This window comes from Pseudomonas sp. CMR5c, assembly GCF_003850545.1.
Lineage (GTDB): Bacteria > Pseudomonadota > Gammaproteobacteria > Pseudomonadales > Pseudomonadaceae > Aquipseudomonas > Aquipseudomonas piscis.
Window position 1 is genome coordinate 736324 of sequence record NZ_CP027705.1, and the last position, 55519, is coordinate 791842.

Below are 55519 nucleotides of genomic sequence, written 5' to 3' on the forward strand. Positions count from 1 at the left end.
AGGCACTGGCCTCGGCGCTGGTGGCGTCGCCGGCGTACTGGCTCAGTTGCTCCAGGTTGGCACCCAGTTCGCGTTCGGCCTGCAGCAGCAGGGCCTGGGGGTCGCCCGCCAGTTTGCCCGCCGCCAGCAAGTCGGTCTTGCTGAAGTCGGCGAGGCTGGCCAGGCTCGGGCTCAGGCTATGTGCCAGTTGCGGTGGCAGTTCGGACAGTCCGCCCTGCAGGGCCTCGATGGCCTGGGTGGCGCTGCTCAGGCGCAGGGCGTCGCCGCTTGCCAGGTAGTCCTCGATATTGCGCGCCGCCTGGTTCTGGAATTGCTGGGACAGGCCCAGGTAGCGCTCCATCAGCAGGTAGGGGCGCTCCAGGGCGCGCTGCGACCACCACAGTGTCGCCCCCAGGGCCACGCACACGGCAACTAATAGAAGGGTGTTGAGATTGGTCAGCAACTTCAGGCGCATCGGGGCTCTACCAACGACTTGAATGGCAAGCGCCTGAATTTATTGCGGTTGTATTACAAGGTTATGACCGAATCGGTGGATTCGGATGAAAAGATGGCACTTTGACTTGATTGCCGCGCGCTCTGTACCCGGTTGCGGCCGCTGTGCTTGGCCCGGTACAGGGCCTCGTCCGCCTGGCTGGCCATCATCAGGCTGTCGGAGTCTTCCTGCATTTGCACCACTCCGGCGCTGAAGGTGCACCACAGGTCCTGGGGTTGGGCCGGGTAATGGATCTCGGCGAAGCGCTGGCGGATTTCGTCCAGCACCTGGCATGCCGCGTCCTGGTCGGTATCGGGCATGACGATGGCGAACTCCTCGCCGCCGTAGCGGCCGATGAAGTCGGTCTTGCGCAGGCGCTGCTTGAGGAACAGCGCCAGGCTCTTGATCACCCGGTCGCCCATGGGGTGGCCGTGGCTGTCGTTGACTCGCTTGAAGTGGTCGATGTCCAGCATGGCGAAGCTCAGCGGCTTGTTCTCGCGGCGGGCGCGGAAGCAGCAATCTTCCAGCAATTGCAGGATATGGGTGTGGTTGTACAGGCCGGTCAGGCTGTCGCGGACCATCCGTGCCTTGAGGTTGCGCGCCCGGGCCGCGCGGTTGCGCACCGTGGTGATCAGGTGGCGCGGCTTGATGGGCTTGGTGAGGAAGTCGTCGCCGCCTTCGCTCATGGCGTCCAGTTGCTTGTCCAGGTCGTCCTCGGCGGACAGGTAGATGATCGGCACGCTGACGTAGCGGTCGTTGTGGCGGATCACCTTGGCCAGCTCGGTACCGGTGCAGGCCGGCATGTACATGTCGAGGATGATCAGGTCGGGCTGGAAATCCGCCAGTTCGGCCATGGCCTGGATCGGTTCGATCAGGGTGCGGGTGACGATCCCGGCGCTGTTGAGCAGGCGCTCGGTGTGCAGGGCCTGGGCCCGGGAGTCGTCGATGATCAGCACTTTATACGGCTCGTACTGGGCGACGCAGGTCAGCACCTCGATCTTTTCCAGCAGGCTGGAGGCTTCCAGGGTGCCGGTGAGGAACTCCTGGCCACCGGCGCGCACGGCCGCGAGGCGGGTCGGGGTGTCGGTTTCGTGCAGGCTGAAGAACAGCAGCGGCAGCTTCTGCTCCAGGCCGACCTGGGCCTCGGCGGCCAGGGTCAGGCCCATGCCGGGGCCGCAGAAGTCCACGTCGATGACGATGGCCGCCGGCAGGCGCTCGACCATGGATGAACGAAACGCCGCGATGCTGTCCAGGGGCTGGGCGCTGAGCCCGAAGAACTCCAGCTGCTTGGCCAGGCGTTCGGCCCGGTCGTGATCCTGCAGCATCACGTAGATCGGCTTGCGCAGCGGCGGCAGGAAGGTCTGTTCCAGCTGATCGCCATGGCGCAGGCCGGTGCGTGACAGGCGCTGCATCAGGCGGTTGAGTTCGGTGATCAGGTGGCTGCTCAGGCGGCCGCGGTTGGCATTCACCGCTTCCAGCGATTGGCTGATGCTGCGGGCCAGCTGGGAGTGCTCGGGTTGTTCGAAGCGTTCGGCGAAACGCAGCAGGCGCAGGTTGGCTTCGCAGAGTTCCGACATGTCGGTGGACGACCACTCGCTGCGCTGCAGCCGCTGCCAGATCTCCAGGATCTGCCGTGCCTGATGAATTACCCGCTGGGCAAAGTGGTGCTTGAGGCGCTCACGGCTGGGGTCTTCTGGCTCGGTCATATCCTGACTACTAGTTAGGGTGCATGCTGAGATCGACTGGTGGCTCTATGCTAGCACCACTTTCGGCTCCCATGAGTGTCGTACGTCAATAATGTGCAAAGCGACTTGACCGGGTTCGCCACCGACTGCTCGCATAGGCTGCGGACTGTGCTTCATTTATAGTGGTCGCCCGATACGCAATCGTTGCGCGGCGCGCGTTTGCCTGAAGATTTATCCCGCCAGGGCAAGGCACGATGGAGTAGGGTTGCGGTCGAATCGATGAACCCAAGTGATTGAAAGGATATAGCCATGCTGGATTGGAAGAACCGCGCAGACAGCGCGCCGGAACGGGCCGCCCAACCCAAGTCGGCGACACGCAGCTATTTCGGTAGCCTGCTGTTCAGTCGCGCCCTGGCGACCTTGCTGGGCCTGTACCTGCTGGTCACCGGTGCCCTGGGCTGGTACTGGAGCCAGGAACCGGCGCTGTTCCCGGTCCAGCAGAACGCCCAGCTCGCCGCCGAGAAGGAAGGCCGGCAGATGGTGGTGGGCTACACCACCGTGGAAACCCTCAAGACCGTGGTCAGCACCCTGCTCGACAAGCCGGGCGGCTATATCTCCAACGACCGTTTCCCACCGGGCATCTGGCTGGACAACATTCCCAGCTGGGAATACGGGGTCCTGGTCCAGGTCCGCGACCTGACCCGCGCCTTGCGCAAGGATTTCGCCCGGTCCCAGTCGCAGTCCGCCGAAGACGCCGACCTGGCCAAGGCCGAGCCACGCTTCAACTTCGACAACAAGAGCTGGATCCTGCCCTCCAGCGAGTCGGAATATCTGGAAGGCATCAACTCCCTGAGCCGCTACCAGGCGCGGCTGTCGGACCCGAACCAGAAGACTGCGCAGTTCTATGCCCGGGCCGACAACCTCAACAACTGGCTGGGTGACGTGGGGACGCGCCTTGGCTCGCTGTCCCAGCGGCTGTCGGCCAGCGTCGGCCGGGTCAAGCTCAACACTGCGCTGAAGACCGAAGTCCCGGCTCCGGGCCAGGTTCCGCAACTGGGCGAGGAAATCGAAGAAACTCCATGGATGCAGATCGACAACGTGTTCTACGAGGCGCGTGGCCAGGCCTGGGCGCTGTCGCATCTGCTGCGCGCGATCGAAGTGGACTTCGCCGATGTGCTGGCCAAGAAGAACGCCACCGTCAGCGTGCGCCAGATCATCCGCGAACTGGAGGCCTCCCAGGAGACTGTCTGGAGCCCGATGATCCTCAACGGTAACGGCTTCGGCGTCCTGGCCAACCACTCGCTGGTCATGGCCAACTACATTTCCCGCGCCAACGCAGCAGTCATCGACTTGCGCCAACTGCTCAACCAGGGCTGATCCATGGTCGCGACCACCAATGAGGCGGCCCATCGCGCCGCCTCCGATGCCGAACAGATCGCCTGGGTCGATGGCGAGGACCAGCTGCTGGGCGCCATGGCCCGTTCGGAGCTGCGCGAGCGGGGCCTGATCGGCCGTGGTACCTACATCATGCTGTTCAACTCCGCCGGTGAGCTGTGCGTGCATCGGCGCACCCTGAGCAAGGCCATCTACCCGGGTTACTGGGATGTCGCCGCCGGCGGCATGGTCCTCGCCACTGAGAGCTATGCCGAATCGGCGGCCCGTGAACTGGAAGAGGAACTGGGGGTGAGTGGAGTCGAGCTGGTCGCCCACGACCACTTCTTCTTCGAGGACACCGACAATCGCCTGTGGTGCTCGGCCTTCTCCGCCGTATGGGACGGACCGCTGCGTTTGCAGCCCGAGGAAGTGCTGGAAGCACGCTTCCTGCCCCTGGACCAGGTGCTGCGGGAAATCCACGAGAAGCCCTATTGCCCGGACTCCCTGGCCGCCTTGCAGCGCTATCTGGCGCGACGTCGTTAAAGTTGCATAAATTGACGCCGATTGGCTCTTAGCAAGTCGGCTTTTTGCCGTTACACTGCGCGCCTTTTCAAGCTGAGCCAGCGCTATCCCCGCAAGGGACCTGGCCCAGTAGCGCTGCCCCTGCCTGAGTGGGGCTTCGCGGTCGGCGACACCGCCATGTGCCCCGACCAGTCTTTGTCCTCCCAAGAGGATTGCCGGTGGCCAAAAAAGCCGCATCCTTCGCCGCCCTTGGCGGCCTGGTGTTTTCCACCGACGCAGGTCGACATTGCCCGGACTGTAGCCAGCCGGTGGCCGCCTGTATCTGCAAACAAAGCGTGATTCCAGCCGGCGACGGCATTGCTCGCGTGCGTCGCGAAAGCAAGGGTCGTGGTGGCAAGACGGTGACCACCATCACCGGCGTGCCCCTGGCCGAAGACGCCCTCAAGGAACTGGCCGCGGCGTTGAAGAAGCGCTGTGGTACCGGTGGCGCCTTGAAAGAGGGCGTGATCGAGATCCAGGGCGACCACGTCGAGCTACTCTTGGCGGAACTGGTCAAGCGCGGTTTCACGGCGAAGAAGTCCGGCGGCTAGCAGCCTCTGTGAAAACCACCTCTGACTGGACGCTGTCCTGACTGGCTCAGGACGTTGGCGTCGTCTCCATGGTTTTCACAGAGCCTGTTCATGAACGGTTTCTAAACTCGGCCCTGCATGCGTGGTCTATTGCGCTTGCAGGCTAATCGTCATTTTCATTCTTTAGACTGCGTCGGCCCTGGATCGGGGCGGCGCTCTATGACTTCTTTATAGGGGACTTCGATGTCCGTACGACGCACACGTAAAGACGATGGCAGCCAATGGACAGTTGCGGACAGCCGCAGTGTTTATGGGATTCGCCATTGGGGGGCCGGATATTTCGCGATCAATGACGCCGGTCGCGTCGAAGTTCGCCCCAATGGTCCGGGCAGCTTGCCCATCGATCTGTTCGAACAGGTCGCGGAGCTGCGCAAGAGCGGCTTGTCCCTGCCCTTGCTGGTGCGTTTCCCGGACATCCTCCAGGATCGCGTGCGCCAGCTCACCGGTGCCTTCGATGCCAACATCGCGCGCCTGGAATACCAGAGCAAGTACACCGCCCTGTACCCGATCAAGGTCAACCAGCAAGAAGCGGTGATCGAGAACATCATCGCCACCCAGAATGTCTCCATCGGCCTGGAAGCCGGTTCCAAGCCTGAACTGCTGGCGGTCCTGGCCCTGGCGCCCAAGGGCGGCACCATCGTCTGCAACGGCTACAAGGACCGCGAGTTCATCCGCCTGGCGCTGATGGGCCAGAAGTTGGGCCACAACGTGTTCATCGTCATCGAGAAAGAGTCCGAAGTGGGCCTGGTGATCGAGGAAGCGGCGTCGCTCAAGGTCAAGCCGCAGGTCGGCCTGCGAGTGCGCCTGTCGTCCTTGGCCTCGAGCAAGTGGGCCGACACCGGTGGCGAGAAATCCAAGTTCGGCCTGTCGGCGGCGCAACTGCTGGCGGTGGTGGAGCGTTTCCGCGATGCCGGCCTGGACCAGGGCATCCGCCTGCTGCACTTCCACATGGGTTCGCAGATCGCCAACCTGGCCGACTACCAGCACGGTTTCAAGGAAGCCATCCGCTACTACGGCGAGCTGCGCAACCTCGGCCTGCCGGTCGACCATATCGACGTCGGCGGCGGCCTGGGCGTGGACTACGACGGTACCCACTCGCGCAACGCCAGTTCGATCAACTACGACATGGACGACTACGCCGGCGTGGTGGTGGGCATGCTCAAGGAATTCTGCGACGCGCAGAGCCTGCCGCATCCGAACATCTTCTCCGAGAGCGGTCGTTCCCTGACCGCGCACCACGCCATGCTGGTGGTGCAGGTGACCGACGTCGAGAAGCACAACGATGACGTGCCGGTCATCGAGAACAAGGAAGAGCTGCCCGAAACCGTGCAGTGGCTGGTGGACTTGCTGGGTCCGACCGACATCGAGATGGTCACCGAGACCTACTGGCGCGCAACCCACTACATGAGCGACGTGGCCGCGCAGTACGCCGACGGCAAGCTGACCCTGGCCGAGAAAGCCCTGGCCGAGCAGTGCTACTTCGCCGTGTGCCGGCGCCTGCACAACTCGCTGAAGGCTCGCCAGCGTTCCCATCGCCAGGTGCTGGACGAGCTCAACGACAAGCTTGCCGACAAGTACATCTGCAACTTCTCGGTGTTCCAGAGCCTGCCGGACACCTGGGCCATCGGCCAAGTGCTGCCGATCCTGCCGCTGCATCGCCTGGATGAGGAGCCGCTGCGCCGCGCGGTACTGCAAGACCTGACCTGCGACTCCGATGGCAAGATCAAGCAGTACGTCGACGAGCAGAGCATCGAGACCAGCCTGCCGGTGCATTCGGTCAACGAGGGCGAGGACTACCTGCTGGGCATCTTCCTGGTGGGCGCCTACCAGGAAATCCTCGGTGACATGCACAACCTGTTCGGCGACACCGACTCGGTGAACATCTACCAGCGGGCCAACGGCAGCGTTTACCACGCCGGCATCGAGACCCACGACACCATCGAGGACATGCTGCGCTACGTGCACCTGTCGCCCGAAGAGCTGATGACCCACTACCGCGACAAGGTGGCCAGCGCCAGGATCAGCGCCGCCGAGCGCACCCAGTTCCTGGACGCCCTGCGCCTGGGCCTGACCCGCTCGTCCTACCTGTCGTCCTGACGCCGGGCATCCCTGGTGATGCCTTCAGGCCAATGAAAAACGCCGTTTCCCTTGCCGGGGAAACGGCGTTTTTTCATGCTTGGCGTTTGGCTCTCAATGAGCCCTGGCGAACCAGCCATCGCTGCGCTCCAGGCGCCAGGCGAAGACACCCAGGGTCAGGCTGCGCAACAGCATGAACAGCAGGAAGCTCAGCCACAGGCCGTGATTGCCCAGGCCCTGCAAGGCCCAGGCGCAAGGCAGCAGCAGGAGCACGGTGAGCAGCATGCCGTTGCGCATTTCCCGGGCCCGGGTCGCACCGATGAACAGCCCGTCCAGCAAGTAGCTCCAGACCGCGATCAGCGGCAGTACGGCAAGGTAGGGCAGGTAGGTGAAGGCCGTCTGGCGCACGTCGGCAATGTCGGTCTGCATCTCGATGAACAGATGCCCTGCCAAGAGGAACAGCACCGTGAAGCCCAGGCTCGCCAACAGCGACCAGCCTCCGGCGACCACCAGCGAGCGGCGCAGGGCCCGGTGGTCGCGGGCGCCGATGGCATGGCCGCACAGGGCCTCCACCGCATGGGCCAGGCCATCCAGGGCGTGGGCCGTGAGCAAGAGGCCATTGAGCAGCAAGGCGTTGGCCGCCACCGTGGCGTCCCCCAGGCGGGCGCCTTGCACGGTGATCAGGAAGAACACCGACTGCAGGGCCAGGCTGCGGATGAAGATGTCGCGGTTCACCGCCAGCAGCGGGCGCCAGCTCTGCCAGCGGCGCAGGGCCGCCCAGGCGATCTGTCCCGGATAGGCACGCAGGGCCGGGCGGGTCATGGCCAGGCCCACCAGGGCCCCGGTCCACTCGGCGAGCACCGAGGCCCGGGCCGAACCCACCACGCCCCATTCCAGGCCAAGAACGAACCACAGGTTCAGGGCGATGTTCACCAGGTTGGTGCTGAGCAGGATGGCCAGGGGCGCCCGGGCGTTCTGGGTACCGAGGAACCAGCCCACCAGGGCGAAGCTGGCCAGGGCCGCGGGCAGGCCCAGCAGGCGGGTATGGAAGAAGGCCCGGGTCATCTGGTCCAGGTCCGCCGAGGGTTGCATCAGGTGCAATGCGGCGCCGCTGAGGGGCACGCCGATGATCCCCAGCAGCAGGGCCAGGCCCAGCGCCAGCAACAAGCCCTGGAGCAGGATCTGCCGCAGCGCCGCACCGTCGCTGCGGCCAGCGGCCTGGGCGGCGAAGCCGGTGGAGCCCATGCGCAAGAAACCCATGGCCCAGGCGAGGAAGGTATAGAGGCTGGCGCCCACTGCCACTGCGCCCAGTTGATGGGCGTGGGGCAGGTGGCCCACCACCGTGCTGTCCACCAGGGCCACAAGAGGGACGGAAATGTTCGACAGGATCATCGGCGCGGCCAGGGCCCAGACGCGACGATGGGTGGGGCGGTGACGCCAATCGGTGATCAGGGGGGGCATGCGTGTTCCTTGCGTGAGCCGGCGTTGTAGCCGCGCAGCCTGTTGGCGCCGAGACCCGGCGCCGTCGGGGTCAGTGGATGATCCAGCTCAGCAGCCAGAGACCGAGCACCAGCCAGATGATGCCCAGCAGGATCGAGGCGCGCATGAAGGCGCGGATCGCCCAGTAGAGGAACACCAGGCCGATGATCAGGCCGATGATGCTGACGATCGAGGTGTCCATGCCCAGTGCCCGGGCCAGGCCATCGACGAAGTTGCCGCCGGCATGGGTCAGGGTGTTGAACAACCCGCCCAGCAGGTCGACGATGAAACGAATGGCCGAGCCGATGGCCTGGCCGAGCCATCCGAAGAAGCTTTCTACCTGCATGTGCATTTCCTGATCAGAGAGGGGCGCGTCAGCCGAGCTCATGCTTGGGCCGCCAACGCTGGCGATGAGTTCCCCATCAGCATAGAAGCTGGCCGGTGGTGCGCATTCTGGAGCAGCACGCGGACGGATGAAAGCGCGCTTGCGTCCGCTGCCCAACCCCCGGAAGCTATAGGCCTTCAGGAGACCCCGATGAACCTAGAGCAACTCACCCAACGCCTGCACGCCATCCGCGACCACAACGACTGGCGGCAATTCCACAGCCCGAAGAACCTGGCCATGGCCGCCAGCGTCGAGATGGCCGAACTGGTGGAGATCTTCCAGTGGCTGACCGAGGACCAGTCCCGCCAGTTGCCGGCGGACAAGCTGGCCCATGCCGGGCAGGAAGTCGGCGACATCGTCCTCTACCTGCTGTTGTTGTGCAGCGAACTGGGGCTGGACATGGACCAGGTGGTGCGCAGCAAGCTGGCGGACAGCGAACGGCGGTTCTGCCCATGAGCGATCGGCATTTCGACCAGCTGGCCACACGCTTCGCCGAGAAGATCTATGGCGGCGCCAAGGGCGCGATTCGCCTGGCGGTGCTCCAGGCGGACCTCAAGGAAGCTTTGCCTGAGCGGCCGTTGCGGGTATTGGATATCGGCGCCGGCCTGGGCCACATGTCCCTGTGGCTGGCCCAGTACGGGCACCAGGTGACCCTGGCCGAGCCCGCCGCACCGATGCTCGAAGGGGCCCGTCAGCGGTTCGCCGAGGCCGGCCAGCAGGCCACCTTCATCCAGGCGCCCTGGCAGGACCTGCTGGGGCAATTGACCGAGTCCTACGACCTGGTGCTGTGCCATGCGGTGCTGGAGTGGCTGGCCGAACCCCATTCGATCCTGCCGGTGCTGCACCAGCTGACCGCCGCCGATGGCTGGTTGTCCCTGGCGTTCTACAACCGCGATGCGCTGGTCTATCGCAACTTGCTCAAGGGGCATTTTCGCAAGTTGCGCAAGAACGACATGGCGGGAGAGAAACAGAGCCTGACCCCGCAACAACCGCTTGATCCTCGCGAGCTGGCGGCGCAACTTGATGGCAAGTGGCGGGTCGAAGTCCAGAGCGGGGTCCGGGTGTTCCACGACTACATGCCCGTGGAATTCCAGTCCCGTGCCGAGCTGACGGATCTGCTGGAGATGGAACTGGCTCATCGCCGACACCCAAGTTTCGCCGGGCTTGGGCGTTATCTGCATTGGCTGTGCCGGCCGGTCTGACGGAGTACTCGATGAAACGCCGCCTGGGTCTGCTGTTTTTGTGTTCGACCCTTGCCGCCTGCCAAGGCAGCAATCCCTATGTCGCCAGTTCCAGGCCGCTGCCGCCGGCGCCACCGCAGGCGGCCACGACCTTCGACCGCAGCGCCTATCCGGCAGCGCCCCGGGACTACGGGCGCTACCGTAGCTGGGCCTGGCTCAACGGCCGCCTGCCCAATGGTTCGGCCTGGGCCGATTCGGCGCAGGTCGCCGAGGCGGTCAGTGGCGCCCTGGACCAGCGAGGTCTGCGCCCATTGCATGGCAACCGCCCGGCGGACCTGTGGGTCAGCGCCGACCTGCGCCTGGAAAAACGCCTGCGCCAGGTCCAGGAGGACTACGGCTATGGCGGTTACGGCAGCTACGATCGCTACGATCGTTATCACCGCTACGGACCGGGCTACGGCATGTACGGCAGCGTACCGGTGGTGCGTACCTACGAAGTGGAAGTGGTGGTGGTCAGGGTCGACCTGTACGACGCCGGCAATGGCCAGCCGGTATGGAGCGCCAGTGCCGAGACCAGCAGCAAAGGCTCCTTGGGCGAGCGCGCCGATGCACTGCGCGAAGCGGTGCAGAAGGCCATGGCGGCCTATCCTCCCAGCTAGGCCGGTGTCCTGATTTCAAGCGGAGATACGACATGTTCCATCGAATCGCATTACTGGCCTGTGCTGCCTTGCTCAGCGCCTGTGCCGCCAACCAGGTGAACCATGATTTCGACGCCAGCAGGGATTTTGGCGCCTATCGCAGCTGGAGCTGGAAGGAACCCGCGCTGCAGTACCGTCCCGATGATCCGCGGATCAGGAGCGATCTCACCGAGCAGCGCATCCGCCAGGCCGTGGCCGAGCAACTGGACCAGCGCGGCCTGCGTCCGGCTCGAGGTAGCGCCCGGGCTGACCTGGATGTCCAGGCCTACCTGATCGTCGAGGATCGCCAGCAGCAGGTCACCACCAACTATGGCGGCGGTTGGGGCGGCCCGTGGAATGGCTACTGGGGTGGGCCTGCGTACAACGAGACCCGCAACATCACCTACAAGGTGGCGACCATCCAGGTGGATCTGCTCGATGGCAAGGACGGCAAGCTGGTATGGCGCGGCAGTGACGAGCAGTTGCTCAGCAGCTCGCCCAACCCCGCCGACCGGGCCTCGGCAGTGCGTGCCACGGTGACGCGCATCCTGCAGAACTACCCGCCCCGCTAGACCCATGGCGTCCTGGCGTCGCCCCGGGCGCCGGGGCGCGGCGCCGTCAGTCAGCCGGGCTGGCACCTTGCCAGCGCTGGCGGCGGAGCTTGACTACACTGCTTGGCATCGATGGAGGCAGCCCCAGGGTTGCAAGTCGGTAAAGGAGTGCCTCGATGTCTCCCCTCAAGCGGTTTTCCGGTCCTGCCCGCCAGCGTGGCGCCATCGGCCTGATGGCGGCGGTCACCTTCGGCCTGGCGTTGGTGTTCATGCTGCTGGTGGTGGACAGCGGCCGGTTGTACCTGGAACAACGCAAGCTGCAACGGGTCGCCGACAATGCGGCCCTGGAGGCGGTCAGTCGCGGTGGCACCTGCCAGGCCGGCCTGACAGCCGCCGCCTATGCCAACCAGAACGCCACTCGCAACGGCTTCACTCCTACTGCCGGCAGCAGCACCCTGGCCGCCAGCTGCGGCACCCTGGTCACCGGCGCCAACGGCCTGCGCAGTTTCACCGTCAATCCCACGCAAGCGGTGGCGGTACGAGTGATCGTCAGCAACACCGTACCCATCAGCGTGGCCGCTGGAGTCGTCGCGCTGTTCTCTCCGGGCCCGATCAACCTCACCACCCAGCTCAGTGCCACGGCAGTGGCCGCGGCGCCGACGCCGCCGGTGGCGCAGTTGAGCATCCGCAGTACCCTGGGCACGGTCAGCACCGCGCAGTCGAGCATCCTCAATCCACTGGTGGGCGGCTTGCTGGGCGGCAGCCTGAACCTCACGGCCGTGGGCTGGAACGGCCTGCTCAATACCAACATCAACCTTTTGAGCTTCCTCGACCAGCTGGCGATCAATCTCAACGTAGCGGCAGGCAACTACACCCAGTTGCTCAATACCACCACCACCCTGACCAAGCTGATCCAGGCGGCGATCACCGTGGTCCAGGCCAACGGCGCGACGGCCGACATCCTCACCGCCCTGGGCAACCTGCAGATCGCCGCGCTCAATGCCGCACCGCTGAAGCTGGGGGATATCCTCAAGCTGCAGACCGGCCTGCCAAGCACGGCGCTCAATGCCAGTGTGCAGTTGTTCCAGCTGCTGCAGGCCTTTATCCAGCTATCCAACAGCAACAGTGCGGTGGCTGCGACGGTGCCGATCAACGTCCTGGGGCTGGCCAACATCAGCGTGCAGACCAAGGTCATCGAACCACCACAATTATCGGCCGTCGGCAATCCGGCCCTGGCCAAGGCCGACCCTACCGGGCCCAACCGGATCTACGTGCGTACCGCCCAGATACGCACCCTGGTCCGGGTCAACCTGTCGCTGCCGCTGGTCTCGGGCTTGAGTGCCGCGGTGGGTAACCTGGTGGCACCGCTGACGCCGGTACTCAACAGCCTGTTGAGCCTGAACCTGGTGCAGACCCTGGGCTCGGCACTGTGCCTGTTGGGGGCGGGGTGCCAGCAGTTGTATCCCGACCTGGCGCCGTCATCGGAGATCGACTTGAGCCTGGATGCCGGCGGGGCGGTCGCCTACGTCACCGATTACAGCTGTCCGGTCAATGGCAATAGCGGGACCAAGAGCCTGAGCGTGCACACCACCAGCTCCCTGGCCGACCTCAAGGTCGGCAAGATAGATCCCACCAATGCCTTTTCTTCTTCCGCCGAGCCCACGGTGACACCGCTACCTTTGGTGGATTTGGGCATCCGCACCTGTTATCAGCTGCTGGTGCTGCCGGGGCATTGCGATCCGGTGGTGCACTACGCCGGCGGTGGGATCGCGATCATGGTCGATTCCAAGGTCGGGCAAAGTAACCAGGACCTGGTGTACTCCAGTTCGGCCTCGCCCTATCCGGTACCGCCCAACGTCAACCAGACCCCGAGCTACCAGACGGCGGCGCCCACCAGCAACGTGATCGGCAGCCTGGCCGGCACCCTGGCAGGCATCAACCTGGTGGTCTACAAACCGGTCAACGGAACCCCCCTGGGATCCATAGTCACGGGGCTGGCGTCAGCCATCAACGGGGTCACCAACTTGCTGACGCCGGTGATCACCGGGCTTCTGAGCCCGCTGCTGGATCCCTTGCTGAACAACCTGCTGTCGGGCCTGGGGGTCAACCTCATGGATGTCGAGGTCGGCGCCAACCTGACCTGTGGCCAGACCGGCAAGGCCTACCTGGTGATCTGATCCGCCGGGACTATCGGCAGCTCGATGCAGAAGCGCGCGCCGTCCGGGCCGTTGGTCACGCTCAGGCGTCCGCCCATGTTCTCGATGATCCCATAGCTCACCGACAAGCCCAGCCCGGTGCCCACGCCCACCGGCTTGGTGGTGAAGAAGGGTTCGAAGATCCGTTCCAGCAGGCGCGGGTCGATACCGCCGCCGTTGTCCTCGACCCACAACCGCACCCACTGCTCGTCACGCTGGCCATGCACCGAGATCCACGGCTTGAAGTCGCCCTGGGCCTGGCGCCTGGATAGCAGGGCGTCCCGGGCGTTGACCAAGAGGTTGATCAGCACCTGCTCGAGCTGGTCGACGAACCCCATGACCTGGACTTCGAAGCCCAGCTCGCTGATCCGCAGGTCCAGGCCCTTGCCGCGCATGCCTTCGGCCAGCAGCGACAGCGTGCCCTCGATGGCCTGGGACGGGTTGAAGGGCTGTTGCTCCACCTCCGAGCGCCGGCCGAACACCCGCATGTGATCCACCACCCGCGCCGCGCGCTGGACCTGGGCATCGATGCGGTTGAGCTTGTCGGTCAGGTAGTCGATTTGCACGTCGCCGTTACCCAGGCGCTTGAGCACGTTGACGATGGCCATGCGCATCACGTTCAGCGGCTGGTTGATCTCGTGGGCGAGGCCGGTGGCCATTTCGCCGAGGGTGGCCATCTTCGCGCTTTGCGTCAGCTGTTGCTGCGAGCGCCGCACCTCGGTGTTGTCGCGGCCCACGGCCTGGACCTCCAGCAGTTGGCCCTGCTCGTCGAACACCCCGCGATCGGACCACACCCACCAGGCATGCTCGCGGCCCGGCAGCTGCAAGTTGATCTCGGCGGTACTCACGGGGTATTCCGGGCTCAGCAGCTTGATCCGCCGCTCGAAGCCCTCACGCTGCTCAGCGGACAGCCACTGGCCCAGGTTGCTGCCCGGCAGGTCCTGGGCGGCGCATTCCAGGTAGGCCGCCAGGGGCCGGTTGCCGAAGGTCAGGGTCAGGTCGGGACGGTAGCGGCAGATCATCGCCGGCGAGTCTTCCACCAGGATCCGGTAGCGCTCCTCGCTCTGGCGGACCTGCTCGGCGGCCAGGGTCGCCTCGGTGACGTCCAGCCACAGGCCCACGACTTCCACCGGCAGGCCCAGGTCGTCGCGCAGCAGTCGGGCTTCGTCCAGCACCCAATGGTAGGCGCCATGGCTATCTTGCAGGCGGTAGCGGGTATGCACGTTGCCTTCACGCAGCAACTGCCGGCAGCGCTGGAAGTACAGGTCGTGGTCTTCGGGATGCACCCGTTCCACCAGCTTGCCGTCGTTGCAGTCCTCCAGGCCCCAGCCCAGCAGCGGTTGCAGGCTGGCACTGAAGAAACTGGGTTGCAGCGCGCCTTCGACGTAGCGCTGGACGTAGATCACCGCCGGCGAGCTGGCGATCAGGTTGTCCAGCCGGGCGTGGGCCGTGGCGGCTTGTTGCTGCTGGTTCTTGATGTCGCTGATATCCAGCATGAAACCCACCAGCCGCTGGCTCTCTCCCCGACCCAGGACCTGACCCTGGAGGCGATACCAGAGTGGCGCGCCGGCAGGATCGCCATGGTGCAGGCGTACGCTGAGCAGCAATGGCTTGCCCAATTGCAACGCTTGCAGGCGGCTGGCCAACTCGGCGCGATCGGCCGGGTGGAACAGCTCCAGCCAGGCCTCGAGGCCCAGGCGGTCATGGCCCTCGGCCAAGTGCAGGCTGGCGGCCAGTTGGCTGGCCAGCTGCACCTCGGCGGTGGCCGGGAACAGCTCCCACCAGCCGGCACCCAGCAACCCCTGCAGGGCATCCAGGCGCTCCATCTGCAAATGATGGCGGTGCTCGCGCAGGCGCCCGAGCAGTGGTCCGGCCAGGGCCGCAGTGAGCATCAGCCAGTCGCGCTCCAGCAACTCCGGCGCCTGGCGCTGGACGGCGTAGCCGCCGCACAGCAGCCAGGCGGCTACGCCATGGTCGTCGCGGTAGGGCACCAGCCAACCTTCGCGGTGGGCGAAGATGCCTTGCAGGCGTGGGTGTTCGTTCAGCCCGTGGATCTGGTTCAGGCGCAGTGGCGTGTTGCCGCTTAGGCTGTCCAGGCCGCTGCCCAGGGGCTGGCCGTCCTGCCACAGGTGCGGGGCGTCGTGGGCGTGGTAGCAACTGTGGATCATCCAGCCCTGTTCCTGTTCGTCCAGCAAGGCCAGGCCCAGGCAGGGGATATGCCAGGCATGGGCCAGGTCGGCGAGCAGGTCGTGCAGTACTTCCGGCAGGCGCACCAGGCTGCATTGGCGGATCTGTTCGCTGCTCTGGGCGGCGAAGATCTGGCTGCGCTCGCGGCACAGAGTCTGTTGGCGTTGTTGTACCAGGTCGCCGATGTCCAGCAATTGCATATGCCAGTTTGCGCCTTGCTGCTGGACCCAACCGCGCAGGTACAGGACCTGGCCGGCGAGCCCGCGCAATTGCAGGTCCAGCACTTGGCCGCTCCAGTCGGCGGGACCGCCTTCGAGGGCCTGGGTGCTGGCGGGTATCACGTAGTCGACCAGTCGGGTCGGCTCGGCCCTGGGCGGCAACTGTGCCAGGGCGTGGCGCAAAGGCCCGGCGATGCTCAGCACCCTTGCTGACGCATCGAGGACCAGCAGCAAGCCGCTGTTCTGGATAGGGGGCTCTGGCGCAGGGTCGCTGGCCGCTGGCGGGCGGCCGAGGAAACGCCCGAAGAGCTTGTCGCCGGGACTCAAAATTGCAGGCTCGATTGAACGGACAGGCTGCTGGGCAGGCTGGGCACCGGGCCGATCACCGGCAGCACCACCTGGGGCATCACCCGGTTCAGCTTGCTGATGGGATAGCTCACGCTGACGGTCAGTACGCCGCCGCTGTAGGTCGCGCTGTAGTCGTTGGCGCCGAAGTTGAAGACGGGCGGAATCCACCTGGTCTGGGCCTGCACCACGCCGAGGGCGAGGTTCTGCACCGTGGTGGCGTAGTTGGGCGTATTGGGGTCGACCTTGACGGCCTGGCGCAGCGCCTCGGCGGTGGCCTGGTGGAAGGATTGCATCATCAACAGCGGCACGCTGTAGCTGACCAGGCCGTAGAACACCGCGAAAAAGATCACGAAAACCGCCGCGAACTCGATTGCCGCAGCGCCTTTCTGTTTTCTAGGGAGGCCCGGTTTCATGAGTGCGTCTACCCTGACAACCACTATGTCCATTGAGCATAGGATCAAACCGCCGAAAGGGACTGTTCTGGCCGATGCATTTCTTGGTTTTGTGGAGCTGGTTGGCACTCTGTGCGTTGCAGGACCTGCGCCAACGGCGGATCGCCAATATCCTGACCCTGGGCGCTGTGGTGCTGGCGGCGTTGTACCTGGCGTGGGCCGGCAGCACCTGGCTGGGAGCACCGCCCGCCGAAGGGGGTTGGGCCCTGGTGGTGGCCCTGGCGCTGACCCTGCCCGGTTATGCCATGGGCAAGATGGGGGCGGCGGATGTGAAACTCATGGCGGCCCTGGGCCTGGCCTCCGATCTCCAGCATTTGCTGGGCGCGTTCATCGGCGCCGGGCTATGCAGCGGACTCTGGTGGTTGTTTGTCCGGCTTTGCAGGTTGGCCAGACAGGCACTTGGGCCTCCTGTCCGGGAGGAGCCTTCGCAGCCGTCAAAAAAATATCCCTTCGCGCCTTTTGTCCTGGCTGGAATGGTCTTAACTGTGATGGTGGCCCATTAGTCGCCGGGCCGTTTAACGCTATGTACATAGTCGGAAAGTAGGTCTAGGTTCTAGTTCAGCGGCCTGGATCATGCGAGGCACACAGGAGTGGCCGGTCGGCGCCGGGCCCGCACGGAGTAACACGTGAACAAGCTCACTTCACAGATGAAAGTGCTGGTGGTGGACGATCAACCCCTGATCGTCGAGGAACTCTGCGAGTTCCTGGAGGGCAGCGGCTATCGCTGCGTGCCTTGTCAATCCAGCCGCGATGCGGTGGACAGCTTCGCCAGGGATCCGGAGATCGCCCTGGTGCTGTTCGACCTGCACATGCCCGACCTGGATGGCATCGAGCTGGTGCAGGAACTGCAACGCATCGCCGGCAAGCCCCGGGTGTTCGAGGCCATCATGCTCACTGGCCAATCCGACAAGCAGGATGTGATCAAGGCCCTGCGGGTAGGAGTGGCCGACTACTACCAGAAACCCATCGACCTGGCAGAGCTGCTCGAAGGCTTGCGGCGCCAGGAGGCCGCCTTGCAGGAGCAGCAGAAGAACCTGCACCTGGGGCAACTGAACCAGAAGCTGCAGTTTCTTTCGGAGTCCATCGACGATCTCTACCAGGACCTGGACAAGGTCCGGCGCAGCCCAGCCGACCCTGGAACCCAGGGTGAGCCAGGGGCCGATGCCGATACCGTCGAGATCCCGACGATCTTCCACCAGCTCTCGCCCCGCCAGCTGGACGTGGCTCGCCTGGTGGGCAAGGGCCAGACCAACTACCAGATCGCCTGCGAGCTGGGTATCACCGAGAACACCGTCAAGCTCTATGTTTCCCAGGTCTTGCGCCTGACCCACATGCACAACCGCACGCAACTGGCCCTGGCCCTGTCGCCGAGCAATTCGGGCCTGCGCCAGCGCGTCACCGAGCACTGATCCCTGGCGCCTGTGCGGCGCCAGGCGATGCCTTGCCAGCTACTTGTTATTGATCTTCCCGCCGGCATCCGGATCGTAGAAGTCCGGGATCTCGTACTGGTATTTCTTCAGCCAGCGTTGCAGCGCCAGTTCCTGTTCGCGGGCGGTGGCGGTCTGTGGCTGTGGCGAGGCTTGCAGGTTACGGCTTTGCAGCAGCAGCCAGCCTTCGGTCTCCTGCTGCTGGGGCGAGGCCGGGCCGGGGTCGATGGCCTGGGCCGCCAGGGGCAGGGCCAGTAGCAGGGGGCAGCAGAGCATGGACAGTTTCATCTTCAGCGCTCCTTGGCGGGTATGGCGGCGGGTTGCAGGCTGGCCGCGCCACTGGCCACCTGGGTCACCTTGGCGACGGGTTTTCCGGAGGTCTTGAGTTCTTCGGCGCGGGCCTGGGCCTGGGCGAACTGCTGTGGGTTCAGGCGTGCGCGGCTGACCACTTGCGAGGCCTGCTGCCAGTTGTCCTGGTAGAGCAACAGGGTCACCAGATTGATGGCCGCCAAGGGATCGGACTGCTGGAGCTCGATGGCGGTCAGGAACTCGAAGCGGGCGTCTTCGAGTCGTAGCTGGTTGAGGTAGACCACACCCAGGTCGTTGCGGATCTTCTCGTTGGTCGGCGCCAGGCTGGCGGCCCGTTGCAGGTGCGCCTGGGCCTGGCCGTTGTCGCCCCGGGCGGCAGCCAGCTGGCCCAGGCCGTGTTCGCCTTCGGCCGCCAGGCATGACCCCAGCAGGCTGCGATACAGCGGCTCGGCTTCGCTGCGGCCCAGCAAGCGATAGACCCGGGCCTTGCGCACCCGGACCTCGGCCAGGTTGTCCGGCAGGCTCTGCAGGTTGGCCAGGCCAGCGTACAGCTTGCCATCGTTGGTCATGTCGTCGGCCAGGTTCACCGTCAGTTCCTGTTCAGAGCTGAGCTTGGCGCAACTGCTGGAGCTGGTCAGGGCCGTCCAGGGCGCCTGGCCGTTGCTGGCGCAACCGCCCAGCAGTGCCAGGCAGGCGATGGCGATCAGTGGTTTCATCAGGTTTCCTCTAGGACGCGAAGGCCCGGGCGATGGCGGTGAAGCCTGGCCCGGCCAGGACGATCAACAGGGCGGGGAAGAGAAACAGCATCATCACCACCGACATTTTGGCCGACATTTTCGAGATGTATTCCTGCAGGCGGGTCAGGCGCCGGTCATCCAGTAACTGCTTGAGTGCTTGCAGCGACTTCATCGCGCCGCCGCCTTGCAGGATCAGTTGCTGGAGGATCACGCAGGTGTCGGTGAACTCATCCACCGCCAACAGCATTGCGGTCTGGTTCAGTTCGTGGCCCAGCTCCAGGCCCGAGTCGACCCGTGCCAGGATCAAGCGCAGCTCATGGGTCAGCTCCGGCAGCAGTTTCTGCGCCTCGGTACTCAGCACCCGCAGCGCCTGTTCCACGGCCATGCCCGATTCGAACAGGATGCGCAGCAGTGGAATGAAGGTGGAGATCTCCAGGGCGATGTGTTTCTGCCGGCGCTGGGCGAAGTAGGCCAGGGCGCGCTTGGGCAGCAGGTAGCCGGCGCCGGCGGAGAGCATCGGCAGCAGCCACTTGTTGGTGGCGTTGGGGTAGGCCACTTCCTGGATGAACAGGGTCAGGCAAACCACCACCAGCGGCGTGGCCAGTTGCAGGGCGGCGAACAGCGAGCGCTGGTTGGCGCGGCGCCAGCCCAGGCGGTTGAGCAGGGTTTGGGTCTCGCTGTCCATGCTCACCGCGCGTTGGCCGAAGCGGCTTTCGCCAAGCTGGCGCAGCCAGCTGCCCAGGCGACTGTCGCGGGTCATGTGACCCAGCAGCCGTTGGGTGACCTGGCGCTCGCGCCGGCGTTGCTCCAGCACGATGTTGCCAAGCAACAACGCGGCCCCGAGGAACAGCAGCAACGCCGCTAGCAGCAACACTTCAGATACTCCTCAGCATGCGCCACAGCGCGAGGCAGCCGACGATCTGCAGGCACACGGCGGTGATCAACATTTTCTGCCCGGAGGGGTCATGCCACATGCCGAGCATGTAGCCGGGGTTGGTGAACATGAAGTAGCCCACCAGCAGCAATGGCAAGACGCCCAGGACCCAGGCGGTCATGCGGGTTTCCCCGGTCATCGCGCTCAGTTGCCGGGCCCCTTGCTCGCGCTCGCGGATCAACTTGATCAGGTTCTCCAGCAGCTCGCTGGCATTGCCGCCGTAGCGATGGTTGACCTTCAGGCCCAGGGCGAACATGCGCAGTTCGTCCTGATCGTAGAACTCGGCGAAATCGCTGAGCGCCTCCGGCAGGTTGACCCCCAGTTGTACGTTGCGCTGCACTCGGCCCATGGCTTGCTTGAGCGGGTCGTTGCTCGACTCGATGGCCCCCAGGACCGCATCCGCCAGGGTCCGCCCCGATTTCAGGCTGCGCACGCTGTGGTCCAGCAAGGGCGGCAGCTGTTCGATCATGCGCTTAATCCGCCGCTGGTAGCGCCAGCTGACGTACAGGCGCAGCAGTATGGGTGGCCCCAGGGCACCGCCCAGCAGGCCGAGCCAGTGGGCCAGCAGATAGCCCAGCAGCATGCACAGGGCCCAGGCTGCCAGCCACAACCCCAGGCGTTCGCCGGGCTGGCCCAGACCGGCGCGGATGAAGGCGCGTTCCAGGCCGGTCCAGGAGCTGGGGGGGGGTGCCTGGTCGGGCTGTCCTTCGGCCAGGCGGCTGAGCACCCGCTCGCGTTCGGTCTTGCGTACGCCGTGATAGAACATCCAGCCGGACAGTCCCAGCAAGAGCAGGCAGATCAGGGTCAGCAGCAGCGCGATCATGGCTCACCCCCGGCGGTTCAGTTGAGGCCCAGCCCGATTTCCCGGCGCAACTTGTCCCCGGCGGGGTTGAGCGCCTCGCGCAGGAAACCGAAGCCGGTGCGCCGATCCAGGCGGAACAGGGTATTGGTGACATAGATGTCGTCGCGGATGCCCACCACCTCCACCACCTCGCTGACGCAGCGGCGGCCGTCGGGCATGCGGCTGAGCTGGATCACCACGTCCAGGGCCGCGCAGATCATCTGTCGCAGGGTGCGCTCGGCGACGTGGCGACCAGTCAGGCCCACCAGGGTCTCCAGGCGCAGCAGGGCATCCTGGGCATTGTTGGCATGCACGGTGCTCATGGAGCCGTCGTGGCCGGTGTTCATCGCCGTCAGCACGTCCAGCACCTCCACGCCGCGGATTTCGCCGAGGATGATGCGGTCCGGGCGCATCCGCAGGGCGTTGCGGATCAGGTCGCTGGCCTTGACCTCGCCATGGCCCTCGGCATTGGGCGGACGGGTTTCCAAGCGCACCACATGGGGGTGTCCCAGTTGCAGCTCGGCCACATCCTCGATGGTCACCAGACGTTCATGGGGATTGATCAACTGGCTGAGGATGTTCAGCAAGGTGGTCTTGCCGGTGCCGGTACCGCCGCTGATGAGGATGTTGCAGCGCTTGCCCACCGCGTCCTGGAGAAACTCGAAGATCGCCTGGTCGATGGTCTGCATGGCGATCAGGTCGCTGCTCTTGAGCATGTCCTTGCGAAACTTGCGGATCGACAGGCACGGGCCGTCCAGGGCGATCGGCGGAATGATCGCGTTGACCCGGCTGCCGTCTGGCAGGCGCGCATCGACCATCGGCGAAGATTCGTCGAGGCGCCGGCCCAATGGCGCAAGGATCCGTTGCATCACGCGCTCCACGTGGTGCGCATCGATGAAGCGCAGGTCGCTCTGGTGCAGCACTCCGTCGCGCTCGACGAAGACCCGGTGCGGGCCGTTGACCAGGATCTCGGTCACCGCCGGATCGCGCAGCAGCACTTCCAGGGGGCCGAAACCGGTCAGCTCATCGACGATCTCCTCCGCCAGGCGCTCCATTTCATAGCGGGAAATGGCCAGGTGCATGCGCGCGATGTATTCGGCTACCTTGTCGGTGACGAACTGCGAGAGGTTCTGCCGCGAGCTTTCCAGCAGGTTCTTTCCCGACTCCTCGATGGCATCGATGATGTAGCGATGCAGGACCAGCTTCAGGCCTTCGTGGTCGGCGTTGCCGCTGGCGCGGTTCGACGCGCCAAAGAGTTTTTCTCCGCTCATCGGCCCCCCATGATCCGGTTCAGCCAGCCGGCCTTGGGCTGGGGCAGGCCTTGGGAACGCTTGGCCAGGCGTTCGCCCAGGGTCCGCAGGGCTTGTGTCAGTTGTTCACGCGGGCCCAGTTCGAATAGGGTGACGCCCTGGTTCTTGGCGTTCAGGCGCAGCTCCGGGCTGAACGCCAGTACCGCGATCACTTCCAGGCCGAAGGTCTTGCCCAGGGTGTCGGAGTCCGGGGCGACCGAGCGCAGATAGCGGTCCACCAACAGGCGCGCGTGCTCCAGCTTCATGCCCTTTTCCCGCCAGTGGTTGAGCACCTCCAGGTTGCGCCGGCAGTCGAGCACGTTCTGGTCGGTGCACCACAGCAGCTTGTCGCAGTGGCTGACGAAGGTGCGTAGGGCCTCGCTGTCCGGTTGTCCCACCAGGTTCACCACGATGTGCTGGAAATGCTGGCGCAGGGCGCTGAGCAGCATGTACAGCTCCGCCGCGCTGGTGTGTTCCAGGGGCTCGTCGTGGCTGGCGTAGGCGAGGATCCGCAACCCGGCCTCGGCGCTGGTGAAGGCGCTGTCGATCAGGGTGGTATCCAGGCGGCGCAGGTGGCGCAGGGCATCGCCGAAGTGGAACGAACTTTCCAGGCCCAGCAAGGCCAGGCTGTCGCCCCGGGGTAGTCCGAGGTCCAGCAGCAGGGTCTGCTGGCCGCTCTTTTGCACCACCAATGCCAGATGCCCCGCCAGCAGTGCGCCGTCGCCATCGCCCTGGGCGCCGTAGAGCACGGTCAGGCCGCCCAACTGGGTGCTGGGGGTGACCGCCGGCAGGCGCTTGCTCAAGCGCCGGACCAGCCCGGCGACCTCGCTGGAGCGCGAGCCGTAGGCGACGAAATCGCGAGCCCCGGCGCGCATGGCGTTGAGCACCAGCTGGTTGTCCATGCCATCGCCCAGGGCGACGATCGCCAGCATCGGCTTGGCCTCCAGGGCGCCCTCGATCAGCGCCGCCTGGGCCACCACGTGCTCGCGGTCGAGGCCGACGAACACCAGGTTGGCGCAGGTCACGTCCACCAGCGCCAGCAACTCGTCCAGGCTGCCATCGGCACCCACCACCTGGCCCAGGGGCGCCAGGGCGCCCTGCAGCCATTCCAGGTCGGTGCTGTTGCGGGTGATGGCGAGAAAGGTCTGGCTCAGGTTCTGGTTCTGGCTCATTGCGACAGCCCACTGCGTTTATCGAAGTTGCCGTTCTCGAGGAAGAACATGCGATAAAAATTCGGATCGTAGTTGCGCAAGCGTTCGCCGGGCAGGGCCGGCAGCTTGGCATCCACCGCCAGGGGCTGGACCAGGTGCGGGGTGACCACCATCAGCAGTTCGCGTTCTTCGCGGCTGATGGAGTTGTCACGAAAGAAGGCGCCGAGCACCGGCAGGTCGCCCAGCCCGGGAAACTTGTTGACCTGGGAGCTGTTGCGGGTGCTGATCAAGCCGCTGATGACGAAGCTCTCGCCGTCGGCCAGGGAGATGCTGGTATCGGTACGGCGGATGGTCAGGGCTGGCACCCGGGTGCCGGCGATGGCCACGGAGTTGCTGTAGTCCAGCTCGCTGACCTCGGGGGCGACCTTCAGCGAGATGCGCCCGCGATCGACGATGGTGGGAGTCAGGGTCAGGCGGATGCCGAACTCCTTGTATTCGATGGTCACGCTGTTGCTGCCGGTGCTGGGCACCGGGATGGGGATTTCGCCCCCGGCGAGGAAACTCGCGCTCTGGCCATTGAGGGCCACCAGGCTCGGGCGGGCCAGGGTATAGGCGAAACCACTGCCTTCCAGGGCGTTGATCAGGGTCAGCACCCGGCCGCCGCCGAAGCCGATGTTGAACGAGTCATTGTTCAGGGGAATGCCGCCGAAGACCGGCGTGGTGCTGCCGGAGCTGCTGCTGGTGACCGGAACGGTGTTCGGCGAGCCGATCAGGAAATTGTTCCCGCGGCCGAACAGCGAGACGCTGGCTTCCTTGAGCTTGGTGCGGCTGACCTCGACGAAGCGGATATCGGTCTGCACCTGGCTGGGCAGCGGCGCATCAGCGCTGCTCGATACGCGGGCCGCCTGCATCTCGGCGCTGGCCCGGCCCTGAACGAACACCATGCTCTGGCGCGGAGTGCTGGAACAGGCGGTCCAGATCATCAGGCTGGTGGCTCCCGGGCCCATGCCGGTGAGCAGAAAGGCCCGGTCGCCGGTGGCCTGGACGTCGGCGATCTTCGGGTCGCCCACTGCCAGCCGGGTGATCGCCACCGGCGATTGCAGCTGCTGTTGCAAGCCTTCGCCGACTTCCAATACGCCGGGCAACGGGGCCAGGCCCGAGCAACCCGTTGCCGGAGCGGCCTGGACCGGATTCCAGAACAGTTGGCCCAGGGCCAGCAGGGCGATGAAGGTCGGCGTGGAACGACTGCGCATGTATTGCATCCTTGCTCAATCAGGGGGTCTGTTGGGTGACCTGGTTGCCACGGATCACCTCCACCGCCGGTCGTGGCGCGGTGCCTTGGGCGGCCGGGCTGCGGGGCGCGCGGCCCAGAGCCAGTTGGGTGAACTGGAACAGGTTGCTGCTGGCGGCATCCAGATGCTCGACCGCCTCTTCGTTGCCGGCCCAGTAGTGGGCCAGGCGTTGTTCCTCGCTGCTGCGCACCGCCAGGCGCAACACGCCGACCTGGGTGGCCAGCATCATCCGGCTCAGCAGTTGCTCGGGCACCGCCAGGACCACGGTGCGGGCGTTGATCCGGCGCTGGTCCTGCTTGAGCCGTTCGTCATTGCTCAGGGCGCTGCCCGGTTGGCCGTCGTTGGTCAGCCCCAGCTGTTCGCCCACGGCCAACACCCGGATCGCCGGTACGGCGATCTGCGCCGACTGTTGCGGGTTGGCGCTGTCCTGGCGCAGGAACAGCAGGACGTCCACATAGTCGCCGGGGCTCAGTTGGCCTGCTGCACCGATCACCTCGTCGACCGCCACCGCCAGTGCCCGCTCGTCGCTGTGGATCATCCGGGCCAGGGCCCCGCCGCTGGCGAAGCTCTGTTCGTTGAGCCAGGTGCCGGCGCTCAGCTGGCGCCATGGGGTACGGCCCACGGCCTGGTCGATGGCACTGAGGCTGCCGGGTGGGGCGGTGCGCAGTTTTTCCAGGGCCAGGTCGCTGGCGGCCAGGGGCACGAACGCCGGGACGTCGTGTACCAGCACCACCACCGGCTGGCGCGTCTGGTCCTCGGCGGTGCTGGCGGTCTGTTCGACGACGGTGCTGGGAGTGGGTGGTGGCGCTGCGACTGGAGCGGGCTCGGGTTGACGGCTGAGCACCAGGCCCCAATACCCGAAAAACACCGCACCGACCAAAAGAAGTCCTGCCAGACCCATAGTGACGCGACTGTTCATGAAGGCTCTCCCTTTCCTGCTGCACTACAGCCCGTGACAGCCCGTGATTCCAAACGAGTCGATTCGCAATCAGGCAGCTATGAACATGCAACTATTTCGCTATGTGAAGGTAGTAGAGCTAGGACGAAATGCCATTACCTGGTCAAAAAATAGCTGACAAAAGTACAACGCTCTCAACAGTGTCTGGGTTTCTGGCGTTTACCTTCCGACTAATACTTAGTGATTAATCCGTTCTTACAGTTGCTGGGCTCTGGTTTGTTGACAATGCTCAATTAGCACCGGGGAAATGGACCCGGTGCGGTTCCATCGGCGCCGTCTGGCGCAAAGGAGAGCTAGGATGATCCTTCAATATTTGTTGCTCAGGGCGCGCCTGTTTTTTGACCGTACCGAAGGTGCCTCCGCCATTGAGTACGCAATTGTGGTGGCGATGGTCGCCGTGGTAGTGGTGGCATTCGTGACCCCGCTGGGCGACCGGGTCATGGCGATCTTCAATAACATTCTCACTAACCTGGGAGGAACGGCGATTACACGGCCCGCACCTTGAGGTTTGCGACTGCAGCAGTGAAGGCCGTCGGACAGTCAGCTCAAGGCAGGACTCATGAACACTCCCTCCACCCCACGCCAGCAACTGCTTCTTGTGGATGACGAAGAAGACGCACTGATGGAACTCGCCGAGCTGCTGGAGGGTGAGGGTTTCACCTGCTTCACCGCTCTCTCGGTGAGGCTGGCCCTGGACCATCTCACCCGCCATCCGGACATCGCGCTGGTCATCACCGACCTGCGCATGCCCGAGGAGAGTGGCTTGTCGTTGATCAAGCGCTTGCGCGAGCACACCTCGCGCCAGCACCTGCCGGTGATCGTCATGTCGGGCCATGCCGACATGGACGATGTCAGCGACCTGCTGCGCCTGCAGGTCCTGGACCTGTTCCGCAAGCCGATCTACCACGTGCGCCTGCTGGAAACCCTCAACAACCTGTTCCCCGAGCCCCGGCTACAAGTCGTCGGGCCCTGACTCCCTTATCTCGCCAGGGGTCCCGGATTACCGGGGCCTTGGCGTCCCCGCGACATGGCAGGGCGGCAAAAAAAGACCCGCCGAGGCGGGCCACAAGTCACGCAACTGTTCGTTCAGAGCTGGTAGCTGAAGCTCAGGCTGTAGCGCGGCCGGCGGTTGTAGGTGTCCAGGGCTTCGTCGGACATGGGCTTGGCGGCTTCCACGGCGATGTTGTAGTGCTTGGTATCGCCAAAGCGCAGGCCGACGGCGGCCGACGACAGGCTGCTGCCCCTGACTGGCAGTTCGTTGAACCAGGTCTTGGAGCGGTCCAGCACTACGTAGGGCTGCAGCACCCGGACCCAGGTTCCTTCGCGGTTGAAGCTGTAGTTGACCTCATAGGCCACGCCCCAGCCCTTGTCGCCGGTGGTCTGGTCATCAGGGTAGCCCCGGGCGAAGTTCTGGCCGCCGAAGCTGGCCCGTTCGCTGTCCGGCAAGTTGTCCCGGCTCCAGTACAGGGCGCCGGACAGCACGCCCTGCCAGTTGTCGAGGAAGCGATTGCTCTGCACGCCGGCCAGGCGCACACGGAAGAAGTCCAGGTCGTAGAGGGTGTTGTTGGTCTTGGCGCCCATGCTGTCGAGGCCGCGGTACAGGCCGGCGCTGAGGATCCGTAGCTGGCGTTGGTCCGACTTGCTCCAGTCGCCTTCCAATGCCAGGGCGCGAATGTCGGTCTTTTCTTCCACTGACAAAGGCAGGCCATTCACCCGATAGCGGGTCTTGTCGTTCACCGCGTACAGGCGTGTACCGAGGGTGAGCATTTCGTTGGGCGAGGCGATGAAAGGGTGGCTGACACCAATGGAGAACCGGTCGTTCTCTCGATGGGGCTCCAGCACCAGGCCGTTGCTGAGCAGGATGTCGCTATGCGGATCGGCACGGTAGCGCGCACCGTACAGGCTCAGCTGGGTGCCCTCCGAGCCCAGGAGCTGGTTGTAGTCCAGGCGGTAGTAGTGCTCCTTGTCCTTGCCTGGCGGGAATAGCCCGCTGAGGGTCAGCTGCTCGCCCCAGGTGGTCTGCGAGTTGCTGGTGATGCCCACCAGGGCCTGCATGCCATTGCGGTTGTCCTGGTTGCTGTTGAGGGTGGTGGTGATGGGTTTGCGGCTGGCTACGGCCACCAATCCGGTCGCACCGTCGGTGGTGCCCGGTGGTGGCACCACGGCTTGCAACGTCACCCCGGGCACCCGGCTCATCAGCGTGGTGTAGCGTTCGAAGGTCTTGCGGGTCAGCGGGCGCTCGGCCTTCAGCTTGGCCACCAGCTTGTCCAGATAGGCCGACACCGGGCCGATGTCGCCCTGCAGCTGATAATCGCGGATGTATCCCTCCACCAGCACGATTCGCAAGGTGCCCTGGTCGAAGCGTTGCTGTGGAATGAAAGCGTAGGACAGCAGGTAACCGTCGTCCTGGTAGCGCTTGGTGATGCTGCGCGTAGCCTCGATCAGTTGGCTGAAGCTGACCTCATGGCCGATCAGCGGCCGGTAGATGGCCGCCAGCTCTTCCAGGGGATAGACAGTGCCACCTTCGATCTGTAGCTGGCGCACGGTGAGCTTGGTGCCCATCTGCAACGGTTGCTGGCCCTTGGGTACCGAGGGTTCTTCGGGAAGCTGCAGTTTCGGGCTGGCCGGGCGGTAAGCGTCCACCGGCAGGTTGGGGGTCGGCAGGTTGTTGATGCTGTCGTTGTTGTTGAGAAAGCGCGGCAGGGAGTCGGCATAGGCGCTGGAGCAGCACCCGAGTAACAACAAGCTGGCCAACGTACGCATAGGACACTCCATGGTCGAATTGCGGTGATGCCAAGGTGCTCATGCCTGGTGGCCGTCGGCTACAGGCTCGGGGCGGCGCAGGAATGTCGTGCCCAGGATGAACAAAAAGGCGAGAGACCCATTTGAATCTCTCGCCTTCAACCAAGCGTAGGCGCTGTAGGTGGGGCCGTCGAATCGGCCAGGTGCAAATTATCGAGTGCCGCCCAAGGCGCCGGTGAGGCCTCCCACCACTGCGCCCAGGCCACCGCTGGTGGTTCCGGTCGAGGCGCCGCCACTGGCGGAAGCCCCGACATTCAAGCCACCCAGCAGACCACCGCTGGGAGCGGTACCGCCGTTGACCAGGCCGCCTGCCGCGGCCACGGTGCCGCCCACCGCGTTCAGGGTGCCACCCAGTGCCGTACCGACCTGGCCGGTGCCGGTGCTGCCGGCGAGGCTGGTACCGACGTTGCTTACCGCGCCGCCCACCTGGTTCAGCAGGCCGGCGACCGGCGCTCCGGTGCCGGTGGCTGCACCCACTTGCTGGGTCAGGCCGCTGGCCGCGTTGGTGACCGGATTGAGTGCCGAGCCGACGCTGGCCCCGACACTGGCCAGTGGTGCGGTGACCGCCAGGTTGGGAGTGCCGCTACCACCCAGGGCACCGCCGACCGAAGCCACCAGGCCACCGGCGGAGGCACCGGTGACACCACCAGCACTGACGGTACCGTTGGTGTTGCCGGCGTTCAGGCCGTTGCTCAGGTTGGCCACGGCGCCGCCCACGGTCTCCAGCAGGCCGTTGTTGGTCCCAGTGCCACCACTACCCGTACCGCTTCCGGAGCCGGAGCTGGCCAGGTAGCCGCCGGCGGTGCCCACGCTGGCGCCAGTGTTGTTCAGGGCGGTACCCAGAAGGTTGGTCACCGGACTGCCGTTGCCGGCGCCGCTGACCTTGTCGCCGGTGCCGTCCACTGCCTGGGCCACGCCGTTGAGCAAGCCCTTGACCGGAGTCCCGAGGCCTGTGGTGCTGCCCAGTTTGCCGGTCAGGCCTTCGGCCATGCTGACCACCGGCACCAGGGCCTGGTTACCCAGGTTATCGGTCAGGGTGCCCAATGGGCCGCTGCTGGTGGTGGTGCTCAGGGTATTGCCGAGCATCGTCACTCGGGCGCCGACACTGCCAAGCGTCGGGGCGACCCGAGTCACCACGCCGCCGACTACCGGCACGCTCTGGGTGCTGGTGGCCAGCTTGCCACTCAGATCGGTGACCCCGGTACCGACGTCGCTGACCACATTGCCGACGGTGGCGGTGGTCTTGCTCAGGGCCTTGGGATCGGTACCCAGCTTGCCCAGGCCATCGGTCAGGCCATCACCCACGGTATCCACCACGTTGCCGGTGGTATTGACCGCACTTTGCACCACGCCGCCGACTACGGGGGTGCCGCTCAGCGAGTCGCCCAGGCCGCTGACTCCGGTGCCGACACCGCTGATGGTGGTGCCCAGGTCCGATACCAGGCTGCTGGTGGTCAGGGGGGTGCCTGTTCCACCCGTCCCGCCTGTACCTCCGGTGCCGCCTGTTCCGCCAGTACCACCGCCAGTGCCGCCGGTGCCACCACCAGTTCCACCGCCTGTTCCGCCGGTACCACCGGTTCCGCCACCAGTGCCACCGCCTGTTCCGCCGGTACCACCGGTTCCGCCACCAGTGCCACCGCCTGTTCCGCCAGTGCCACCGGTTCCGCCACCAGTGCCACCGCCCGTTCCGTCGGTGCCACCAGTGCCGCTATCGGTACTGGCGGGCGATGAAGAACTGCTGCCGCCACTCTTGTGGCCGCCACCACCACCGCTGCAGCCGGCCAGGCTGAGGGTCAGGATCATGGTCAGGGCCGTTAACGTCTTCCATCCGGATTGAGTGTTCATGAGAGTTGTTCCTTGCACCTGTTACAACGTCTGTTGTTTTCGATGGCTCGCCAGTTCTGCTGCTGGAGATGTCGTCGTCCGTTGTCCAGATGAAAGTCGCGAAGGGAACTTCGAACAATTATGAAGTTGGTATTAATGACTTATTCTTCGGCGCCCGGATGCTTATAAATGAATAGTCTGAAAGTATTGAAAGAGTCTGCGTGTATTTAAGAAAGGCTATCTAAAACAACAACTAATGAGCTTGCCGGGCAGCGCCGCTGGTGGCTCTCGACCAAAGTTATATACATACAATTAATAGGGCGAAAAGCTTGGCTGCAGCACTGGCTGGCCCGTGTTGTCAGCCGAGGCACTGGCTTATACTGCGCGCCTTAATTTTTGCGGGAGCTTTTGATGTTGACTCCAGTCTGGTGGCTACTGTGCCTGCCGTTCGTTGCCGGTGCCCTGATTGCCTTGCAAGCCGGGGTCAATGGCCAGTTGGCCAAGCAGGTCGGTAGTGTGTTCGTCGCGGCGATGATTTCCTTCTTCGTCGGCACCATGGCGTTGCTGCTCCTGGTGTTGATACAGCGCGAGACGCCATCGTTGAGCGCCCTCAAGGGGCTGACCTGGTGGCATTGGTGCGGGGGCTTGATGGGCGCGTTCTTCATCACCGTCGCGGCGTTCGCCGGGCCGCGCATTGGCGCTTTGCTGTTCATGACGCTGGTGCTGGCCGGCCAGTTGAGCATGGCCCTGGCCCTGGATCACTTCGGTTGGGCCGGGTTTCGCGAGGCGCCGATCAGCCTCGGCAAGATGGCCGGATTGCTGCTGATCATCCTTGGAGTCGTGCTTATCCGCCGAGGGTGACGACGCTCAGGGCAGTGGTTGCCAGTCTCCTTGCATATGTTGCAGTCCACCCTTGCCCAGCAGTTGCAAGTCGCCGCTGGAGCCGGCGGCGCTGGCCAGCAGGCGGACTTCGCCGGGTAGCAGCACCGGCTTGGCGAAGCGCACCGTGATCTGCACGCCCGCCGTGGGCAGGTGCTGCTCCAGCGCCGCCAGGGTCCGGGCCTTGCTCCACAGGCCATGGGCGATGGCCTGGGGAAAACCGAACAGTCGCGCGCTCCAGGCGCTCAGGTGGATCGGGTTGTAGTCGCCCGACACCTTGGCATAGCGCCGGCCGCTATCGCTCTCTGCCCGCCAGTTGGCCACGGCCTCCAGGCCTGGGCCTGGCTCACGTTCGGCAGGGGTTGGCGCTGGCCCGGAAGCGCCCAGCTTGACCCCGCGACAAAGCATCTCGCTGCGGGCTTCCCAGAGCGGTCCCAGCAGGTCGTCGATGCTGGTCACCAGGTCGAAGGTCGCGCCCTTGGCGTGGGCGCGCAGGTTATCCACCCGGACCCCGACCCGCACGCTGCTGACATTACCCATGGGGCGTAGCACGCGGATCCGGTTGCCCAGGTGCACCAGCCCCAGCAAGGGAAAGGGGAAGTCGCTGGCGGTCAGCAGTTGCATCTGCAGCGGGAACGCCAGCACATGGGGGTAGGTGGCGGGCAGCAGGCCGTTGTCGGTAAACCCGCAGACCTTGCGGTAGGCCGCCAGTTGCCCGGGGTCGAGGCTGATCCAGCAACGCAGGCCCTGGTCGGGCAAGTGCGTGCCGCTGATCTTGCGCCGCAATGCGGCCTTGAGAAACAGCGTCGGCAGTGACGCGGGAATGTTCAGCTCATGCCAGTGTTCCGTCATCTTCACGCTCCCAGCACGCTTTGGCCGCAGACCCGCAGGGCCTGCCCGCTGACCGCGCCGCTCCCGGGCTGGGCGAGCCAGGCCACGGCTTCGGCGACATCCTGGGGCAGGCCGCCCTGGCCCAGGGAACTCATGCGTCGCCCGGCCTCGCGCAAGGCGAAGGGCACGCTGGCGGTCATCTTGGTCTCGATGAACCCCGGGGCCACGGCATTGATGCTGATGTCCCGGGCCTTGAGCCGTGGCGCCCAGGCCTGGGCCAGGCCGATCAGCCCGGCCTTGCTGGCGGCGTAGTTGGTCTGGCCGCGGTTGCCGGCGATACCACTGATGGAGGCCAGCAGGATCACCCGGCCGTGCTCGTGCAGGCACTGGCTGTCCAGAAGCGCCTGGGTCAGTACCTGCGGTGCCCCGAGATTGACCGCCAGCACCGCATCCCAGTATTCCGGGGTCATGTTGGCCAGGGTCTTGTCCCGGGTGATGCCGGCGTTATGCACCAGGATGTCGAGGCCCTGGGGCAACTGTTCGAGCAACCTTGGCGCTGCGTCTTCGGCGCAGATATCCAGGCTGATGGCCTGCCCGCCAAGGCGTGCGGCCAGGGCCTCGAGGTCGGCCTGGGCCTGGGGAACGTCGAGCAACAGCACCTGGGCGCCATCCCGGGCCAGGGTCTCTGCGATGGCCGCGCCGATGCCCCTGGCCGCCCCAGTGACCAGGGCCTTGCGCCCGGCCAGGGGCCGGCTCCAGTCCCGGACCTGGGCGGTGCAGGGCTGCAGGTGCAGCACCTGGCCGGAAACGAAGGCGCTCTTGGGCGAAAGGAAGAAGCGCAATGCGCCTTCCAGCTGGTCTTCGGCCCCGGCCTCCACATACAGCAGTTGCAGGGTGGCGCCGTTGCGCAACTCCTTGGCCAGGGAGCGGCTGAAGCCTTCCAGGGCTCGCTGGGCACTGGCGGCGAAGGGCGCGTCGAGGCTTTGCGGCGGGCGCCCGAGCAGCACCAGGTGGGCACTGGGCGCCAGGTTGCGCAGCAGCGGCTGGAAGAATTCGCGCAATTGCTTGAGCTGGTCGATCTGCAGTAGTTCGCTGGCGTCGAACACCACGGCCTTGAGCCTGGGGCCGTGTCCGGGAATCCAGGGGCTGGCCAGGGCCGGGTCGCTGCCATAGCTGTAGATCGCATCGGTCAGGCGTGGCGCGAGGTCCGCCACCCGTCGCGCCAGGGGGCCGCCGCCGATCAGCAAGGCACCTTCGATGGGCCGCAAGCGGCCAGCCTGCCAGCGCTCCAGGCGCGCCGGCGAGGGCAGGCCAAGGGCCCCGACCAGGCGCTGGCCGATGCCCGAGTTGGCGAAGTCGATATAACGGTCGGACATGGAACGCACTCCGCAGGTTGGGGTTCAAAGTGTGGACCACGAATGGCTTCGGGTCGTTCGATCAGGGGTTCTCCCTCCAGGGCCGAGCAGGCGCCGGATGAGAACCTACGCTGGTGGAGGAGATACCCACCGCAGTCGCATTCACCGAACAGGGAGCTTTCCATGACACAACTGCGTCGCGTCGCGATCATCGGCGGCAACCGTATCCCCTTCGCCCGTTCCAACGGTCCTTACGCCACCGCCAGCAACCAGGCCATGCTCACCGCTGCCCTCGAGGGCTTGATCGAGCGCTACAACCTGCATGGGCTGCGCATCGGCGAGGTGGCGGCCGGAGCGGTGCTCAAGCAGTCCCGGGATTTCAACCTGACCCGCGAATGCGTGCTGGGCTCGCGGCTGTCGCCCACCACCCCGGCCTATGACATCCAGCAGGCTTGCGGCACGGGCCTGGAGGCGGTGTTGCTGGTGGCCAACAAGATCGCCCTGGGGCAGATCGACTGCGGCATCGCCGGTGGTGTCGACACCACCTCGGATGCGCCGATCGGGGTCAACGAAGGGCTGCGCAAGATCCTGCTTCAGGCCAACCGGGCCAAGGGTCTGGGTGACAAGCTCAAGGTCTTGTCCCAGGTGCGCCCGCGCCACCTCAAGCCGGAGCTGCCGCGCAACGGCGAGCCGCGTACCGGCTTGTCCATGGGCGAGCATTGCGAGCAGATGGCCAAGACCTGGGACATTCCCCGAGACGCGCAAGACCAGCTGGCCCTGGACAGCCACCTGCACATGGCCGCCGCCTATGCCGAGGGCTGGCACGATGACCTGCTGACGCCGTTCCTCGGCCTGACCCGGGACAACAACCTGCGCCCGGACCTGACCCTGGACAAGCTCGCCGGACTCAAGCCGGCATTCGACCGCAGTGGCCAGGGCACCCTCACTGCCGGCAACTCGACCCCCCTGACCGATGGCGCCTCCCTGGTGTTGCTGGGCAGCGAGCAATGGGCCCGGGAGCGTGGCCTGCCGATCCTGGCCTACCTGCGTGACGGCGAGGCGGCAGCGGTGGACTTCGTCCATGGCGCCGAAGGTTTGCTGATGGCTCCGGTGTATGCCGTACCACGCCTTCTGGCGCGCAACGGCTTGAGCCTGCAGGACTTCGACTACTACGAGATCCACGAAGCCTTCGCCGCCCAGGTGCTGTGCACCCTCAAGGCCTGGCAAGACCCGCAGTACTGCAAGTCGCGCCTGGGCCTGGAGGCGCCCCTGGGGGCGATCGATCGTTCGCGACTCAATATCAAGGGCAGTTCCCTGGCGGCGGGACATCCTTTCGCCGCCACCGGCGGGCGTATAGTCGCCAACCTGGCCAAGCTGTTGAGCGTGGCCGGGCAGGGGCGTGGGTTGATCTCGATCTGTGCCGCGGGCGGGCAGGGCGTGACGGCCATCGTCGAACGCTGACGGCGCCGGCCAGGCGAGGGGCATTCCCCTCGCCGCCACGGGTCAGGTCTTGAAGCGCCGGACCAGGCCGTCCAGTTCGTTGGACAGGTCCGCCAGGCTCTGGGAGTCCAGGCGCGCCGAGTTGGCCAGTTCCGCCACCAGTTGCGCGTCGCCATGGATCTGGCTGATGTGCCGGTTGATGTCTTCGGCCACTTGATGCTGTTCTTCGGCGGCGGTGGCGATCTGGGTGTTCATGTCGCGGATCACATCCACCGATTCGCGGATCTGCCCGAAGCTGTTGCGCGCCAGGCCAATGCGCTCCACCGATTGCTGGGACACTTCCAGGCTGGCATGCATCTGCTGGGTCACCGCGCTGGTGCGCTTGGCCAGGTTGCCCAGCAGGCCGTCGATCTCGGCGGTGGAGTCGGCGGTGCGCTTGGCCAGCGCCCTGACCTCATCGGCCACCACGGCAAAGCCACGGCCCTGTTCGCCGGCGCGCGCGGCCTCGATGGCCGCGTTGAGGGCCAGCAGGTTGGTCTGCTCGGCGATGGAGCGAATGGTGCCGAGGATCGACTGGATATCGTTGCTGTCGCGCTCCAGTTGCTGCATCGATTGCGCCGATTGTTCGATCTCCTGGCTCAGGCGATCGACGCTGTGCACCGCTGCGTCGATCTGCTGCTGGCCTTCGCGGGCCTGGCGCTGGCCGCTGTCGGCGGATTCGGCAGCCTGGCTGCAGGAGCGCGCCACTTCGTTGGCCGTGGCGACCATTTCATGGAACGCGGTGGACACCATGTCCACGGCTTCGCGCTGGCGTCCGGCGGCCTCGGCCATGTCGCTGGAGACCTGGGTCGAGGAGTGGGAGGTGGCGAGGATCTTCTGGGCGGCCTGGCCGATGTTCTGGATCAGCTTGCGGATCGCCGCGAGGAACTGGTTGAACCAGTTGGCCAGTTGCGCGGTTTCATCGCGACCGCGGATGTCCAGGCTGCGAGTCAGGTCGCCCTCGCCCTGGGCGATGCCTTCCAGGCCGCTGGCCACGCCCCGGATCGGACGCACGATGAGGCCGGCGAAGCTGGCGCCGAACACGGCGAACAACACCGCCAGGACCCCGGCGATGATGGCGATGATCCAGGTCAGCTGGGTCGCCTGGCCCATGACTTCGTCCTGCTGGATCAGGCCGATGAAGGTCCAGCCCAGTTGCTCGGAAGGCCAGATATTGGCCATGTAACGCTTGCCACCCAGCTCCACCTGCACCAGGCCCTTGCCGGCCTTGGCCAGTTGCTCGTAGCCGCTGCCGAGGCTGCCCAGGGCCTTGAAGTTGTGTTCCGGCTGCTTGGGGTCCACCAGGATGGTGCCGCTGTTTTCCAGGAGCATCAGGTAGCCGGATTCGCCCAGCTTGATCTGCTTGACGATCTCGGTGAGCTGCTTGAGCGAGACGTCCACCGCGACCACGCCGCCTTGGGCGCCCAACTGGTTGCCCAGGGAGCGCACGGTGCTGACCAGCACCGCATCGTCGTTGGCCCAGTAGTAGGCCGCGGTGCGCAGGGTCTTGCCCGGGTTGGCCTGGGCGGTCTGGTACCAGGGGCGCACACGTGGGTCGTAGTTGCTCAGCTTCAGGTCGGCGGGCCAGGAGACGTAGCCGCCATTGCTCACGCCGTAGGACACATAGGAATAAGCCGGATGGCTGGCGGCCATGGCGGCGAACAGTTCGAAGATGCGTTTGTCCTGTTCGCCTTCGGGGGCCTTGGCGGCTTCGGCGCTCATCCAGGTCTTGAGGTTGTCGCCGGCCTGGGTGAGCAGGGGTTGAGTCGCCAGGTAATCGATGTTCTGGCTGATGCCCTCGAAGAACAGCTGCATGGCGTTGGCCACTTGGCGGATTTCGCGATTGCTGCTGTCGACGAAGCCGTCCTCGGCATCGCTGCGCAGGTTCATCACCACCAGCGTGGCGACCAGCACCACGGGGAGGCAGGCGATGACGGCAAAGGCCCAGGTGAGTTTCTGTCTGATGTTCATCTGCGCTCCGGTTTTTCTTGTTGTGTTGTCAGTCCACGAAGTGCGGGCACTTCGCGAAACCCTGGGCAGCTTGGAATCTGTGCGGGTTGCCATCCCTGGAGCGAGTGCGGCAGGCGGCGATCGAACCTTGGCCGGATGCTGACGTCTTTATTGGATTGTCGGACAAACTCCCTTGTCTCTAATGACTTCGGCCCAGGCCGTGGAAAATTGAGTCGGCAGGAAGAAAAATCCTCCTGTCGGGGGCGCCCGGCCAGCATTGTCCACTGGTGGACAAGGGCTGCAGCGGCATATTGCGTGCATTGCAGGGCAGGGGAGACCGGCAGCCCTTTCCCGTCGTGGGAGGATTGCCGTATAACGAGTGACTTTCGCGTGTTTGGTAACAAGGGAACCAGAATAAAAGCTGATGAAGACTCCAAAACGCATTGAACCGCTGATCGAAGACGGTCTGGTAGATGAGGTGCTGCGTCCACTCATGAGTGGCAAAGAAGCAGCTGTGTATGTGGTGCGCTGCGGGAAGGAGATACGTTGCGCCAAGGTCTACAAGGAGGCCAACAAACGCAGTTTCCGCCAGGCGGCGGAGTATCAGGAGGGCCGCAAGGTTCGCAACAGCCGCCAGGCCCGGGCCATGGCCAAGGGCTCGAAGTTCGGGCGCAAGGAGGCCGAGGACGCTTGGCAGAACGCCGAGGTGGCCGCGTTGTTTCGCCTGGCCAATGCCGGGGTCCGGGTACCCAAGCCGTTCGACTTCCTCGAAGGCGTGCTGCTCATGGAACTGGTGGCCGACGAATACGGCGATGCCGCGCCGCGCCTGAACGATGTGGTGCTGGAGCCGGAGCAGGCGCGTGAATACCACGCCTTCCTGATTTCCCAGATCGTGCTGATGCTGTGTACCGGCCTGGTGCACGGTGACCTGTCCGAGTTCAACGTGCTGCTGGGGCCGCAAGGGCCGGTGATCATCGACCTGCCCCAGGCAGTGGATGCGGCCGGTAACAACCATGCCTTCAGCATGCTCGAGCGCGATGTCGGCAACATGGCCGCCTACTTCGGGCGCTTCGCCCCGGAGCTCAAGCGCACCCGCTATGCCAAGGAAATGTGGGCCTTGTACGAGGCGGGCACCTTGCATCCGGGCAGCGTGCTGACCGGTGAGTTCGCCGACTCCCAGGAGCGGGCGGACGTGGGCAGCGTGATGCGCGAGATCGAAGCGGCGCGTTTCGACGAAGAGCGCCGCCGGGCTGCCCGTGCGGAGGACGAAAGACCGCCGGGCAAATCCGACGAGCCACCGCCTCCGCCCTGGATGCAGTGACCCATGAAAAATCCGGCCGAGGCCGGATTTTTCATTTCTGCAGACCACCTCGGCTCCCTGTAGCCGCTGTCGAGCCTGCGAGGCTGCGCCAAGGTCCGCAGGACCTCCAGGACTCGATTTCGCGAGCGCTGCGCGCCCGTGCGTAGCCTGCGGCAGCGGCTACACCAAGCATGCCGCACTCAAGGTCCGCAGCAACTGCCGGAGGCCAGCTCCTTGAGGATCGGGCAGTCCGGGCGGTGGTCGCCGTGGCAGTGCTCCACCAGGTCCTGCAGGGTGTCGCGCAAGCCCGCCAGTTCGCGGATCTTCTGGTTCAGCTCGTCGATGTGCTGGCGTGCCAGGGCCTTCACGTCGGCGCTGGCTCGCTGGCGGTCCTGCCACAGGGTCAGCAGCTTGCCCACTTCTTCCAGGGAGAAGCCCAGGTCCCGGGAGCGCTTGATGAATGCCAGGCTGTGCAGGTCTTCGTTGCCGTACAGGCGATAGCCGCTGTCGCTGCGGTGGGCCGGCTTGAGCAGGCCGATGGACTCGTAGTAGCGGATCATCTTGGCGCTCAGGCCGCTCTTGCGCGCTGCTTGGCCGATGTTCATCCGGCATTCTCCAGGTCTTTGGGTTTCCAGGTTTTCAACAGTAGCGCATTGCTCACCACGCTGACGCTGGACAAGGCCATGGCGGCGCCGGCGAGCACCGGATTGAGCAGGCCGAAGGCGGCCAGGGGAATGCCGATCAGGTTGTAGACGAAGGCCCAGAACAGGTTCTGGCGGATCTTGCCGTAGGTCTTGCGGCTGATCTCCAGGGCGGCCGGGATCAAGCGTGGCTCGCCGCGCATGAGGGTGATGCCGGCCGCGTGCATGGCCACGTCGGTACCGCCGCCCATGGCGATGCCGATGTCCGCGGCGGCCAGGGCCGGGGCGTCATTGATGCCGTCGCCGACCATGGCCACCACCCCGGTTTTCTTCAGTTCGGCCACGGTGGCGGCCTTGTCCGCGGGCAGCACTTCGGCATGGACGTCGGTGATGCCCAGGGCATCGGCTACCACCTTGGCGCTGCCACGGTTGTCACCGGTCAGCAGGTGGCTGCTGATGTGCCGCGCGCTGAGTTGCTGCACCGCCTGCAGGGCACCGGGCTTGAGCGTGTCGCCGAAGGCGAACAGGCCCAGTACCCGGGATTGCGGGCTTTGCTCGATCAGCCAGGACAGGGTCCGGCCTTCGTGTTCCCAGTCCTTGGCGGCCTGGGCCAGGTCGCCCGGGTTCAGGCCGCTTTCTTCCAGCAGGCGACGGTTGCCCAGGGCCAGTTGCCGGCCCTGGAGGGTGCCGGCGATGCCGCGGCCGGTCAGGGACTGGCTGGCACTGACATCGGCGACCGCCAGCTGGCGCTCCTGGCACAGGTCCAGCACGGCTTTGGCCAATGGGTGTTCGCTGCCGCGCTGCAAGGCGCCGGCCAGTTGCAGGAGGCTGTCGTCATTGCCATCCACGGCTTGCATATGGGCGATGCGCGGGGTGCCCGAGGTGAGGGTGCCGGTCTTGTCGAACACCACCGAGCTGACCTCATGGGCCCGTTCCAGGGCTTCGGCGTCCTTGATCAGGATGCCGTGGCGCGCGGCGACGCCGGTACCGGCCATGATTGCGGTGGGGGTGGCCAGGCCCAGGGCACAGGGACAGGCGATCACCAGTACGGCCACGGCGTTGATCAGGGCGGTTTCCAGGGATGCGCCGGACAACCACCAGCCCACCAGGGTGATCAGCGCCAGCACCAGCACGGTGGGCACGAACACCTGGCTGACCTTGTCCACCAGTTTCTGGATCGGCGCCTTGCCGGCCTGGGCGTCTTCCACCAGGCGGATAATCCTTGCCAGCACGGTTTCCGCGCCCAGGGCCTGGGTGCGTACCAGCAGTCGGCCTTCGCCGTTGATGGCGCCGCCGGTGACCTTGTCGCCGGGCTGCTTGGGCACCGGCAGGCTTTCGCCGCTGATCAGGGCTTCATCGGCGTGGCTCTGGCCTTCGACGACCTCGCCGTCCACTGCGAAGCGCTCGCCGGGCTTGACCAGTACCAGGTCGCCCAGGCGCAGCGCGCTGATGGCCACTTCCTGTTCGCGGCCGTCGATCACCTGGATCGCCCGCTCCGGCCGCAGAGCCTCCAGGGCGCGGATGGCACTGGCGGTCTGGCGCTTGGCGCGACTTTCCAGGTACTTGCCCAGCAGCACCAGGGCGATGACCACCGCCGAGGCTTCGAAGTACAGGTGCGGCATGCTGCCTGGCGCGGCCGTGGCCCACTCATAAAGGCTCAGGCCGTAGCCGGCACTGGTGCCCAGGGCCACCAGCAGGTCCATGTTGCCGCTGCCGGCGCGCACGGCTTTCCAGGCGGCCACGTAGAAGCGCGCGCCGAAGATGAATTGCACGGGCGTGGCCAGGGCGAACTGGGCCCAGGCCGGGAGCATCCAGTGCAGGCCGAAGGGCTCCACCAGCATTGGCAGCACCAATGGCAGGGCCAGCAAGATGGCCAGTGCCAGGCTCCAGCGCTCGCGCCGCAGTTGGTGTTGGGGATCGGCGTCATGGCGTTGCTCGGCCTGCCACAGGCTGGCGCGATAGCCCGCCTTGGTCACTGCCTCGATCAACAGCGCCGGATCGACCTGGCCCAGCAGCTCCAGGTGGGCACGCTCGGTGGCCAGGTTGACGCTGGCGCTGCGCACTCCCGCCACCTTGCTCAAGGCGCGCTCGACGCGGCCGGCGCAGGTGGCGCAGGTCATGCCGCCGATGCTCAGTTCCAGGCTCTGCACGGGCACGCTATAGCCCGCGTTTTCCACGGCGGCCAGCAAGGCTGGCAGGCTGCCTCCCGGTGCTTCGACCCGGGCCTGTTCCGTGGCCAGGTTGACGCTCACCGCAGCGGCGCCGGCGACCTTGCCCAGGGCGCGTTCCACGCGTCCGGCGCAGCTGGCGCAGGTCATGCCGGCGATCGGCAGGTTGAAGGTGATTGAATCGGACATGGGGACCACTCCCTGTAGACGGTTGGCTACAGGATCAACCTTGCCACGCAGGCAAGGTCAAGGGGCATTGCGCGGGTGCTTCATTTTGTCCCAGGGACAAAATGCACCGGCCCGGCGTCGAAGGACGCCGGGCAACCGGTCAGTAGCCCAGGGAGGCGGGCTTGAGATACATGCCGGAGGGACTGGTGGCGATGCGGTACTTGAGCACTTCGCCAGCCCTGAGGCTGACCTCCTGGGCGTTGGGGGCCAGCATGCCGGCGTTGCAGCCTGGCGCCTGGCCCGGTAGCAGCTTCAGGCTCAGCGCCACCTTGCCTGCGGGCAGGTTGAAGGACGTACTCTGTTCCTGGAACAGCCGGCCGGCCAGCTGGTCCTGGATGTACAGGCCGATTTCACAGGAGGTGGCGACTTCCAGCCGCTCCCTGGAAATGATCAGTACGCCGTAATCCTCGCCGGCGGCCAGGGCCGGTGGCACTGCCGCGAACAGGCCCAGCAGGCCGACGAGGCTGAAAGTTGACCAGCGCATGGCTGAATCTCCCGCTTTGATGACATAAGGAGTGAAGCTTGGCCGAGCGCGGCGTCGATTTCCAGCCCGGCAGGTTGCGCTGGAACTTGACCTTGCCATGGTGGCAAGGACAAGACTCTGCCCAACTTCAACACAGGAGAAGCGCAATGCAAGTATTCAACGTTCAAGGCATGTCCTGCGGCCACTGCGTGCGAGCCATCACCCAGGCCTTGCAGAGCAAGGATCCGGCAGCCACCGTGCGGGTGGACCTGGCGGCCAAGGAAGTGGGGGTCGAGAGCCGGCTGTCCAACGATGAAGTGATCAGCCTGATCAGCGAAGAAGGCTATGCGGTGCAGGTCGCCTGATCGATCTGATCGTTAGCGACCTATCGGAATGTTCAAGGCGTCCAAGCACGGATAAACTATCGGGCCGCTGACCCGACGCTCGTTTGGATGCCATGAACCTACGCATTATCTTGATTCTCGGCGCCCTGAGCGCATTCGGCCCCTTGGCCATCGACTTCTACCTGCCAGCCTTCCCGGCGATGGCCCAGGCTTTCGCCACCGATGAAAAGCACGTCCAGCTGACCCTGGCCTCTTACTTCCTGGGGTTGTCCATCGGGCAACTGCTCTATGGGCCATTGGCCGATCGCTTCGGCCGCCGACCGCCGCTGCTGGCCGGGGTTGGATTGTTCACCTTGGCGTCGGTGGCGTGCGCTTATGCGCCGAGTCTGGAGTGGCTGATCGGTGCGCGCTTCGTCCAGGCCCTGGGCGGTTGCGCCGGGATGGTGATCTCCCGTGCGGTGGTCAGCGATAAATGCGATGCGGTGGGTTCGGCCAAGGTGTTCTCGCAACTGATGCTGGTGATGGGCCTGGCGCCGATCCTGGCACCCATGCTCGGTGGCCTGCTGGTCAATCTGCATGGCTGGCAGTCGATCTTCATCATGCTCACGCTGTTCAGTGCCCTGTCCGGGCTGGCGGTGGCCCTGGGCTTGCCGGAAAGCATGCCGGCCGAGCAAGCGCGCCTGCCGTTGTCCGGGGCGCTGTACCAGTACGGCTTGTTGCTCAAGGACCGGGTGTACCTGGGGCATGCGCTGACCGGCGGGATCGCCATTGCCGGGATGTTCTCCTATATCGCCGGCTCGCCCTTCGTTCTCATCAAGCTTTATGGGGTGCCAGCGGAGCATTTCGGCTGGTTCTTCGGGATCAACGCCGGCGGTTTCATCCTGGTGGCCCAGGTCAACGCGCGGCTGCTGGCCAAGCGCGGACCGGCCTTCCTGCTGGCCCGTACCGTGTGGATCTACTTGGCTGCGGGGCTGACCCTGCTGGGCATCAGTACCTTGCATACCGCGGCGCTGTGGCCGCTGCTGGTACCGCTGTTCGTATGCATCGCCAGCCTGGGATGCATCATCCCCAACGCCGCGGCCTGCGCCATGAATGGCCAGGGCGCACGGGCTGGCAGCGCCTCGGCGCTGCTGGGGTGCCTGCAGTTCAGTGTGGCCGCGGGCGCGGCCTACCTGGTGGGCGTGCTGCACGACGGCAGCGCCACGCCCATGGCGATGGTCATCTGCCTGTGCGGCGTGCTGGCGGTGAGCATGGCGGTCATGACCCGGCGCTTGCAGAACGCCCGGGCCCTGCAGGCCGCCCGCTGAGTCAACCGGCGGCGCGTTGTGGCTGGGGAATCGTATGCGGGGCTTGCAGCCGGCCCTGCAGGGTCTGGGTGAAGGCCCGGGCCTCGGCCTCGCTGCGGAATGTCACGGCGTGCTGGTCCAGGCGTACTTGCCATTGGGAGCCTTGAGGGGTTGCCAATTCTTTTATCAGGATCTTCATTGCTGACCTCCTAACGGTAAAAGACTGCACTGCAAGGGAGCCCCAGTGTAGACCTGAACAAGGTCAAAACCATGACCGGAATCAACTCTCTGACTGACGGCCGACACCACGCCGCTAGCGTGGTATTGGCCGCCTGGCGTTGCCTCAGAAACCTTCCAGGACGATCTTGCCCTTGGCCTTGCCGCTCTCCAGCAGGGCGTGGGCGCGACGCAGGTTGGCCGCGTCGATCCGGCCGAAGTGCTCGCCGACCGTGGTCTTGAGGGTGCCGGCGTCGATCAGCTCGGCGACCCGCGTCAGGATCACGTGTTGCTGTTGCATGTCGGGAGTCTCGAACAGCGAGCGGGTGTACATGAGTTCCCAGTGCAGCGACAGGCTCTTGCGCTTGAGCTTGGTCACGTCGAAGCTTTGCGGATCGTCGATCAGCCCCAGCTTGCCCTGGGGTGCCAGGGCTTCGACCAGTTGGTCCAGGTGAGTGTCGGTCTGGGTCAGGCTGGCCACGTGGGTCACCTGTTCAATACCGATGCGCTTGAGTTCGGCGCTCAGTGGCTGGCTGTGATCCACCACCGCATGGGCGCCCAGCTCGCGCACCCAGGCCTGGGTCTGCTCGCGGGAGGCGGTGCCGATCACCATGAGCCCGGTCAGTTGCCGCGCCAGTTGGGTGAGGATCGAACCGACACCGCCGGCGGCGCCGACGATCAACAGGCTTTGGCCTTTGTCAGCTGGCTCTTGGCTGACCTGCAAGCGATCGAACAGCAGTTCCCAGGCGGTGATCGCCGTCAGCGGCAGGGCGGCGGCTTCGGCAAAGCCCAGGCTCTTGGGCATGTGGCCGACGATGCGTTCATCCACCACGTGCCGTTCGCTGTTGGCCCCGGCGCGGGCGATGGAGCCGGCGTAGAACACCTGGTCGCCAGCCTTGAACAGGCTGACCTCGCTGCCCACGGCCTTGACCACCCCGGCCACGTCCCAACCCAGGACCTTGGCCGCCCCGTCTTCGGGCTGGACGTTGCGGCGTACCTTGGTGTCCACCGGGTTGACCGAGATGGCCTTGACCTCCACCAGCAGGTCGCGAGGGCCGGGAGTCGGTTCCGGCAGTTCGATGTCTTGCAGGGCGCGTGGATCGTCGATCGGCAGCGATTGGTAGTAGGCGATGGCTTTCATGATGGGTTCCTTTAAGAAGATTGAAGAGGGTCAGGCGATCAGTTGCAGGCGCTTGAGCCCGAAGTGTTCGAGGGCATCGCGGGTGCGCTCCAGGAAGGCCTGGAAGTGTGCGGTGTCGTTGTGCAGGTCCAGGGCCGCCTGGTTATCCCAGCGCTCCAGGACGTAGAAGGTGCCCGGCTGCTCGGCATCCTGGTGCAGTTGGTAATACTGGCAGCCGGCCTCTGCGCGGCTGGGTGCCACCAGGGCACTGAGTTCGCGTTGCAGCACGTGTTGCTGGCCTGGCCGAGCGACCAGGGTGGCAATGGCGGTGAAGGGTTCGGACATCGGGGTATTCCTCGGTGGACCTGGACGATGGAGAGATGATTGGCTATTTCTCCACCGGGTAAAACCGGCTAAAAGAGCAGTATCTTTCAATGTTTTTTTGATAATCCGAGGCTGGCCGTGTTGCGATTCGATGACTTGCAGTTGTTCGTGCGTGCCGCTGACCTGGGTAGCCTGTCGGCGGCGGCCCGGGTCATGGACCTTTCGCCGGCGGTGGCCAGCGCCGCCCTCAAGCGCATCGAGCACCACCTCGGCGCACGCCTGCTGGCTCGCTCCACCCGCAGCCTGCGCCTGACCGCCGAGGGCGAGGGGTTTCTCGAATACGCCCGCGCCGCCTTGGGCAACCTGGATGAAGGTCGGCGCCTGCTGGCCAGCGGGCAGGACCAGGTCAGCGGTGTGTTGCAGCTTTCCGCTCCCTCGGATTTCGGGCGCAACCTGCTGCTGCCCTGGCTCGACGAGTTCCAGCGCGAGCATCCCAAGCTCAGCGTGCGCCTGTTGCTGGGGGACAGGATCGCCGACCTGTTCCGCCAGCCGGTGGACATCGCCCTGCGCTACGGTGAACCGGAGGATTCCAGCCTGGTGGCCCTGCCGGTGGCCCCGGAAAACCGCCGGGTACTGTGCGCCGCTCCCGGCTACCTGGCGCGCCATGGCGAGCCGCGCCAACTGGAGCAACTGGCCCAGCACAACTGCCTGTTGTACATGCTCGACAGCCGGGCCCACGATCTCTGGAGCTTTCATGACGGCAAGCGCGAGGTGAGTCTCAGCGTCAGTGGCGACCGCCTGAGCGACGATGCCGATGTGGTCCGGCGCTGGGCCCTGGCCGGGGCCGGGATCGTCTACAAGTCCTGGCTGGATGTGGCCGCCGATGTGCTGGAGGGGCGCCTGCAGGTGCTGCTGCCGGAGCTGACCTGCGAGCGGGCGTCGCTGAACCTGCTCTGCACCCACCGGGCGCACCTGAGCAAACCGGTGAAGCTGTTGCGCGATCTGTTGCAAAGACGCTGTGCCGAGATCAGCGCTCACCGCCCGACATGAGCTTCCTGTGGCGTAGCCCCGCCACGACATAGCACTCCCAGGACAGGCCCCGCGTCGACCGGCCTGCTGGCGTTGCGACCCTGGGCGTCGCTGGTGGACGTGGACAGGTCGCCCTCGGCAATCAGCCCCGGTCTCGATCCCGCACACTTCGTTGCTCAAGCATTCGAGCGGGGGGGCGGGGCATGGGCATAGAGAGGTACAGCGCTGCGGAGCGTCTGGAGCGGCTACCCATCAGCGGCTATCACCGGCTGATCTTCATCATCATCGCCTTGGCGTTCTTCTTCGACTCCATGGACCTGGCGATGATGACCTTCCTCCTGGGCTCGATCAAAGCCGAGTTCGGCTTGAGCTCGGCCCAGGCCGGCCTGCTGGCCAGCTCGAGCTTCTTCGGCATGGTGCTGGGGGCATCGTTATCGGGAATGCTCGCCGACCGTTTCGGTCGCAAGCCGGTGTTCCAGTGGAGCATCGTGCTCTGGGGCGTGGCCAGCTACCTGTGCTCCACGGCCCAGGATGTGAATAGCCTGACCCTGTTCCGGGTGCTGCTGGGAATCGGCATGGGCATGGAGTTTCCCATCGCCCAGTCGATGCTCTCGGAGATGATCCCGGCGCAACGACGCGGGCGCTACATCGCCTTGATGGATGGTTTCTGGCCCCTGGGTTTCGTCGCCGCCGGGGTGCTGTCGTACTTTCTCCTGCCGTTGATCGGCTGGCGCGACATCTTCCTGGTATTGGCGATCCCGGCGCTGTTCGTGCTGGCGATCCGCTTCTTCATTCCCGAGTCGCCGCGCTGGCTGGAGCAGGCCGGGCGCCATGCCGATGCCGACCGGGTGCTGCAAGGCATCGAGGACAAGGTGCGGGCATCGCTAGGCACCCGCCAGCTGCCCGAGCCCGTGCGCCTGCCGCGCATGGACAGCGCGCCTGGGCAGTTTTTCTCTGCGTTGCGCCAGATCTGGTCGCCGCAGTATCGCCAGCGCACGGTGATGATCTGGAGCCTGTGGTTCTTCGCCCTGCTGGGGTTCTATGGCCTGACCTCCTGGCTCAGCGCGTTGCTCCAGCAGTCCGGTTTCGCGGTGACCCAGTCGGTGTACTACACGGTGCTGATTTCCCTGGGCGGGATCCCGGGGTTCCTCATGGCCGCCTGGCTCGTGGAGCGCTGGGGACGCAAGCCGGTGTGCATCGTCACCTTGCTCGGTGGCGGGATCATGGCCTTCTTCTACGGGCAGAGCGCGGTGTTCGGCGGCAATGCGAGCCTGTTGATCGGCACCGGGTTGCTGATGCAGTTCTTCCTGTTCGGCATGTGGGCGGTGCTCTACACCTATACCCCGGAGCTGTATCCGACCTCGGCCCGGGCCACGGGCTCGGGGTTTGCTTCGGCGGTTGGCCGCATCGGTTCGTTGCTGGGGCCCTTGGTGACGGGGCTGGTATTGCCGGTCGCCGGGCAGGGGGGCGTGTTCGCCCTGGGGGCGGCGTGCTTCGTGGTCGCGGCGGCGGTGGTCTGGCGCTTCGGGATGGAGACCCGGGGCCGGACCCTGGAGGAATTGAGCGAGGTGTAGAGGGGGCGTTGCGTAGCCCCAGGCGCCCTTGCAAGAGGGCGCCTGGGGAAGGTGCTGCCTGTGGCAGCGGCTACGGCAGGCTGGCCTTACGGCTTGACCAGGCGGGCGTCCAGGCTGTTCTGGGCCAGGCGCTGGGCTTGTTCCCGGGTCATGCCCAGGTCGGTGTACAAGGCATGGAAGTTCTCGGTGACGTAGCCGCCGAAGTAGGCCGGGTCATCGGAGTTGACCGTCACCTTCACGCCGCGCTCGAGCATTTCCAGGATGTTGTGCTGGGACATGTGATCGAACACGCAGAGCTTGGTGTTGGACAGCGGGCAGACGGTCAGCGGAATCTGTTCGTCGATGATCCGCTGCATCAGCCGCTCGTCCTCGAAGGCCCGGACGCCATGGTCGATGCGCTGGATCTTGAGCAGATCCAGGGCTTCCCAGATGTACTCCGGCGGACCTTCTTCGCCAGCGTGGGCCACGGTCAGGAAACCCTCGGCGCGGGCCCGGTCGAACACCCGCTGGAACTTGCTCGGCGGATGCCCCATCTCGGAGCTGTCCAGGCCCACGGCGACGAAGGCTTCGCGAAACGGCAGGGCCTGGTCGAGGGTCTTCTGCGCTTCTTCTTCGCTCAGGTGGCGCAGGAAGCTGAGGATCAGGCCACTGGTGATGCCCAGTTGCTGCTCGCCATCCTTCAGGGCGCTGGCGATGCCGTTGAGCACCACTTCGAAAGGCACGCCACGGTCGGTGTGGGTCTGCGGGTCGAAGAAGGGTTCGGTGTGGATCACGTTCTGTTCTTTGCAGCGCAGCAGGTAGGCCCAGGTCAGGTCGTAGAAGTCCTGGGAGGTGCGCAGCACGTCGGCGCCCTGGTAGTACAGGTCGAGGAACTCTTGCAGGTTGTTGAAGGCGTAGGCCTTGCGCAGGGTCTCGACGTCGCTCCAGGGCAGGGCGATCTTGTTGCGCTCGGCCAGGGCGAACAGCAGCTCGGGCTCCAGGGAACCTTCCAGGTGCAGGTGCAGTTCAGCCTTGGGCAAGGCGTTCAGCCAGTCATACATGGTGTTGTCTCATCAGGTGCGGGGGGTGCGAGGAGGGGCGACACCTGGGCTTCCCCTTCTCTGGGGGCTGGCCGACGGTTGCGCTCCTCGCCGGTTTTCACCGGGTCCGAAAAAGCCGCCATTCTACAGCGGGCGCGACGAATGTCCGGTAAAACCTGACCGAGGGGGCGTGCGGCCAGGCCCCTGGAAGTCGATTCTTCTAAGATGTAACGAAACATTAGTGACTCGATGCAGTCTCCAGGTCATCTCCTGTGTCCGTTTTTCCATTCCGTCAAAGGACTGCAATGCTCACTTCCCTCAAGCAAGAAAAGCTCCTGCTGCTTGCGCTACTGGCTGCCTTGGCCGCCTATCCCCTGGAACACCTCTTGCTCAACAACGGCCAGGGCATCGCCCTGCTCGCCGGGCTGGTGCTCATCGGCTTCATCGTGGTGGCTTCGATGCGGGTGGCCCATCACGCCGAGCTGTTGGCGGAAAAGGTTGGCGACCCCTACGGCACCATGATCCTGACCCTGGCTGCGGTGCTGGTGGAGGTGGTGATCCTGGCGATCATGATGAGCAACGAGGCTTCGCCGACCCTGGTGCGCGACACCATCTATTCGGCGGTGATGCTGGATATCAACGGCATCCTTGGCCTGGCCGCGCTGATGGGCGGCATCAAGCATGGCGAGCAACCCTACAACGACGATTCGGCGCGGACCTACAGCGTGATGATCCTCACCGCCATGGGCGTGTCGATGGTAGTGCCGGAGTTCATTCCCGAAAGCGACTGGAAGGTCTACTCGGCCTTCACCATCGGCGCGATGGTGGTGCTCTACACCCTGTTCCTGCGCATGCAGGTCGGGCCACACAGTTACTTCTTCAGCTACAGCTATCCGGAAAAACGCCGCCATAAAGAGGCTCAGGAACAGCCCGCTACCGTCAACCTGGCCTGGAGCATCGGGATCCTGGTGTTCGGCGTGGTGGTGATCGGCGCCCTGGCCGAGGTGATGTCCAAGACCCTGGACCTGGGCCTGGAAGGCACCGGCGCACCACCGGTGATCACGGCGATCCTGGTGGCAGCGATTTCCGCTGCACCGGAGATCCTCACCGCATTGCGCGCAGCCCTGGCCAACCGCATGCAGTCGGTGGTCAACGTGGCCCTGGGGGCGTCCTTGTCGACGGTGATCCTGACGGTGCCGGTGATGGAGGCCATGGCCCTGTACACCGGCCAACCGTTCCAGATGGCCATGACGCCGGTGCAGACGGTGATGGTGTTCATCACCTTGATCGTCAGCGCGATCAACCTCAACGATGGCGAAACCAACGCCATCGAAGGCATGACTCACTTCGTGCTGTTCGCCACCTTCATCATGCTCTCGCTGCTCGGGCTTTAAAGCGGCTGTGCCGACTGGATGGCGCAGCGAAAGCTGACACCGGGGGCATTCCAGGCCGCGAGTGCTCCCCAACGCCAACGACGCACGGTGCTGGCCGAAGGCGAGAAGGTCGGGTCGTTGGCAGACACGTTGTTCGCTCCACGTTGCGCCCGATAAATGCCGGTTTGCGGCCCCTGCGGGTTCTCCACGGGAGACTCGCGATAGTAGTGTTTATCGTACCAATCGTTGACCCATTCGCTGGCATTGCCGGTGAGGTTGTAGAGGCCCAGGGGGTTGGGCACGAACCGGTCCACGGCGAAGGTCTGGTTGTCGTCGGGCGCCGGAAAGTTGCGGCCGTAGTCCAGGTTGCCGTTGTCGGTGGCGAACATCACCGGCTGGCCACGGTTGCGCGCCGCATATTCCCATTGGGCCTCGGTCGGAAGATCGACCGGATAACCACTGAGCTCTGCCAGCCAGCCGCAATAATCCTTGGCTTCTTGCCAGTCTCGAGACGCCGGGGCGGGCAGGTTCTCTTGGTAGAGGTGCTGCATTTCGGCGCGGTTACGCAGGGCCGCGTCGAATGGCGGCTTGCCTTGCGCGAGGAAGAACAGATCGAAATCGCCCAGGGTGGTTTGCAGCGAGGACAGGTAATAGCTGCTCAATTTGACGGGGTGGACGAAGTCGTCATCGACCTCGAGGCTGATCCGCTCCATTTTCGCCGGGTCCACGCCGCAGGGCCATTGGCACAAGGCATGTGGGTCGAAGCCACGGGGCCAACCGAAATCGCCCATCTGGAATTCGCCACCTTCAATCCGCACCATGTTGTCCAGCGAGCGGACGACCGTGCTCAGCACGGCAGCGCGGTTTTGCGCGGAGAGGTCTGGGTACTTGCGGTTGATGGTGGAAGCTATTTCGGCAACTTTTGCAGGTGGCAGTACTTTGCTGGCGGGACCTGCAACCTCCTGTTTACTACAGCCTGAAATCAGCAGCGCGACGCAAAGCGCCAGTCCGTGCTTGTGTCTCACGTAATGTCCCTATGACAGCTATTTTGAGGGCGCAAACTACCATGTTTCACCAGGCCGATCCGGCTTGGAACGCAGGCGAGGGATCTGCTCCCCCGCCGCAGGAGGAATGGGTCAGGTATTGGCGATCAGTTGCCGGGCCGCCTGGCTGTGATCGGCGATCAGGCCTTTGAGGTCCAGCCCTTCGACTTGGCCATCGAGTACCCGCCACTTACCGCCAATCATCACCCGGTCCGCGCGATCCGCACCGCACAACAGCAGTGCCGAAACCGGATCGTGGCTACCCGAGAAACGCAGCTCATCGAGCTTGAACAAGGCCAGGTCCGCCTGTTTGCCCACCGCCAGTTCACCGATGTCGGTGCGGCCCAGCAGGCTTGCCGAGCCCTGGGTCGCCCAGCCCAGTACACGCTCCGGGGTGATTTTCTCGGCGCCGTAGCGCAAGCGCTGGATGTACAGCGCCTGGCGCGCTTCGAGAATCATGTTCGAAGCGTCATTGGACGCCGAACCGTCCACGCCCAGTCCGAATAGCGCCCCTGCGTCGGTCAACTCGATACTGGGGCAGATGCCGGACGCCAGGCGCATGTTCGAACTCGGGCAATGGCAGATGCCGGTGCCGGCCTGCCCGAGGCGGGCGATTTCGTCCGGGTTGAAGTGAATGCCGTGGGCCAGCCAGGTGCGCGGGCCGAGCCAGCCGACGCTGTCCAGGTAGTCCACGGTGCGCAGGCCGAAGCGCTGCAGGCAGAAGTCTTCTTCGTCGAGGGTCTCGGCCAGGTGGGTGTGCAGGCGCACGTCCAGGGCCTCGGCCATTTCGGCGCTGGCGGCCATGATCTGCGGGGTCACCGAGAACGGCGAGCAGGGCGCCAGGGCGATCTGGATCTGCGCGCCGGGGCCACGCTCGTGGTACTGCTGAATCAGCCGTTGGCTGTCGTCGAGAATCACCTGGCCCTCCTGCACCGTCTGTTGTGGTGGCAGGCCGCCGTCCTTTTCGCCAAGGCTCATCGAACCGCGGGTGAGCATGGCGCGCATGCCCAGTTCACGCACGGCTTCGACTTGCACGTCGATGGCGTTTTCCAGGCCGTCGGGGAACAGGTAGTGATGGTCGGCGGCGGTGGTGCAGCCGGAGAGCAGCAGTTCGGCCAGCGCCACCTTGGTGGCCAGGGCGAGTTTTTCCGGGGTCAGGCGAGCCCAGACCGGATACAGGGTCTTGAGCCAGGGGAACAGCGGCTGGTTGACCACCGGGGCCCAGGCCCGGGTCAGGGTCTGGTAGAAGTGATGGTGAGTGTTGATCAGGCCCGGCAGCAGCACATGCTCACGGGCATCGAAGACTTCCTGGCAGGGGCTTGCGGGCTGTTGGCCGAGGCCGAGGATTTCGACGATCAGGCCGTCTTGCAGCACCAGGCCGCCGCGGGCGTCCAGGGCGTTGCCGGTGAAAATAGCCAGGGGGTTTTTTAACCAGGTACGGGTCGCAGGCATGGTGGCCGGCTCCTCTGAAAGTGGGTTCAGGTTAGCCAGCTCAGTGTTGCCCTGTCTGCTGATCCAGGGTCGCCGTGGGGCGAGTGGCGCAGTCTAGCGAAAGTTTTGCCGGGGGACAAAACCGCTGTCCGGGGCCCGATTCCAGAGCCTTTGCCGAAGGTGGCCGCAGGTTGTGGCGGCGGCCACCTGTTACGGGGTTACCAGGGAATGGTCTGGCCCTTGTAGTTGATGAAGTGGTGACCGCCCTTGCCGGTGTAGGCATTGACCTGGGCGATCAGGCCGCGAGTGCTGGTCAGCACGTCGATGTCGGCGCCTTCGCCGCCCATGTCGGTCTTGACCCAGCCCGGGTGCAGCGAGAGCACGGTCAATGGTTGTTCGAGCATGCTGACGAAGCTGTTGGTCATGGAGTTCAGGGCCGCCTTGCTGGCCTTGTACAGCGCCAGCTCGGGAGCGTCGGGCATGGTCACGCTGCCCAGTACCGAGCTCATGAACGCCAGGACCCCGGTATTGGGGCGGATCTGCCCGACGAAACGCTGGGCCAGGTTGATCGGCGCCACGGCGTTGGTGAAGAACAGCTGGCCGACCTCGGCCTGGGTGGCCTGGCCCGGCAGTTGGTTGTCCGGGCCCTTGACCCCGGCGTTGACGAACAGCAGGTCGAACACCTGGCCCTTGAGTTTCTGGCTCAGGGCGAGCACGGCGTGCTGGTCGTCCATGTCCAGTTGTTCGATCTGCACCTTGCCCAGAGCTTGCAGGGCCTCGGCCTTGTGCGGGTTGCGCACGGTGGCGGTGACCTGCCAGCCGTCTTCGAGCAGGCGCTGGACCAGGCCGAGGCCCAGGCCCCGGGAGGCGCCGATGATCAGTGCGGTTTTTGCCGTGGACATAGTGAGGCTCCTTGATGAGTGAAGATCACGGATTCAGTGGACAGGCTTGCCCGAGCCTTTGTTGCAGCTCGCGGCGCAAGAGGTCCAGTTCGTTGATGCGGGTTTCGATCAGCTCGAGCTTGTCTTGCAGCAATTGCGCAACGGCCTGGTCCGGCTTGGTACTGCGCCACAGGGCGCCGACGCTGCTGCTGATTTCCCCGAGGCTGAAGCCCAGGCGTTGTGCAGTCTTGATGTAGAGCACCAGCTGGACCATGTCGGGGGGATAGTCACGATAGCCGTTGGCGCTGCGCTTTGGGGCGATCAGCCCGCGCTGTTCATAGAAGCGCAGGGTATCGCGGCTGACGGCGCAGGCGCTGGCCAATTCTCCGATACGCATAAGGGGGGCTCGAAGGGGGTTGACCCTGGAGCATACTCCAGGCTTTAGCCTGCGCGCTCCTTTAATCCATGGAGCGATTGATGATGTGGACGAATGCGCAGTACCGAAAATTGGTCCGGGCCAGCGGCTGGTACGACCTGTTGATGACCATGGCCTTTGTGACGCCCTGGAGCTTCATGGCCTTGCATGGGCTGCTGGGGCAGTTGGCCCTGGCACTGGATCTGCCGGGGGACCTGCCGCCATTCGAGCCCATGCATATGCTGTTGGCCAACTTGATGGGATCGATCGTCTGCGTGTGGTCGCTGTTGCGGATTCGCGATCCACAACCGACATTCGGTCGTTATGACGCGCTGGGACGCTTCCTGTTCGCCACCTGGATGGCGTATGCCCTGGCCCAGGGGGGCACGCTGCTGATCGGTGTGTTCCTGTTCTTCGAGCTAGCCTGGGGCGTGGCCCAGTGGTTGCCGGTGCGCGCCGATAATCACGGCGACGGGTTTGCGCCGGTACCTTCGCCGCAGTGAACCTGGGGCTGGACAAAAAGTGAGCAGCAGCGCCCAGGCCCTGTGCAACCTGCGGTACACGCAGCGTTGCACGGGTTATCCACAGCTTGCTCCACAGTATTTGTGTGCAAGCTCGAAACTTGGGCATAAGCCTGGCCGGCTTATCTTCCAAGCGCGATAAACCGAGCTAACTGGCTGTTTTGTGGTGCAAAAAATTCGCGGCGGAAGCTTTTGGACGAAAAATGATCAATGTCGGCGAAGCCACGTTGCAAAAGGGCTACAGCGCTATTTGCTCAGGTTATCCACAGCCGGGTGCACAGTAGATGTGGGCAATTGCCATGACGCAGAGTGTTTATCAGGCCGTTGAAAAACTACCTGCGTTGCCATCGCTGCGTTAAAAACACTCTGGCGCGCCAGCCCGGTCAAAATGCTCATTTACCACTCGTAAACTGCGCTTCTTCGCCTGTTTTTGCCTTGCGCTGGCTGCCTCGCCTACGTTTTTCAATGGCCTGTTATGCACAGCCAAGGCCGGCAGTTTCAACGTTGCAGGAGGATGCGTCCGCGACTCAGGTCGGCCAATTGCCGTTGCAGGGTGTCGATCTGCTCTTCACCCAGGGCCAGTTGCAGCTCCACACCATTGGCGGTGAAGTCTTCCTGGACCAGCAATCCGCCCAGCTCGGCGACTCGCAGCTTGACCAGGGCCAGTTCGCTGAAGCTGCAAGCGCAGCGCAACGGCACCCGGTTGACCAGGGCGATGCGTTCGGCCCCCTGCAGGCATTTATTGGCGCCACCACCATAGGCCCGGGCCAGGCCGCCGGTGCCCAGCTGGATACCGCCGTACCAACGGATCACCAGGACCGCCACCTGGTCGCAGTCCTGGGCTTCGATGGCGGCCAGGATCGGTCGTCCGGCTGTGCCCCCGGGTTCGCCGTCGTCATTGCTGCGGTACTGGTCGGCCAGCTTCCAGGCCCAGCAGTTGTGCGAGGCGTCGGCGTCGCTGTAGGCCTGGATGAAGGCCTGGGCCTCGGCGGTGCTAGTGATGGGTGCGGCGAAGGTGATGAAGCGGCTTTTGCGAATCTCCTCGCGGTATTCGCAAAGGCCGGCCAGGGTAGAGGGCATGGGGTTCAGGCTTTTTCCACAGGTGACAGGCCGCAGCCCTTGAGAATGATGCGCAGCAGGTTGTTGGTAGCGGCTTCCATGTCTTGCTTGGTCAGGCGGCTGCGGCCGGTGACGCGGCAGATCTGGCTGGCGAAGTCGGCATAGTGCTGAGTGCTGCCCCACAGGAGGAAGATCAAGTGCATCGGATCTACCGGGTCCATCTTGCCGGCGTCGATCCAGGCCTGGAACACGCTGGCCCGGCCCTGGAACCAGGTGCGATAGTCCTGGCTGAAATATTCGCTGAGGCATTCACCGCCGCTGATGATCTCCATGGCGAAGATGCGCGAGGCTTGTGGCTGGCGCCGGGAAAACTCCATCTTGGCGCGGATGTAGCGGGTCAGTGCCTCGGCCGGGTCGTCCGCGGCGGTGAGGCTGTTGAAGGTGCTGTCCCACTGCTCGAGGATGTTGCTCAGCACCGCGACGTACAACCCCAGCTTGTTGGTGAAGTAATAGTGCAGGTTGGCCTTGGGCAGCCCGGCGTTCTGCGCGATGGTGTTCATGCTGGTGCCTTTGAAGCCATGGCGGGCGAACTCGT

53 protein-coding genes and 1 pseudogene (1 of these 54 cut by a window edge) are annotated in these 55519 nt (G+C 64.9%); 22 read left to right on the top strand and 32 right to left on the bottom strand.

Features of this window, described 5'->3' with window-relative positions; translation table 11 throughout:
• Window positions 1–507: 507 nt before the first annotated feature.
• Window positions 508–2178: a PleD family two-component system response regulator gene (locus tag C4K40_RS03345; RefSeq protein WP_053132236.1), complete on the bottom strand. Its 1671-nt coding sequence runs from the start codon at window positions 2176–2178 to the stop codon at window positions 508–510.
• 288 nt (window positions 2179–2466) lie between these two features.
• On the opposite strand from C4K40_RS03345, the gene C4K40_RS03350 reads away from it, so the two are divergent.
• The 4 genes from C4K40_RS03350 to speA all read left to right on the top strand — a co-directional run bounded on the left by C4K40_RS03350 (window position 2467) and on the right by speA (window position 6779).
• A complete protein-coding gene (locus C4K40_RS03350) occupies window positions 2467–3534 on the top strand; it encodes a DUF2333 family protein (protein WP_022642066.1) in 1068 nt (355 codons plus the stop codon).
• A gap of 3 nt (window positions 3535–3537) precedes the next feature.
• Window positions 3538–4074, top strand: a complete 537-nt coding sequence (locus C4K40_RS03355; protein ID WP_022642067.1) for an NUDIX hydrolase — start codon at window positions 3538–3540, stop codon at window positions 4072–4074.
• Window positions 4075–4271: 197 nt separating this feature from the next.
• Window positions 4272–4643, top strand: a complete 372-nt coding sequence (locus tag C4K40_RS03360; RefSeq protein ID WP_022642068.1) for a translation initiation factor Sui1 — start codon at window positions 4272–4274, stop codon at window positions 4641–4643.
• Window positions 4644–4865: 222 nt separating this feature from the next.
• Window positions 4866–6779 carry an arginine decarboxylase gene (gene speA / locus C4K40_RS03365; protein WP_031320800.1) on the top strand — a complete coding sequence of 638 codons (1914 nt, stop codon included), beginning with the start codon at window positions 4866–4868 and terminating at the stop codon, window positions 6777–6779.
• Window positions 6780–6872: 93 nt separating this feature from the next.
• Here the strand turns inward: speA and C4K40_RS03370 are convergent, their stop codons facing one another.
• Both C4K40_RS03370 and C4K40_RS03375 read right to left on the bottom strand, forming a co-directional pair.
• Entirely contained in the window at window positions 6873–8219 is a 1347-nt protein-coding gene (locus tag C4K40_RS03370; protein ID WP_022642070.1) for an MATE family efflux transporter, read from the bottom strand.
• Between the two features lie 70 nt (window positions 8220–8289).
• Window positions 8290–8583 (bottom strand): hypothetical protein, encoded by a 294-nt coding sequence (locus C4K40_RS03375; RefSeq protein ID WP_022642071.1) that lies wholly within the window; start codon window positions 8581–8583, stop codon window positions 8290–8292.
• 189 nt (window positions 8584–8772) lie between these two features.
• Between C4K40_RS03375 and C4K40_RS03380 the strand changes: the two genes are divergently transcribed.
• The 5 genes from C4K40_RS03380 to C4K40_RS03400 all read left to right on the top strand — a co-directional run bounded on the left by C4K40_RS03380 (window position 8773) and on the right by C4K40_RS03400 (window position 13208).
• Window positions 8773–9078: a MazG-like family protein gene (locus C4K40_RS03380; protein WP_022642072.1), complete on the top strand. Its 306-nt coding sequence runs from the start codon at window positions 8773–8775 to the stop codon at window positions 9076–9078.
• Window positions 9075–9824, top strand: a complete 750-nt coding sequence (locus tag C4K40_RS03385) for a methyltransferase domain-containing protein (protein WP_053132233.1) — start codon at window positions 9075–9077, stop codon at window positions 9822–9824. The genes C4K40_RS03380 and C4K40_RS03385 overlap by 4 nt, the downstream gene beginning before the upstream one ends.
• Window positions 9825–9835: 11 nt before the next feature.
• Window positions 9836–10462, top strand: coding sequence for a DUF4136 domain-containing protein (locus C4K40_RS03390; protein WP_022642074.1), 627 nt, complete (start codon window positions 9836–9838; stop codon window positions 10460–10462).
• Window positions 10463–10494: 32 nt separating this feature from the next.
• Window positions 10495–11052 carry a DUF4136 domain-containing protein gene (locus tag C4K40_RS03395; protein ID WP_053132230.1) on the top strand — a complete coding sequence of 186 codons (558 nt, stop codon included), beginning with the start codon at window positions 10495–10497 and terminating at the stop codon, window positions 11050–11052.
• Between the two features lie 155 nt (window positions 11053–11207).
• On the top strand, window positions 11208–13208 hold the full coding sequence (locus C4K40_RS03400; protein ID WP_053132227.1) for a pilus assembly protein TadG-related protein: 2001 nt from the start codon (window positions 11208–11210) through the stop codon (window positions 13206–13208).
• On the opposite strand, the gene C4K40_RS03405 is transcribed toward C4K40_RS03400, so the two are convergent.
• Together C4K40_RS03405 and C4K40_RS03410 are read right to left on the bottom strand one after the other, a co-directional pair.
• Window positions 13193–15958, bottom strand: coding sequence for an ATP-binding protein (locus C4K40_RS03405; protein WP_053132225.1), 2766 nt, complete (start codon window positions 15956–15958; stop codon window positions 13193–13195). The two genes, C4K40_RS03400 and C4K40_RS03405, sit on opposite strands and share 16 nt — an antisense overlap.
• A complete protein-coding gene (locus C4K40_RS03410) occupies window positions 15955–16392 on the bottom strand; it encodes a TadE/TadG family type IV pilus assembly protein (protein WP_053132223.1) in 438 nt (145 codons plus the stop codon). The genes C4K40_RS03405 and C4K40_RS03410 overlap by 4 nt, the downstream gene beginning before the upstream one ends.
• A gap of 74 nt (window positions 16393–16466) precedes the next feature.
• Between C4K40_RS03410 and C4K40_RS03415 the strand changes: the two genes are divergently transcribed.
• Window positions 16467–16934 (top strand): prepilin peptidase, encoded by a 468-nt coding sequence (locus C4K40_RS03415; protein WP_053132220.1) that lies wholly within the window; start codon window positions 16467–16469, stop codon window positions 16932–16934.
• A 123-nt stretch (window positions 16935–17057) separates the two neighbouring features.
• Complete coding sequence (locus C4K40_RS03420) at window positions 17058–17840, top strand: response regulator transcription factor (RefSeq protein ID WP_053132217.1); 783 nt, start codon at window positions 17058–17060, stop codon at window positions 17838–17840.
• A gap of 39 nt (window positions 17841–17879) precedes the next feature.
• Here the strand turns inward: C4K40_RS03420 and C4K40_RS03425 are convergent, their stop codons facing one another.
• The 8 genes from C4K40_RS03425 to cpaB are packed head-to-tail and all read right to left on the bottom strand — an operon-like array spanning window position 17880 to window position 25330.
• Complete coding sequence (locus C4K40_RS03425; RefSeq protein WP_053132214.1) at window positions 17880–18146, bottom strand: DUF3613 domain-containing protein; 267 nt, start codon at window positions 18144–18146, stop codon at window positions 17880–17882.
• Window positions 18147–18148: 2 nt separating this feature from the next.
• Window positions 18149–18883, bottom strand: coding sequence for a tetratricopeptide repeat protein (locus tag C4K40_RS03430; protein ID WP_022642083.1), 735 nt, complete (start codon window positions 18881–18883; stop codon window positions 18149–18151).
• A 10-nt stretch (window positions 18884–18893) separates the two neighbouring features.
• Window positions 18894–19778, bottom strand: a complete 885-nt coding sequence (locus tag C4K40_RS03435; protein ID WP_053132211.1) for a type II secretion system F family protein — start codon at window positions 19776–19778, stop codon at window positions 18894–18896.
• 1 nt (window position 19779) lies between these two features.
• A complete protein-coding gene (locus C4K40_RS03440) occupies window positions 19780–20661 on the bottom strand; it encodes a type II secretion system F family protein (protein ID WP_022642085.1) in 882 nt (293 codons plus the stop codon).
• 17 nt (window positions 20662–20678) lie between these two features.
• Complete coding sequence (locus C4K40_RS03445) at window positions 20679–21950, bottom strand: CpaF family protein (protein WP_053132208.1); 1272 nt, start codon at window positions 21948–21950, stop codon at window positions 20679–20681.
• Window positions 21947–23140 carry a protein TadZ gene (locus tag C4K40_RS03450; RefSeq protein WP_022642087.1) on the bottom strand — a complete coding sequence of 398 codons (1194 nt, stop codon included), beginning with the start codon at window positions 23138–23140 and terminating at the stop codon, window positions 21947–21949. Before C4K40_RS03450 ends, C4K40_RS03445 begins: the two co-directional genes overlap by 4 nt.
• The gene (locus tag C4K40_RS03455; protein ID WP_022642088.1) at window positions 23137–24372 is read right to left on the bottom strand and encodes a type II and III secretion system protein family protein; all 1236 of its coding nucleotides are present in this window, start codon (window positions 24370–24372) and stop codon (window positions 23137–23139) included. Before C4K40_RS03455 ends, C4K40_RS03450 begins: the two co-directional genes overlap by 4 nt.
• A gap of 19 nt (window positions 24373–24391) precedes the next feature.
• A complete protein-coding gene (gene cpaB, locus C4K40_RS03460) occupies window positions 24392–25330 on the bottom strand; it encodes a Flp pilus assembly protein CpaB (RefSeq protein ID WP_031320804.1) in 939 nt (312 codons plus the stop codon).
• 337 nt (window positions 25331–25667) lie between these two features.
• Between cpaB and C4K40_RS03465 the strand changes: the two genes are divergently transcribed.
• On the top strand, window positions 25668–25874 hold the full coding sequence (locus C4K40_RS03465; RefSeq protein ID WP_022642090.1) for a Flp family type IVb pilin: 207 nt from the start codon (window positions 25668–25670) through the stop codon (window positions 25872–25874).
• A gap of 54 nt (window positions 25875–25928) precedes the next feature.
• Window positions 25929–26342 (top strand): response regulator, encoded by a 414-nt coding sequence (locus tag C4K40_RS03470; protein ID WP_022642091.1) that lies wholly within the window; start codon window positions 25929–25931, stop codon window positions 26340–26342.
• 113 nt (window positions 26343–26455) lie between these two features.
• On the opposite strand, the gene C4K40_RS03475 is transcribed toward C4K40_RS03470, so the two are convergent.
• Together C4K40_RS03475 and C4K40_RS03480 are read right to left on the bottom strand one after the other, a co-directional pair.
• On the bottom strand, window positions 26456–28132 hold the full coding sequence (locus C4K40_RS03475; protein WP_053132206.1) for a ShlB/FhaC/HecB family hemolysin secretion/activation protein: 1677 nt from the start codon (window positions 28130–28132) through the stop codon (window positions 26456–26458).
• 189 nt (window positions 28133–28321) lie between these two features.
• Entirely contained in the window at window positions 28322–30016 is a 1695-nt protein-coding gene (locus C4K40_RS03480) for a collagen-like triple helix repeat-containing protein (protein WP_053132203.1), read from the bottom strand.
• A 390-nt stretch (window positions 30017–30406) separates the two neighbouring features.
• Between C4K40_RS03480 and C4K40_RS03485 the strand changes: the two genes are divergently transcribed.
• On the top strand, window positions 30407–30856 hold the full coding sequence (locus C4K40_RS03485; protein ID WP_022642095.1) for a DMT family transporter: 450 nt from the start codon (window positions 30407–30409) through the stop codon (window positions 30854–30856).
• A gap of 6 nt (window positions 30857–30862) precedes the next feature.
• On the opposite strand, the gene C4K40_RS03490 is transcribed toward C4K40_RS03485, so the two are convergent.
• Window positions 30863–31726, bottom strand: coding sequence for a MaoC/PaaZ C-terminal domain-containing protein (locus tag C4K40_RS03490; protein WP_053132201.1), 864 nt, complete (start codon window positions 31724–31726; stop codon window positions 30863–30865).
• Window positions 31727–31728: 2 nt separating this feature from the next.
• Entirely contained in the window at window positions 31729–33081 is a 1353-nt protein-coding gene (locus C4K40_RS03495) for a 3-oxoacyl-ACP reductase (protein ID WP_022642098.1), read from the bottom strand.
• Window positions 33082–33243: 162 nt separating this feature from the next.
• On the opposite strand from C4K40_RS03495, the gene C4K40_RS03500 reads away from it, so the two are divergent.
• Window positions 33244–34521, top strand: coding sequence for an acetyl-CoA C-acetyltransferase (locus C4K40_RS03500; protein WP_022642099.1), 1278 nt, complete (start codon window positions 33244–33246; stop codon window positions 34519–34521).
• Window positions 34522–34563: 42 nt separating this feature from the next.
• On the opposite strand, the gene C4K40_RS32160 is transcribed toward C4K40_RS03500, so the two are convergent.
• On the bottom strand, window positions 34564–35331 hold the full coding sequence (locus C4K40_RS32160) for a methyl-accepting chemotaxis protein (protein WP_371857902.1): 768 nt from the start codon (window positions 35329–35331) through the stop codon (window positions 34564–34566).
• Between the two features lie 90 nt (window positions 35332–35421).
• Window positions 35422–36603, bottom strand: a pseudogene (locus tag C4K40_RS32165) (cache domain-containing protein); the annotation flags it as partial.
• A 310-nt stretch (window positions 36604–36913) separates the two neighbouring features.
• Here C4K40_RS32165 and C4K40_RS03510 point away from each other — a divergent pair.
• Window positions 36914–37810: a PA4780 family RIO1-like protein kinase gene (locus C4K40_RS03510; RefSeq protein WP_022642101.1), complete on the top strand. Its 897-nt coding sequence runs from the start codon at window positions 36914–36916 to the stop codon at window positions 37808–37810.
• Between the two features lie 179 nt (window positions 37811–37989).
• On the opposite strand, the gene cueR is transcribed toward C4K40_RS03510, so the two are convergent.
• From cueR to C4K40_RS03525, 3 genes are all read right to left on the bottom strand, one after another.
• On the bottom strand, window positions 37990–38394 hold the full coding sequence (gene cueR / locus C4K40_RS03515; RefSeq protein ID WP_053132196.1) for a Cu(I)-responsive transcriptional regulator: 405 nt from the start codon (window positions 38392–38394) through the stop codon (window positions 37990–37992).
• Window positions 38391–40787, bottom strand: coding sequence for a heavy metal translocating P-type ATPase (locus C4K40_RS03520; RefSeq protein ID WP_053132193.1), 2397 nt, complete (start codon window positions 40785–40787; stop codon window positions 38391–38393). The genes cueR and C4K40_RS03520 overlap by 4 nt, the downstream gene beginning before the upstream one ends.
• A 139-nt stretch (window positions 40788–40926) precedes the next feature.
• Window positions 40927–41310: a hypothetical protein gene (locus C4K40_RS03525; protein WP_022642103.1), complete on the bottom strand. Its 384-nt coding sequence runs from the start codon at window positions 41308–41310 to the stop codon at window positions 40927–40929.
• Window positions 41311–41456: 146 nt separating this feature from the next.
• Here C4K40_RS03525 and C4K40_RS03530 point away from each other — a divergent pair, with 146 nt between their 5' ends.
• Together C4K40_RS03530 and C4K40_RS03535 are read left to right on the top strand one after the other, a co-directional pair.
• On the top strand, window positions 41457–41654 hold the full coding sequence (locus tag C4K40_RS03530) for a heavy-metal-associated domain-containing protein (protein WP_022642104.1): 198 nt from the start codon (window positions 41457–41459) through the stop codon (window positions 41652–41654).
• A gap of 92 nt (window positions 41655–41746) precedes the next feature.
• A complete protein-coding gene (locus C4K40_RS03535; protein ID WP_022642105.1) occupies window positions 41747–42940 on the top strand; it encodes a Bcr/CflA family multidrug efflux MFS transporter in 1194 nt (397 codons plus the stop codon).
• A gap of 1 nt (window position 42941) precedes the next feature.
• Here the strand turns inward: C4K40_RS03535 and C4K40_RS31480 are convergent, their stop codons facing one another.
• From C4K40_RS31480 to C4K40_RS03545, 3 genes are all read right to left on the bottom strand, one after another.
• Window positions 42942–43118, bottom strand: a complete 177-nt coding sequence (locus C4K40_RS31480) for a hypothetical protein (RefSeq protein ID WP_022642106.1) — start codon at window positions 43116–43118, stop codon at window positions 42942–42944.
• A 144-nt stretch (window positions 43119–43262) separates the two neighbouring features.
• Window positions 43263–44276, bottom strand: a complete 1014-nt coding sequence (locus tag C4K40_RS03540; RefSeq protein WP_053132190.1) for a zinc-binding alcohol dehydrogenase family protein — start codon at window positions 44274–44276, stop codon at window positions 43263–43265.
• Window positions 44277–44306: 30 nt separating this feature from the next.
• Window positions 44307–44600: a putative quinol monooxygenase gene (locus C4K40_RS03545; protein WP_022642108.1), complete on the bottom strand. Its 294-nt coding sequence runs from the start codon at window positions 44598–44600 to the stop codon at window positions 44307–44309.
• A gap of 117 nt (window positions 44601–44717) precedes the next feature.
• Here C4K40_RS03545 and C4K40_RS03550 point away from each other — a divergent pair, with 117 nt between their 5' ends.
• Window positions 44718–45629: a LysR family transcriptional regulator gene (locus tag C4K40_RS03550; protein WP_031320807.1), complete on the top strand. Its 912-nt coding sequence runs from the start codon at window positions 44718–44720 to the stop codon at window positions 45627–45629.
• A 182-nt stretch (window positions 45630–45811) separates the two neighbouring features.
• On the top strand, window positions 45812–47182 hold the full coding sequence (locus C4K40_RS03555) for an MFS transporter (RefSeq protein ID WP_053132187.1): 1371 nt from the start codon (window positions 45812–45814) through the stop codon (window positions 47180–47182).
• An 86-nt stretch (window positions 47183–47268) separates the two neighbouring features.
• On the opposite strand, the gene C4K40_RS03560 is transcribed toward C4K40_RS03555, so the two are convergent.
• A complete protein-coding gene (locus tag C4K40_RS03560) occupies window positions 47269–48222 on the bottom strand; it encodes an adenosine deaminase (RefSeq protein WP_053132184.1) in 954 nt (317 codons plus the stop codon).
• A 284-nt stretch (window positions 48223–48506) separates the two neighbouring features.
• Here C4K40_RS03560 and C4K40_RS03565 point away from each other — a divergent pair, with 284 nt between their 5' ends.
• A complete protein-coding gene (locus C4K40_RS03565; protein WP_022642114.1) occupies window positions 48507–49595 on the top strand; it encodes a calcium:proton antiporter in 1089 nt (362 codons plus the stop codon).
• Here the strand turns inward: C4K40_RS03565 and C4K40_RS03570 are convergent.
• The 4 genes from C4K40_RS03570 to C4K40_RS03585 all read right to left on the bottom strand — a co-directional run bounded on the left by C4K40_RS03570 (window position 49592) and on the right by C4K40_RS03585 (window position 53326).
• Window positions 49592–50599 carry an SUMF1/EgtB/PvdO family nonheme iron enzyme gene (locus tag C4K40_RS03570; protein WP_053132181.1) on the bottom strand — a complete coding sequence of 336 codons (1008 nt, stop codon included), beginning with the start codon at window positions 50597–50599 and terminating at the stop codon, window positions 49592–49594. The two genes, C4K40_RS03565 and C4K40_RS03570, sit on opposite strands and share 4 nt — an antisense overlap.
• A 111-nt stretch (window positions 50600–50710) precedes the next feature.
• Window positions 50711–52069, bottom strand: a complete 1359-nt coding sequence (locus C4K40_RS03575) for an 8-oxoguanine deaminase (protein ID WP_022642116.1) — start codon at window positions 52067–52069, stop codon at window positions 50711–50713.
• A 197-nt stretch (window positions 52070–52266) separates the two neighbouring features.
• Window positions 52267–52950, bottom strand: a complete 684-nt coding sequence (locus C4K40_RS03580; RefSeq protein WP_022642117.1) for an SDR family oxidoreductase — start codon at window positions 52948–52950, stop codon at window positions 52267–52269.
• A 25-nt stretch (window positions 52951–52975) separates the two neighbouring features.
• Complete coding sequence (locus C4K40_RS03585; protein ID WP_022642118.1) at window positions 52976–53326, bottom strand: MerR family transcriptional regulator; 351 nt, start codon at window positions 53324–53326, stop codon at window positions 52976–52978.
• 83 nt (window positions 53327–53409) lie between these two features.
• Between C4K40_RS03585 and C4K40_RS03590 the strand changes: the two genes are divergently transcribed.
• Window positions 53410–53847 carry a hypothetical protein gene (locus C4K40_RS03590; protein WP_031320809.1) on the top strand — a complete coding sequence of 146 codons (438 nt, stop codon included), beginning with the start codon at window positions 53410–53412 and terminating at the stop codon, window positions 53845–53847.
• A 516-nt stretch (window positions 53848–54363) separates the two neighbouring features.
• On the opposite strand, the gene C4K40_RS03595 is transcribed toward C4K40_RS03590, so the two are convergent.
• Both C4K40_RS03595 and C4K40_RS03600 read right to left on the bottom strand, forming a co-directional pair.
• Window positions 54364–54945: a YigZ family protein gene (locus C4K40_RS03595; RefSeq protein WP_022642120.1), complete on the bottom strand. Its 582-nt coding sequence runs from the start codon at window positions 54943–54945 to the stop codon at window positions 54364–54366.
• Between the two features lie 5 nt (window positions 54946–54950).
• Window positions 54951–55519 carry the 3' portion of a TetR/AcrR family transcriptional regulator gene (locus tag C4K40_RS03600; protein WP_022642121.1) on the bottom strand. The gene runs 100 nt beyond the window's last position, so the window shows 569 of its 669 coding nt (coding positions 101–669); its start codon lies beyond the right edge, outside the window; it ends in the stop codon at window positions 54951–54953.

Bases quoted from the DNA above. Each gene is read 5' to 3' on its own strand.
- C4K40_RS03345 (WP_053132236.1), bottom strand. From the start codon at position 2,178: ATGACCGAGCCAGAAGACCCCAGCCGTGAGCGCCTCAAGCACCACTTT.
- C4K40_RS03350 (WP_022642066.1), top strand. From the start codon at position 2,467: ATGCTGGATTGGAAGAACCGCGCAGACAGCGCGCCGGAACGGGCCGCC.
- C4K40_RS03355 (WP_022642067.1), top strand. From the start codon at position 3,538: ATGGTCGCGACCACCAATGAGGCGGCCCATCGCGCCGCCTCCGATGCC.
- speA (WP_031320800.1), top strand. From the start codon at position 4,866: ATGTCCGTACGACGCACACGTAAAGACGATGGCAGCCAATGGACAGTT.
- C4K40_RS03370 (WP_022642070.1), bottom strand. From the start codon at position 8,219: ATGCCCCCCCTGATCACCGATTGGCGTCACCGCCCCACCCATCGTCGC.
- C4K40_RS03375 (WP_022642071.1), bottom strand. From the start codon at position 8,583: ATGCAGGTAGAAAGCTTCTTCGGATGGCTCGGCCAGGCCATCGGCTCG.
- C4K40_RS03380 (WP_022642072.1), top strand. From the start codon at position 8,773: ATGAACCTAGAGCAACTCACCCAACGCCTGCACGCCATCCGCGACCAC.
- C4K40_RS03385 (WP_053132233.1), top strand. From the start codon at position 9,075: ATGAGCGATCGGCATTTCGACCAGCTGGCCACACGCTTCGCCGAGAAG.
- C4K40_RS03390 (WP_022642074.1), top strand. From the start codon at position 9,836: ATGAAACGCCGCCTGGGTCTGCTGTTTTTGTGTTCGACCCTTGCCGCC.
- C4K40_RS03395 (WP_053132230.1), top strand. From the start codon at position 10,495: ATGTTCCATCGAATCGCATTACTGGCCTGTGCTGCCTTGCTCAGCGCC.
- C4K40_RS03400 (WP_053132227.1), top strand. From the start codon at position 11,208: ATGTCTCCCCTCAAGCGGTTTTCCGGTCCTGCCCGCCAGCGTGGCGCC.
- C4K40_RS03410 (WP_053132223.1), bottom strand. From the start codon at position 16,392: ATGAAACCGGGCCTCCCTAGAAAACAGAAAGGCGCTGCGGCAATCGAG.
- C4K40_RS03415 (WP_053132220.1), top strand. From the start codon at position 16,467: ATGCATTTCTTGGTTTTGTGGAGCTGGTTGGCACTCTGTGCGTTGCAG.
- C4K40_RS03425 (WP_053132214.1), bottom strand. From the start codon at position 18,146: ATGAAACTGTCCATGCTCTGCTGCCCCCTGCTACTGGCCCTGCCCCTG.
- C4K40_RS03430 (WP_022642083.1), bottom strand. From the start codon at position 18,883: ATGAAACCACTGATCGCCATCGCCTGCCTGGCACTGCTGGGCGGTTGC.
- C4K40_RS03440 (WP_022642085.1), bottom strand. From the start codon at position 20,661: ATGATCGCGCTGCTGCTGACCCTGATCTGCCTGCTCTTGCTGGGACTG.
- C4K40_RS03445 (WP_053132208.1), bottom strand. From the start codon at position 21,950: ATGAGCGGAGAAAAACTCTTTGGCGCGTCGAACCGCGCCAGCGGCAAC.
- C4K40_RS03450 (WP_022642087.1), bottom strand. From the start codon at position 23,140: ATGAGCCAGAACCAGAACCTGAGCCAGACCTTTCTCGCCATCACCCGC.
- C4K40_RS03455 (WP_022642088.1), bottom strand. From the start codon at position 24,372: ATGCGCAGTCGTTCCACGCCGACCTTCATCGCCCTGCTGGCCCTGGGC.
- cpaB (WP_031320804.1), bottom strand. From the start codon at position 25,330: ATGAACAGTCGCGTCACTATGGGTCTGGCAGGACTTCTTTTGGTCGGT.
- C4K40_RS03465 (WP_022642090.1), top strand. From the start codon at position 25,668: ATGATCCTTCAATATTTGTTGCTCAGGGCGCGCCTGTTTTTTGACCGT.
- C4K40_RS03470 (WP_022642091.1), top strand. From the start codon at position 25,929: ATGAACACTCCCTCCACCCCACGCCAGCAACTGCTTCTTGTGGATGAC.
- C4K40_RS03475 (WP_053132206.1), bottom strand. From the start codon at position 28,132: ATGCGTACGTTGGCCAGCTTGTTGTTACTCGGGTGCTGCTCCAGCGCC.
- C4K40_RS03480 (WP_053132203.1), bottom strand. From the start codon at position 30,016: ATGAACACTCAATCCGGATGGAAGACGTTAACGGCCCTGACCATGATC.
- C4K40_RS03485 (WP_022642095.1), top strand. From the start codon at position 30,407: ATGTTGACTCCAGTCTGGTGGCTACTGTGCCTGCCGTTCGTTGCCGGT.
- C4K40_RS03490 (WP_053132201.1), bottom strand. From the start codon at position 31,726: ATGACGGAACACTGGCATGAGCTGAACATTCCCGCGTCACTGCCGACG.
- C4K40_RS03495 (WP_022642098.1), bottom strand. From the start codon at position 33,081: ATGTCCGACCGTTATATCGACTTCGCCAACTCGGGCATCGGCCAGCGC.
- C4K40_RS03500 (WP_022642099.1), top strand. From the start codon at position 33,244: ATGACACAACTGCGTCGCGTCGCGATCATCGGCGGCAACCGTATCCCC.
- C4K40_RS32160 (WP_371857902.1), bottom strand. From the start codon at position 35,331: ATGGCCGAGGCCGCCGGACGCCAGCGCGAAGCCGTGGACATGGTGTCC.
- C4K40_RS03510 (WP_022642101.1), top strand. From the start codon at position 36,914: ATGAAGACTCCAAAACGCATTGAACCGCTGATCGAAGACGGTCTGGTA.
- cueR (WP_053132196.1), bottom strand. From the start codon at position 38,394: ATGAACATCGGCCAAGCAGCGCGCAAGAGCGGCCTGAGCGCCAAGATG.
- C4K40_RS03520 (WP_053132193.1), bottom strand. From the start codon at position 40,787: ATGTCCGATTCAATCACCTTCAACCTGCCGATCGCCGGCATGACCTGC.
- C4K40_RS03525 (WP_022642103.1), bottom strand. From the start codon at position 41,310: ATGCGCTGGTCAACTTTCAGCCTCGTCGGCCTGCTGGGCCTGTTCGCG.
- C4K40_RS03530 (WP_022642104.1), top strand. From the start codon at position 41,457: ATGCAAGTATTCAACGTTCAAGGCATGTCCTGCGGCCACTGCGTGCGA.
- C4K40_RS03535 (WP_022642105.1), top strand. From the start codon at position 41,747: ATGAACCTACGCATTATCTTGATTCTCGGCGCCCTGAGCGCATTCGGC.
- C4K40_RS31480 (WP_022642106.1), bottom strand. From the start codon at position 43,118: ATGAAGATCCTGATAAAAGAATTGGCAACCCCTCAAGGCTCCCAATGG.
- C4K40_RS03540 (WP_053132190.1), bottom strand. From the start codon at position 44,276: ATGAAAGCCATCGCCTACTACCAATCGCTGCCGATCGACGATCCACGC.
- C4K40_RS03545 (WP_022642108.1), bottom strand. From the start codon at position 44,600: ATGTCCGAACCCTTCACCGCCATTGCCACCCTGGTCGCTCGGCCAGGC.
- C4K40_RS03555 (WP_053132187.1), top strand. From the start codon at position 45,812: ATGGGCATAGAGAGGTACAGCGCTGCGGAGCGTCTGGAGCGGCTACCC.
- C4K40_RS03560 (WP_053132184.1), bottom strand. From the start codon at position 48,222: ATGTATGACTGGCTGAACGCCTTGCCCAAGGCTGAACTGCACCTGCAC.
- C4K40_RS03565 (WP_022642114.1), top strand. From the start codon at position 48,507: ATGCTCACTTCCCTCAAGCAAGAAAAGCTCCTGCTGCTTGCGCTACTG.
- C4K40_RS03575 (WP_022642116.1), bottom strand. From the start codon at position 52,069: ATGCCTGCGACCCGTACCTGGTTAAAAAACCCCCTGGCTATTTTCACC.
- C4K40_RS03580 (WP_022642117.1), bottom strand. From the start codon at position 52,950: ATGTCCACGGCAAAAACCGCACTGATCATCGGCGCCTCCCGGGGCCTG.
- C4K40_RS03585 (WP_022642118.1), bottom strand. From the start codon at position 53,326: ATGCGTATCGGAGAATTGGCCAGCGCCTGCGCCGTCAGCCGCGATACC.
- C4K40_RS03590 (WP_031320809.1), top strand. From the start codon at position 53,410: ATGTGGACGAATGCGCAGTACCGAAAATTGGTCCGGGCCAGCGGCTGG.
- C4K40_RS03595 (WP_022642120.1), bottom strand. From the start codon at position 54,945: ATGCCCTCTACCCTGGCCGGCCTTTGCGAATACCGCGAGGAGATTCGC.